Source organism: Salegentibacter maritimus (assembly GCF_016236915.1).
In the GTDB taxonomy this organism is placed as follows: Bacteria; Bacteroidota; Bacteroidia; order Flavobacteriales; family Flavobacteriaceae; genus Salegentibacter; species Salegentibacter maritimus.
This window is the reverse complement of record NZ_JAEHOK010000008.1, coordinates 57,672-115,342: the sequence shown is the minus strand read 5'-3', so window position 1 is coordinate 115,342 and position 57,671 is coordinate 57,672. Positions and strand designations below refer to the sequence as shown.

49 protein-coding genes, 2 tRNA genes and 1 pseudogene (1 of these 52 only partly in view) are annotated in these 57,671 nt (G+C 36.8%); 30 read left to right on the top strand and 22 right to left on the bottom strand.

Features of this window, described 5'->3' with window-relative positions:
- The 13 genes from tuf to I6U49_RS07870 form a co-directional block, all read left to right on the top strand.
- Window positions 1–437, top strand: the 3' end of a protein-coding gene (gene tuf, locus I6U49_RS07930; RefSeq protein WP_193710511.1) for an elongation factor Tu. The gene continues 751 nt to the left of window position 1, outside the view; the window shows 437 of its 1,188 coding nt (coding positions 752–1,188); its start codon lies beyond the left edge, outside the window; its stop codon occupies window positions 435–437.
- Window positions 438–494: 57 nt separating this feature from the next.
- Window positions 495–567 (top strand) — tRNA-Trp (locus I6U49_RS07925).
- 20 nt (window positions 568–587) lie between these two features.
- The gene (gene secE / locus I6U49_RS07920; RefSeq protein WP_193710512.1) at window positions 588–785 is read left to right on the top strand and encodes a preprotein translocase subunit SecE; all 198 of its coding nucleotides are present in this window, start codon (window positions 588–590) and stop codon (window positions 783–785) included.
- Window positions 786–798: 13 nt separating this feature from the next.
- Window positions 799–1,350, top strand: a complete 552-nt coding sequence (gene nusG / locus I6U49_RS07915; RefSeq protein WP_198628255.1) for a transcription termination/antitermination protein NusG — start codon at window positions 799–801, stop codon at window positions 1,348–1,350.
- Window positions 1,351–1,426: 76 nt separating this feature from the next.
- Window positions 1,427–1,864, top strand: coding sequence for a 50S ribosomal protein L11 (gene rplK, locus I6U49_RS07910; protein WP_057482053.1), 438 nt, complete (start codon window positions 1,427–1,429; stop codon window positions 1,862–1,864).
- Between the two features lie 18 nt (window positions 1,865–1,882).
- Window positions 1,883–2,581, top strand: a complete 699-nt coding sequence (gene rplA / locus I6U49_RS07905; protein ID WP_193710514.1) for a 50S ribosomal protein L1 — start codon at window positions 1,883–1,885, stop codon at window positions 2,579–2,581.
- 11 nt (window positions 2,582–2,592) lie between these two features.
- Window positions 2,593–3,114: a 50S ribosomal protein L10 gene (rplJ, locus tag I6U49_RS07900; protein ID WP_193710515.1), complete on the top strand. Its 522-nt coding sequence runs from the start codon at window positions 2,593–2,595 to the stop codon at window positions 3,112–3,114.
- 57 nt (window positions 3,115–3,171) lie between these two features.
- Window positions 3,172–3,549, top strand: a complete 378-nt coding sequence (gene rplL / locus I6U49_RS07895; protein WP_057482050.1) for a 50S ribosomal protein L7/L12 — start codon at window positions 3,172–3,174, stop codon at window positions 3,547–3,549.
- Between the two features lie 128 nt (window positions 3,550–3,677).
- Window positions 3,678–7,490, top strand: a complete 3,813-nt coding sequence (gene rpoB, locus I6U49_RS07890) for a DNA-directed RNA polymerase subunit beta (protein WP_193710516.1) — start codon at window positions 3,678–3,680, stop codon at window positions 7,488–7,490.
- A 73-nt stretch (window positions 7,491–7,563) separates the two neighbouring features.
- Window positions 7,564–11,865, top strand: coding sequence for a DNA-directed RNA polymerase subunit beta' (rpoC, locus tag I6U49_RS07885; protein WP_198628254.1), 4,302 nt, complete (start codon window positions 7,564–7,566; stop codon window positions 11,863–11,865).
- Between the two features lie 154 nt (window positions 11,866–12,019).
- Window positions 12,020–12,337 (top strand): DUF3467 domain-containing protein, encoded by a 318-nt coding sequence (locus tag I6U49_RS07880; RefSeq protein ID WP_198628253.1) that lies wholly within the window; start codon window positions 12,020–12,022, stop codon window positions 12,335–12,337.
- Between the two features lie 346 nt (window positions 12,338–12,683).
- Complete coding sequence (locus I6U49_RS07875; protein ID WP_198628252.1) at window positions 12,684–13,580, top strand: retron St85 family effector protein; 897 nt, start codon at window positions 12,684–12,686, stop codon at window positions 13,578–13,580.
- Between the two features lie 131 nt (window positions 13,581–13,711).
- A complete protein-coding gene (locus tag I6U49_RS07870) occupies window positions 13,712–14,617 on the top strand; it encodes a retron St85 family RNA-directed DNA polymerase (protein WP_198628251.1) in 906 nt (301 codons plus the stop codon).
- A gap of 34 nt (window positions 14,618–14,651) precedes the next feature.
- On the opposite strand, the pseudogene I6U49_RS07865 reads toward I6U49_RS07870, so the two are convergent.
- Window positions 14,652–14,795: pseudogene (locus I6U49_RS07865) on the bottom strand (IS110 family transposase); the annotation flags it as partial.
- Window positions 14,796–14,871: 76 nt separating this feature from the next.
- Between I6U49_RS07865 and I6U49_RS07860 the strand changes: the two are divergent.
- Window positions 14,872–16,449, top strand: coding sequence for a Ppx/GppA phosphatase family protein (locus I6U49_RS07860; protein WP_198628250.1), 1,578 nt, complete (start codon window positions 14,872–14,874; stop codon window positions 16,447–16,449).
- 7 nt (window positions 16,450–16,456) lie between these two features.
- Here the strand turns inward: I6U49_RS07860 and I6U49_RS07855 are convergent, their stop codons facing one another.
- Window positions 16,457–17,827, bottom strand: a complete 1,371-nt coding sequence (locus I6U49_RS07855) for an alanine/glycine:cation symporter family protein (RefSeq protein ID WP_193710522.1) — start codon at window positions 17,825–17,827, stop codon at window positions 16,457–16,459.
- 102 nt (window positions 17,828–17,929) lie between these two features.
- Window positions 17,930–19,519 carry a peptide chain release factor 3 gene (locus I6U49_RS07850; RefSeq protein ID WP_198628249.1) on the bottom strand — a complete coding sequence of 530 codons (1,590 nt, stop codon included), beginning with the start codon at window positions 19,517–19,519 and terminating at the stop codon, window positions 17,930–17,932.
- 313 nt (window positions 19,520–19,832) lie between these two features.
- Here I6U49_RS07850 and I6U49_RS07845 point away from each other — a divergent pair, with 313 nt between their 5' ends.
- From I6U49_RS07845 to I6U49_RS07820, 6 genes are all read left to right on the top strand, one after another.
- Window positions 19,833–21,398 carry an OmpA family protein gene (locus I6U49_RS07845; protein WP_198628248.1) on the top strand — a complete coding sequence of 522 codons (1,566 nt, stop codon included), beginning with the start codon at window positions 19,833–19,835 and terminating at the stop codon, window positions 21,396–21,398.
- A gap of 107 nt (window positions 21,399–21,505) precedes the next feature.
- Window positions 21,506–22,021: an isopentenyl-diphosphate Delta-isomerase gene (idi, locus tag I6U49_RS07840; protein ID WP_198628247.1), complete on the top strand. Its 516-nt coding sequence runs from the start codon at window positions 21,506–21,508 to the stop codon at window positions 22,019–22,021.
- Window positions 22,021–22,431, top strand: coding sequence for a 6-pyruvoyl trahydropterin synthase family protein (locus I6U49_RS07835; RefSeq protein WP_193710526.1), 411 nt, complete (start codon window positions 22,021–22,023; stop codon window positions 22,429–22,431). The genes idi and I6U49_RS07835 overlap by 1 nt, the downstream gene beginning before the upstream one ends.
- Window positions 22,432–22,890, top strand: coding sequence for a peroxiredoxin (locus tag I6U49_RS07830; RefSeq protein WP_198628246.1), 459 nt, complete (start codon window positions 22,432–22,434; stop codon window positions 22,888–22,890).
- Between the two features lie 64 nt (window positions 22,891–22,954).
- Window positions 22,955–23,218, top strand: a complete 264-nt coding sequence (locus tag I6U49_RS07825) for a hypothetical protein (protein ID WP_193710528.1) — start codon at window positions 22,955–22,957, stop codon at window positions 23,216–23,218.
- 9 nt (window positions 23,219–23,227) lie between these two features.
- Window positions 23,228–23,301, top strand: a tRNA-Thr gene (locus I6U49_RS07820).
- A 212-nt stretch (window positions 23,302–23,513) separates the two neighbouring features.
- Here the strand turns inward: I6U49_RS07820 and I6U49_RS07815 are convergent.
- The 7 genes from I6U49_RS07815 to I6U49_RS07785 form a co-directional block, all read right to left on the bottom strand.
- Window positions 23,514–24,788 carry an L-lactate MFS transporter gene (locus I6U49_RS07815; RefSeq protein ID WP_198628245.1) on the bottom strand — a complete coding sequence of 425 codons (1,275 nt, stop codon included), beginning with the start codon at window positions 24,786–24,788 and terminating at the stop codon, window positions 23,514–23,516.
- A gap of 172 nt (window positions 24,789–24,960) precedes the next feature.
- Window positions 24,961–25,722 carry a DUF4369 domain-containing protein gene (locus I6U49_RS07810; RefSeq protein WP_198628244.1) on the bottom strand — a complete coding sequence of 254 codons (762 nt, stop codon included), beginning with the start codon at window positions 25,720–25,722 and terminating at the stop codon, window positions 24,961–24,963.
- 148 nt (window positions 25,723–25,870) lie between these two features.
- Window positions 25,871–27,136, bottom strand: a complete 1,266-nt coding sequence (locus I6U49_RS07805) for a DUF819 family protein (protein WP_193710531.1) — start codon at window positions 27,134–27,136, stop codon at window positions 25,871–25,873.
- Between the two features lie 63 nt (window positions 27,137–27,199).
- Window positions 27,200–28,021, bottom strand: coding sequence for an HAD family hydrolase (locus tag I6U49_RS07800; protein ID WP_198628243.1), 822 nt, complete (start codon window positions 28,019–28,021; stop codon window positions 27,200–27,202).
- On the bottom strand, window positions 28,021–28,188 hold the full coding sequence (locus I6U49_RS07795; RefSeq protein ID WP_070053311.1) for an Arc family DNA binding domain-containing protein: 168 nt from the start codon (window positions 28,186–28,188) through the stop codon (window positions 28,021–28,023). The genes I6U49_RS07800 and I6U49_RS07795 overlap by 1 nt, the downstream gene beginning before the upstream one ends.
- Window positions 28,185–29,132, bottom strand: coding sequence for an alpha/beta hydrolase family protein (locus I6U49_RS07790; RefSeq protein ID WP_198628242.1), 948 nt, complete (start codon window positions 29,130–29,132; stop codon window positions 28,185–28,187). The genes I6U49_RS07795 and I6U49_RS07790 overlap by 4 nt, the downstream gene beginning before the upstream one ends.
- Window positions 29,133–29,223: 91 nt before the next feature.
- The gene (locus tag I6U49_RS07785; protein ID WP_198628241.1) at window positions 29,224–30,084 is read right to left on the bottom strand and encodes an SPFH domain-containing protein; all 861 of its coding nucleotides are present in this window, start codon (window positions 30,082–30,084) and stop codon (window positions 29,224–29,226) included.
- Window positions 30,085–30,204: 120 nt separating this feature from the next.
- Here I6U49_RS07785 and I6U49_RS07780 point away from each other — a divergent pair, with 120 nt between their 5' ends.
- Window positions 30,205–30,987, top strand: a complete 783-nt coding sequence (locus I6U49_RS07780) for a S1/P1 nuclease (RefSeq protein WP_198628240.1) — start codon at window positions 30,205–30,207, stop codon at window positions 30,985–30,987.
- 53 nt (window positions 30,988–31,040) lie between these two features.
- On the opposite strand, the gene I6U49_RS07775 is transcribed toward I6U49_RS07780, so the two are convergent.
- Together I6U49_RS07775 and I6U49_RS07770 are read right to left on the bottom strand one after the other, a co-directional pair.
- Window positions 31,041–31,625, bottom strand: a complete 585-nt coding sequence (locus tag I6U49_RS07775) for an alpha-ketoglutarate-dependent dioxygenase AlkB family protein (RefSeq protein WP_198628239.1) — start codon at window positions 31,623–31,625, stop codon at window positions 31,041–31,043.
- A 3-nt stretch (window positions 31,626–31,628) separates the two neighbouring features.
- Window positions 31,629–31,988, bottom strand: coding sequence for a DoxX family protein (locus tag I6U49_RS07770; protein WP_198628238.1), 360 nt, complete (start codon window positions 31,986–31,988; stop codon window positions 31,629–31,631).
- A gap of 181 nt (window positions 31,989–32,169) precedes the next feature.
- Between I6U49_RS07770 and I6U49_RS07765 the strand changes: the two genes are divergently transcribed.
- Window positions 32,170–34,335 (top strand): response regulator, encoded by a 2,166-nt coding sequence (locus tag I6U49_RS07765; protein WP_198628237.1) that lies wholly within the window; start codon window positions 32,170–32,172, stop codon window positions 34,333–34,335.
- Between the two features lie 177 nt (window positions 34,336–34,512).
- On the opposite strand, the gene htpG is transcribed toward I6U49_RS07765, so the two are convergent.
- Entirely contained in the window at window positions 34,513–36,399 is a 1,887-nt protein-coding gene (gene htpG, locus I6U49_RS07760; RefSeq protein ID WP_198628236.1) for a molecular chaperone HtpG, read from the bottom strand.
- A 221-nt stretch (window positions 36,400–36,620) separates the two neighbouring features.
- Here htpG and I6U49_RS07755 point away from each other — a divergent pair, with 221 nt between their 5' ends.
- The gene (locus I6U49_RS07755) at window positions 36,621–37,289 is read left to right on the top strand and encodes a TetR family transcriptional regulator C-terminal domain-containing protein (protein WP_193710539.1); all 669 of its coding nucleotides are present in this window, start codon (window positions 36,621–36,623) and stop codon (window positions 37,287–37,289) included.
- Window positions 37,290–37,310: 21 nt separating this feature from the next.
- Window positions 37,311–38,621, top strand: a complete 1,311-nt coding sequence (locus tag I6U49_RS07750) for an ABC1 kinase family protein (RefSeq protein ID WP_198628235.1) — start codon at window positions 37,311–37,313, stop codon at window positions 38,619–38,621.
- A 257-nt stretch (window positions 38,622–38,878) separates the two neighbouring features.
- Here the strand turns inward: I6U49_RS07750 and I6U49_RS07745 are convergent, their stop codons facing one another.
- The gene (locus I6U49_RS07745) at window positions 38,879–41,338 is read right to left on the bottom strand and encodes a S9 family peptidase (RefSeq protein WP_198628234.1); all 2,460 of its coding nucleotides are present in this window, start codon (window positions 41,336–41,338) and stop codon (window positions 38,879–38,881) included.
- A 172-nt stretch (window positions 41,339–41,510) separates the two neighbouring features.
- On the opposite strand from I6U49_RS07745, the gene I6U49_RS07740 reads away from it, so the two are divergent.
- Entirely contained in the window at window positions 41,511–42,521 is a 1,011-nt protein-coding gene (locus I6U49_RS07740; RefSeq protein WP_198628233.1) for a 3-oxoacyl-ACP synthase III family protein, read from the top strand.
- Between the two features lie 91 nt (window positions 42,522–42,612).
- On the opposite strand, the gene I6U49_RS07735 is transcribed toward I6U49_RS07740, so the two are convergent.
- From I6U49_RS07735 to I6U49_RS07725, 3 genes are all read right to left on the bottom strand, one after another.
- A complete protein-coding gene (locus I6U49_RS07735; RefSeq protein ID WP_193710543.1) occupies window positions 42,613–42,804 on the bottom strand; it encodes a hypothetical protein in 192 nt (63 codons plus the stop codon).
- Complete coding sequence (locus I6U49_RS07730) at window positions 42,797–43,042, bottom strand: putative signal transducing protein (protein WP_198628232.1); 246 nt, start codon at window positions 43,040–43,042, stop codon at window positions 42,797–42,799. The genes I6U49_RS07735 and I6U49_RS07730 overlap by 8 nt, the downstream gene beginning before the upstream one ends.
- A gap of 77 nt (window positions 43,043–43,119) precedes the next feature.
- Window positions 43,120–43,848 (bottom strand): hypothetical protein, encoded by a 729-nt coding sequence (locus I6U49_RS07725; RefSeq protein WP_198628231.1) that lies wholly within the window; start codon window positions 43,846–43,848, stop codon window positions 43,120–43,122.
- A 251-nt stretch (window positions 43,849–44,099) separates the two neighbouring features.
- Between I6U49_RS07725 and I6U49_RS07720 the strand changes: the two genes are divergently transcribed.
- Together I6U49_RS07720 and I6U49_RS07715 are read left to right on the top strand one after the other, a co-directional pair.
- Window positions 44,100–44,654, top strand: coding sequence for a fasciclin domain-containing protein (locus I6U49_RS07720; protein WP_198628230.1), 555 nt, complete (start codon window positions 44,100–44,102; stop codon window positions 44,652–44,654).
- Between the two features lie 237 nt (window positions 44,655–44,891).
- Window positions 44,892–45,479 (top strand): DUF4136 domain-containing protein, encoded by a 588-nt coding sequence (locus I6U49_RS07715; RefSeq protein WP_232804666.1) that lies wholly within the window; start codon window positions 44,892–44,894, stop codon window positions 45,477–45,479.
- 161 nt (window positions 45,480–45,640) lie between these two features.
- Here the strand turns inward: I6U49_RS07715 and pheT are convergent, their stop codons facing one another.
- The 3 genes from pheT to recG all read right to left on the bottom strand — a co-directional run bounded on the left by pheT (window position 45,641) and on the right by recG (window position 51,461).
- A complete protein-coding gene (pheT, locus tag I6U49_RS07710) occupies window positions 45,641–48,067 on the bottom strand; it encodes a phenylalanine--tRNA ligase subunit beta (RefSeq protein ID WP_198628228.1) in 2,427 nt (808 codons plus the stop codon).
- A 151-nt stretch (window positions 48,068–48,218) separates the two neighbouring features.
- The gene (locus tag I6U49_RS07705; RefSeq protein ID WP_198628227.1) at window positions 48,219–49,133 is read right to left on the bottom strand and encodes a hypothetical protein; all 915 of its coding nucleotides are present in this window, start codon (window positions 49,131–49,133) and stop codon (window positions 48,219–48,221) included.
- A 228-nt stretch (window positions 49,134–49,361) separates the two neighbouring features.
- On the bottom strand, window positions 49,362–51,461 hold the full coding sequence (gene recG / locus I6U49_RS07700) for an ATP-dependent DNA helicase RecG (protein WP_198628226.1): 2,100 nt from the start codon (window positions 51,459–51,461) through the stop codon (window positions 49,362–49,364).
- Between the two features lie 119 nt (window positions 51,462–51,580).
- Here recG and I6U49_RS07695 point away from each other — a divergent pair, with 119 nt between their 5' ends.
- The 3 genes from I6U49_RS07695 to I6U49_RS07685 are packed head-to-tail and all read left to right on the top strand — an operon-like array spanning window position 51,581 to window position 55,524.
- Window positions 51,581–53,695 carry a M1 family metallopeptidase gene (locus tag I6U49_RS07695; protein WP_198628225.1) on the top strand — a complete coding sequence of 705 codons (2,115 nt, stop codon included), beginning with the start codon at window positions 51,581–51,583 and terminating at the stop codon, window positions 53,693–53,695.
- Between the two features lie 3 nt (window positions 53,696–53,698).
- The gene (locus I6U49_RS07690) at window positions 53,699–54,601 is read left to right on the top strand and encodes a patatin-like phospholipase family protein (protein ID WP_198628224.1); all 903 of its coding nucleotides are present in this window, start codon (window positions 53,699–53,701) and stop codon (window positions 54,599–54,601) included.
- Window positions 54,601–55,524, top strand: coding sequence for a patatin-like phospholipase family protein (locus tag I6U49_RS07685; protein WP_193710553.1), 924 nt, complete (start codon window positions 54,601–54,603; stop codon window positions 55,522–55,524). The genes I6U49_RS07690 and I6U49_RS07685 overlap by 1 nt, the downstream gene beginning before the upstream one ends.
- Here the strand turns inward: I6U49_RS07685 and I6U49_RS07680 are convergent.
- Entirely contained in the window at window positions 55,521–56,042 is a 522-nt protein-coding gene (locus tag I6U49_RS07680; RefSeq protein ID WP_193710554.1) for a DUF7935 family protein, read from the bottom strand. The genes I6U49_RS07685 and I6U49_RS07680 overlap by 4 nt on opposite strands.
- Complete coding sequence (locus tag I6U49_RS07675; RefSeq protein ID WP_198628223.1) at window positions 56,039–57,652, bottom strand: FMN-binding glutamate synthase family protein; 1,614 nt, start codon at window positions 57,650–57,652, stop codon at window positions 56,039–56,041. The genes I6U49_RS07680 and I6U49_RS07675 overlap by 4 nt, the downstream gene beginning before the upstream one ends.
- Window positions 57,653–57,671 lie beyond the last annotated feature (19 nt).

Here is a 57,671-nt window from a genome sequence, read left to right as displayed (position 1 = left end):
AAAAACTTACTTCTACTATTACTGGGGTTGAGATGTTCCGTAAGATTCTTGATAGAGGTGAAGCTGGAGATAACGTAGGTATCTTATTAAGAGGTATTGAGAAAACTCAGATTTCTAGAGGTATGGTAATTACTAAACCTGGATCTGTAACTCCTCACGCTAAGTTTAAAGCAGAGGTTTATATCCTTAAAAAAGAAGAAGGTGGACGTCATACTCCATTCCATAATAACTACCGTCCTCAGTTCTACGTACGTACAACTGACGTAACAGGAACAATTAGTCTTCCTGATGGTGTTGAAATGGTAATGCCTGGTGATAACCTTACTATTACTGTTGAGCTTCTTCAGACAATCGCTATGAATGTAGGTCTACGTTTCGCTATCCGTGAAGGTGGTAGAACAGTAGGTGCTGGACAGGTTACTGAAATTTTAGACTAATTATAGTTTATGATAAATAGGTTTCCCGCCAGGGGCGGGAAACCTTCCTTTATACATACGGGTTTAGCTCAGTTGGTAGAGCACTGGTCTCCAAAACCAGGTGTCGGGAGTTCGAGCCTCTCAACCCGTGCAAAATACCTTAAGAATCACATGGCAGGAATTGGCAATTATATATCAGAATCTTACAACGAATTAACAAACCACGTTACCTGGACAAGCTGGTCTGAAGCTCAAAGGTTAACGATATTGGTTGCGGTATTTTCTATAATCTTTTCCCTGGCTATTTGGGGTATAGACACCGTTTTTAGTTCGGCTATCGAGCAATATTTTGAATGGATTAAATCTTAAAAAAAATATTAGCATGGTAGAAGGAAAAGAAAAAAAATGGTATGTAGTTCGTGCTGTTAGTGGTCAGGAAAATAAGGTTAAAGACTATATTGAGAAAGAGGTAAACCATCTTGGGATGGAAGACTATCTTGATCAGGTTTTAGTTCCCACCGAAAAAGTTATTCAAATTAGAAATGGTAAGAAAGTAAATAAAGAACGTGTTTACTTTCCTGGCTATGTAATGATACAGGCTAATCTTGATGGTGAGATGCCTCACGTAATTAAAAATATAAATGGCGTTATCGGTTTTTTAGGTGAAACAAAGGGAGGAGATCCTGTCCCGCTTAGAAAGTCTGAGGTAAATAGAATGCTTGGCAAAGTAGATGAGCTTTCTGTGAAAACTGATAATGTTGCTATTCCTTTTACTGTAGGAGAAACTATAAAGGTTATTGATGGTCCGTTTAACGGATTTAACGGTACAGTTGAAAAGGTTAATGAAGAAAAGCGTAAGCTTGAGGTGATGGTGAAAATCTTTGGAAGAAAAACACCATTGGAATTAAGTTATATGCAAGTAGAGAAAGTATAAAGATTTTAGTTACATATTTTTTGATGGTTTTTTAAAGCTTCCACTCTAACAAACTATCACCTTAAAAATTTATAAAATGGCAAAAGAAGTAAGTAAAGTTGTAAAACTACAAGTTCGCGGAGGTGCTGCTAACCCATCACCACCAGTTGGACCTGCTTTAGGTGCTGCCGGGGTAAATATCATGGAATTCTGTAAGCAATTCAATGGTAGAACCCAGGATAAACAAGGTAAAGTACTGCCTGTTGCGATTACGGTTTATTCAGATAAGTCTTTTGACTTTGTGATTAAAACTCCTCCAGCTGCAGTACAATTGTTGGAAGCATCTAAAAACAAAAAGGGTTCAGGAGAACCAAATAGAAAGAAAATAGCAAGTGTTTCTTGGGATCAGGTTAGAACTATTGCAGAAGATAAGATGCAGGATTTGAATGCCTTTACCGTAGAATCTGCAATGAAAATGGTTGCTGGAACAGCTCGTTCAATGGGAATAACTGTAAAAGGTGATGCACCGTTTTAATCCAAAAAGAAATTAAAAATGGCAAAATTGACTAAAAAGCAAAAAGAAGCCCAGTCTAAGATCGAGAGCAATAAAGCTTACTCGGTTGCGGAAGCTTCTGCTTTAATTAAAGACGTTGCTAACGAAAACTTTGATGCATCTGTGGATTTAGCGGTTCGATTGAACGTTGATCCTAGAAAAGCTAACCAAATGGTGAGAGGTGTTGTAACCCTCCCGCATGGTACTGGTAAAGATGTAAAAGTACTTGCGTTAGTTACTCCAGATAAAGAAGAGGAGGCGAAAGAAGCCGGAGCCGATTATGTAGGTCTAGATGAGTATTTAGATAAGATAAAAGGTGGATGGACAGACGTAGATGTTATTATTACAATGCCTAGTGTAATGGGTAAATTAGGACCTTTAGGACGTGTACTTGGACCTAGAGGGCTTATGCCTAACCCAAAAACAGGAACAGTAACAATGGATGTTGCTAAAGCAGTATCTGATGTTAAGGCTGGTAAAATCGACTTTAAAGTTGATAAAACCGGTATTGTTCACGCTGGAATTGGTAAGGCATCATTTGACGCCGAAAAACTTGCTGGTAACGCAAGAGAATTATTAACTACTTTAGTGAAGTTGAAACCTCAGGCAGCTAAGGGTGTGTATATTAAAAGTATCCACATGTCTTCTACAATGAGCCCGAGCGTTCAGGTTGATACTAAAAGGTTCACTGAGCAATAATAGTATAGATTATGACAAGAGAAGAAAAATCAATAGTAATTGAAGATTTAACTGCCCAGTTAACAGATAATTCTGTTGTTTATTTAGCAGATATATCTGGCCTTGATGCCGGAACAACTTCAAACTTGCGTAGAGCTTGTTTTAAAGCTAACGTAAAGCTGGCTGTAGTTAAAAATACATTGCTTGCTAAGGCTATGGAAGCTTCAGGGAAAGAATTTGGAGAACTTCCTTCAGTTTTAAAAGGCAATACATCCATAATGTTTTCTGAGACTGGTAATGCACCAGCCAAAGTAATCAAAGAATTCAGAAAGAAAAACGAAAAACCACTTCTTAAAGGTGCTTTTGTAGACGAAGGAATTTATGTAGGAGATGACTACCTTGACACCCTTGTGAATATCAAATCTAAGGAAGAAGTTATTGGGGATATCGTTGGCTTATTACAATCGCCTGCTAAGAATGTTATCTCAGCACTTAAGTCTGGTGGTGGTAAATTATCTGGAATCCTTAAGACACTTTCTGAAAAGGAAGGATAAATTAGTACGCACTTTTTAACAATTATAAATTAAAGAACTTTTTAAAAACGATAGAAAATGGCAGATTTAAAAGATTTCGCAGAACAATTGGTTAACTTAACCGTAAAAGAAGTAAATGAGTTAGCTGATATATTAAAAGAAGAATACGGTATTGAGCCTGCTGCTGCTGCAGTAGCTGTTGCTGGTGGCGGTGCTGCTGGTGGTGGTGAAGAAGCTGAGGAGCAAACTGAGTTTGATGTAATCCTTAAAGCTCCAGGTGGATCTAAACTAGCTGTTGTTAAGCTTGTAAAAGAGCTTACCGGTCTTGGTCTTAAAGACGCTAAAGCATTAGTAGATGGTGCTCCAGCTCCAGTAAAAGAAGGAGTTGCTAAAGACGAGGCAGAAGCGCTTAAATCACAGTTAGAAGAAGCAGGAGCCGAGGTTGAGCTTAAATAAGCTTGACGAAAGCAATATTATTTAGGTTTAGACCTCAGGATTCGCTCCTGAAGGTCTAAACCCTTTTGCGTATATAGGGGATTCCCTATAGCGCGCCCGTTTTTTTATAAATTATAATCCGTCCATTGATGTTAGCAAAGCAAACTGAAAGAGTAAGTTTCTCTTCTGTAAAGAACAGACCTGATTACCCGGACTTTCTGGATATCCAGATAAAGTCTTTTCAGGACTTCTTTCAATTAGAAACCAAATCAGAAGAGCGGGGAAATGAAGGTCTCTATAATACCTTCCTGGAAAACTTCCCAATTACGGATACCCGTAATCAATTTGTACTAGAATTTTTAGATTATTTTGTGGACCCGCCAAGATATTCCATACAGGAGTGTATTGAGCGTGGTTTAACATATAGTGTGCCGCTTAAGGCTAGATTAAAACTATACTGTACCGACCCTGAACACGAAGATTTTGAAACCATCGTACAGGACGTATATTTGGGAACTATTCCTTACATGACCCCTAGTGGTACCTTTTGTATCAATGGAGCAGAACGTGTTGTAGTTTCTCAGCTGCACCGTTCCCCCGGAGTTTTCTTTGGACAATCCTTCCACGCAAATGGAACAAAACTTTATTCTGCCCGTGTAATTCCTTTTAAAGGTTCCTGGATAGAATTTGCTACCGATATTAACAGCGTAATGTATGCTTATATCGATAGAAAGAAAAAATTACCTGTTACTACACTTTTCCGTGCTATTGGTTTTGAGCGCGATAAAGATATTTTAGAAATCTTCGATCTTGCTGAGGAGGTTAAAGTTTCAAAAACAGGACTTAAAAAAGTATTAGGTCGTAAGCTAGCGGCCCGTGTATTGAACACCTGGTATGAAGATTTTGTTGATGAAGATACGGGAGAGGTAGTTTCAATAGAACGTAATGAGATCGTTTTAGATCGTGATACAGAACTTGAAAAAGAGCATATAGAAGAAATTCTTGAAACCGGAAGTAAAACTATTCTTCTTCATAAAGAAGATAACCAAACCGGTGATTATGCTATTATTCATAATACATTGCAAAAAGACCCTACCAACTCTGAAAAGGAAGCGGTAGAACATATTTATCGTCAACTGCGTAATGCAGAACCGCCAGATGAGGAAACTGCACGTGGTATTATCGATAAATTATTCTTCTCAGATCAGCGTTACAGCCTTGGAGAAGTAGGTCGATATAGAATGAATAAAAAATTAGGTCTTGATGTTGCCATGGATAAGCAAGTGCTTACCAAAGAAGACATCATTACCATAATTAAATACTTAATCGAGCTTATTAATTCTAAAGCAGAGATTGATGATATTGACCACTTATCTAACCGTCGTGTTAGAACTGTAGGTGAGCAATTATCTCAACAGTTTGGAGTTGGTCTTGCTCGTATGGCACGTACCATTCGTGAAAGAATGAACGTTCGTGACAACGAAGTATTTACCCCGATAGATTTGATTAATGCGAAGACACTATCTTCTGTAATCAACTCTTTCTTTGGTACCAACCAGTTGTCTCAGTTCATGGACCAAACGAACCCGCTTGCAGAGATCACGCATAAGCGTAGACTTTCAGCACTTGGGCCAGGTGGTTTATCAAGAGAAAGAGCAGGATTTGAGGTACGTGATGTTCACTATACTCACTACGGAAGGCTTTGCCCAATTGAAACTCCTGAAGGTCCAAACATTGGACTTATTTCCTCACTTTCAGTTTACGCTAAAGTGAACGGAATGGGCTTTATTGAAACACCATACCGTAAGGTTGAAAATGGAAAATTAAATCTTTCAGAAGAAGCCATTTATTTAAGTGCTGAAGAGGAAGAAGACAAGAAAATTGCACAGGCTAACATTCCGCTTAAGGAAGACGGTACAATAAATACAGACAGGGTAATTGCACGAATGGAAGGAGATTTCCCTGTGGTAGATCCCAAGGAAATACATTATACCGATGTGGCACCAAACCAAATTTCGTCAATTTCTGCATCCTTAATTCCTTTCCTTGAACACGATGATGCAAACCGTGCCTTGATGGGATCTAACATGATGCGCCAGGCACTTCCATTGCTTCAAGCCGATTCTCCAATTGTGGGAACAGGACTAGAGCGCCAGGTAGCTACAGATTCTCGAGTATTGATTAATGCTGAAGGAGAAGGGGAAGTAGAATATGTAGATGCAAGAAAGATTATCATTAAGTATGATAGAACGGAAGAAGATAGAATGGTGAGCTTTGATAGTGATTCAAAGAGTTACGATCTTATAAAATTCCGTAAAACTAACCAGGGTTCTTCTATTAACCTTAAACCAATTGTTAGGGTTGGAGATAGAGTAACCAAAGGCCAGGTTTTATGTCAGGGTTATGCTACCGAAGCAGGGGAACTTGCATTGGGTAGAAATATGAAGGTTGCCTTTATGCCCTGGAAGGGTTACAACTTTGAGGATGCGATTGTGATTTCAGAAAAAGTGGTAAGAGAAGATATCTTTACTTCTATCCACGTAGATGAATATTCACTTGAAGTTCGTGATACCAAATTAGGGAACGAAGAATTAACTAACGATATTCCTAACGTTTCAGAAGAGGCTACAAAAGATCTTGATGAACACGGGATGATTAGAATTGGTGCAGAGGTTAAACCCGGTGATATTCTTATTGGTAAGATTACTCCAAAAGGAGAAAGTGACCCAACACCGGAGGAAAAATTACTTCGTGCGATTTTTGGAGATAAAGCAGGTGATGTTAAAGACGCATCGCTTAAAGCTTCTCCATCTTTAAACGGGGTGGTAATAGAGAAAAAACTCTTTGCCCGCGCAATTAAAGATAAGCGTAAGAGAGCTCAGGATAAGGAAGATGTTGCAGCGCTTGAGAAGAAGTACGATGCTAAATTTGCCAATTTAAAAGCTGAACTTGTAGATAAGTTATTTGCTATTATAGGTGGAAAAACTGCTCAGGGAGTTCAAAACGATCTTGGGGAAGAGGTAATGCCAAAAGGTAAGAAATATACCTTGAAAATGCTTAACTCGGTAGATGATTATACGCATTTAACACATGGTACCTGGACCACAGACGATCACTTAAATTCATTGGTAGCAGATCTTATCCATAATTATAAGATTAAGGAAAACGACCTTCAGGGTAACCTTAGAAGAGAGAAGTTTACTATTTCTGTAGGAGATGAACTTCCTTCTGGTATTCTTAAACTAGCTAAAGTTTACATTGCTAAAAAGCGTAAACTAAAAGTAGGTGATAAAATGGCGGGACGTCACGGTAACAAAGGTATTGTTGCCAGAATAGTTCGCCAGGAAGATATGCCATTCCTTGATGATGGTACACCGGTTGATATCGTGTTGAACCCACTTGGGGTACCTTCACGTATGAACATTGGTCAGATCTACGAAACTGTACTTGGATGGGCAGGTCAAAAGCTTGGTAAGAAATATGCTACCCCAATTTTTGATGGGGCTACCATAGACCAGATTAATGAGCTTACAGACGAAGCCGGAATCCCAAGATACGGGCATACTTATCTTTATGATGGTGGAACAGGAGATCGTTTTGACCAACCTGCAACGGTAGGGGTAATCTATATGTTGAAATTAGGACATATGATTGAAGACAAGATGCACGCCAGATCTATTGGACCATACTCGCTTATTACACAGCAACCACTTGGTGGTAAAGCACAATTTGGTGGACAGCGTTTTGGTGAGATGGAGGTTTGGGCACTTGAGGCTTATGGAGCATCCAGCACCCTGCGTGAAATCTTAACAGTGAAGTCAGATGACGTGATAGGAAGGGCCAAAACTTACGAGTCTATCGTGAAGGGAGAGCCTATGCCAGAACCCGGCCTACCGGAATCTTTTAACGTACTTATGCACGAATTAAAAGGTCTTGGTTTGGATATTAAATTAGAAGAATAAAATACTGTTTATAAAGGGGCGTTTAGGCGCCCCGTCAAACAGATTTTTCACAATAATTATAGCAGCAGTTATTATGGCTAGAAATAATGATAAGAATACAGTAAAGAGATTTGATAAAATCTCTATCGGTTTGGCTTCCCCGGAATCTATCCTCGCAGAATCTCGTGGTGAAGTTCTTAAACCGGAAACTATCAATTATCGTACGCACAAACCTGAACGTGATGGTTTGTTTTGTGAGCGTATTTTTGGTCCTGTAAAGGATTACGAATGTGCCTGCGGTAAATATAAAAGAATACGTTACAAAGGAATTGTTTGTGACCGTTGTGGGGTAGAGGTAACCGAAAAACAAGTACGTAGAGACCGTGTTGGGCACATTAATTTGGTAGTTCCTGTAGCACATATCTGGTATTTCCGTTCTTTACCAAATAAAATTGGATACTTGCTTGGTCTTCCGTCTAAGAAATTAGATATGATTATTTACTACGAACGTTACGTAGTAATTCAACCAGGTATCGCTAAGAATGAAGAAGGAGAAGCATTAAAGAAAATGGATTTCCTTACTGAAGAAGAGTATCTAAATGTTTTGGATAGCCTTCCGCAGGAAAATATGTATTTAGAAGATAACGACCCCAATAAGTTTATCGCTAAAATGGGAGCCGAATGTCTTATTGAAATATTAAGAAGAATAGATCTTAACGAACTTTCTTACGAGTTAAGACACAAGGCTAATAACGAAACTTCAAAGCAACGTAAAACCGAAGCGCTTAAGCGTCTTCAGGTTGTTGAAGCTTTCCGTGATGCCAATAACAATCGCGAGAACCTTCCGGAATGGATGATTATGAAAGTGGTTCCTGTAATTCCACCAGAATTACGACCTCTTGTACCTCTTGATGGTGGACGTTTCGCGACTTCAGATTTAAATGATCTTTATAGAAGGGTGATTATTCGTAACAACCGTCTAAAAAGATTAATGGAGATCAAAGCTCCTGAAGTGATTTTACGTAACGAAAAACGTATGCTTCAGGAATCTGTAGATTCATTGTTCGACAATACCAGAAAATCTTCAGCGGTAAAAACAGACTCTAACCGTCCGTTAAAATCGCTTTCAGATTCGCTTAAAGGTAAGCAGGGACGTTTCCGTCAAAACTTACTTGGTAAGCGTGTAGATTACTCTGCACGTTCGGTAATTGTTGTTGGACCTGAGTTGAAAATGCACGAATGTGGTCTTCCAAAAAATATGGCGGCTGAACTTTACAAACCTTTTGTAATTAGAAAACTAATTGAAAGAGGAATTGTAAAAACAGTAAAATCTGCCAAGAAAATAATAGATAAAAAAGAGCCGGTAGTTTGGGATATTCTTGAGAACGTTCTTAAAGGACACCCAGTATTACTTAACCGTGCTCCTACGCTACACCGTTTAGGTATTCAGGCTTTCCAGCCAAAACTTATTGAAGGTAAAGCGATACAATTACACCCATTAGCCTGTACTGCATTTAATGCCGATTTTGATGGTGACCAGATGGCGGTGCATTTACCGTTAGGGCCTGAGGCTATTTTAGAAGCCCAGTTATTAATGCTTGCTTCTAATAATATTCTTAACCCGGCAAATGGTTCGCCAATTACAGTACCATCTCAGGATATGATTCTTGGTCTTTATTATATGACCAAGTCTAGAAAATCTACAGACGAGGTTAAGGTGAAGGGTGAAGGTCTTACTTTTTATTCTGATGAAGAAGTAGTAATTGCTTACAATCAGAAAAGAGTAGATCTTAATGCCGAAATTAAAATTCGTGCGAAAGATTTTAACGAAGTAGGAGAATTAACTTACCAAATTATAGAAACTACCGTTGGTAGAGTACTGTTTAACCAGGCGGTGCCAGAAAAGGTAGGCTTTGTAAATACTGTACTTACCAAGAAAAACCTTAGGGATATAATTGGTGAAGTATTGGCTAAAACAAGTGTTCCTGAAACCGGAGAATTCCTTGATGCAATTAAGGAAATGGGATATGGATACGCTTTCCGTGGTGGACTTTCCTTTAGTTTAGGTGATATTATTATCCCTGCTGAGAAACAAACCATGATTGATGAAGCCAATGAACAGGTTGAAGGTATTGTAGGAAACTATAATATGGGGCTTATCACCAATAACGAGCGTTATAACCAGGTAATTGATATTTGGACATCTACCAATGCCGGTCTAACCGAGTTGGCTATGAAACGTATTCGTGAAGATAAGCAAGGTTTCAACTCTGTGTTTATGATGCTTGACTCTGGTGCTCGTGGATCTAAAGAACAGATTCGTCAGCTTACCGGTATGCGTGGTCTTATGGCCAAGCCTAAGAAATCTAACTCTGGTGGTGGTGAAATTATTGAAAACCCAATTCTTTCTAACTTTAAAGAAGGTCTTTCAATTCTTGAATACTTTATCTCTACTCACGGTGCACGTAAAGGTCTTGCCGATACCGCACTTAAAACTGCCGATGCAGGTTATCTAACCCGTAGGTTGGTAGATGTTTCACAAGATGTTATCGTAAATGAGGAAGACTGTGGAACTTTAAGAGGAGTAGAAGTTAAGCCACTTAAGAAAAATGAAGAAATTGTAGAATCGCTTGGAGAACGTATTTTAGGACGTATTTCTCTTCACGATGTTATAAACCCTTCAAATAACGAACTTTTAGTCGCTTCAGGTGAAGAAATTACTTCTGAAATTGTTAGTAAGATTGAAGATGCACCAATTGAGAGTGTAGAGGTAAGATCTCCATTAACCTGTGAGGCTAAAAAAGGAATTTGTGTAAATTGTTACGGACGAAACCTTTCTACCAATAAATTGGTACAAAGAGGAGAAGCTGTAGGTGTGGTTGCTGCGCAATCTATTGGGGAGCCCGGTACACAGTTAACGCTACGTACTTTCCACGTGGGAGGTATTGCCGGTAACATTTCAGAAGATAACAAACTTGAGGCTAAATTTGCCGGTATTGCCGAAATTGAAGACCTTAAAGTTGTAAAAGGAGAAGCTCCCGACGGAAGCCAGGCTGAGATTGTGATTTCAAGAACTGCCGAACTTAAAATTAAGGATGAAAAAACCGGAGTGGTATTGAGCAACAATAACATTCCATACGGTTCTCAAATCTTTATTGATAACGGTGCTAAAGTATCTAAAGGTGATGTGATTTGCCAATGGGATCCATATAACGGTGTTATTATTTCAGAATTCGCCGGTAAAATTAAATATGAAAACGTTGAGCAGGGTGTTACCTACCAGGTTGAAATTGATGAGCAAACAGGATTCCAGGAGAAAGTAATTTCTGAATCCCGTAACAAAAAGCTTATTCCAACTTTACATATTTTAGGTAAAAAAGACGAAGTAATTCGCTCTTATAACCTTCCTGTAGGGGCTCACCTTATGGTAGACAACGAAGAGAAAATTGGCGTTGGTAAGATTTTGGTTAAGATTCCTCGTAAATCATCTAAAGCAGGTGATATTACCGGTGGTCTTCCAAGGGTAACCGAGTTGTTTGAAGCTCGTAACCCATCTAACCCTGCTGTAGTAAGTGAGATTGATGGTGTTGTTTCCTTCGGAAAAATTAAGAGAGGTAACCGTGAAATTATCGTTGAATCTAAACTTGGAGAGGTTAAGAAATACTTAGTGAAGTTATCTAACCAGATCCTTGTTCAGGAAAACGATTATGTTCGTGCAGGTATGCCACTTTCTGATGGTTCTGTTACTCCAGAAGATATTCTTAATATCAAAGGGCCAAATGCTGTACAGCAGTATCTTGTAAACGAAGTTCAGGAAGTTTACCGACTACAGGGTGTGAAAATTAACGATAAGCACTTTGAGGTTGTTGTTAGGCAGATGATGCGTAAGGTTAGAATTCAGGATCCGGGAGATACTATTTTCCTTGAAAACCAGCTTGTTCATAAATCAGATTTCATTGAAGAGAACGATAAAGTATTCGGAATGAAAGTGGTAGAAGACGCTGGGGATTCAGAAAACTTAAAACCGGGTCAAATCGTTTCACCAAGAGAGCTTAGAGATGAGAACTCTTTGTTAAGACGAGAAGATAAAAACCTGGCCACTGCAAGAGATGTAACTGCTGCAACCGCTACACCGGTTCTTCAGGGTATTACTCGAGCATCGCTACAAACAAAATCGTTTATCTCGGCGGCTTCCTTCCAGGAAACTACCAAAGTATTGAACGAAGCAGCTGTAAGCGGTAAGATCGATAAACTTGAAGGATTAAAAGAAAATGTAATTGTAGGACATAGAATCCCTGCAGGTACAGGTATGCGTAAGTACGATAGCATTATCGTTGGTTCTAAAGAAGAATTTGACGAAATGATGGAACACAAGCAAGAAGTTAACTATAACTAATACCAGTAAAAGAGCCGCAATCGCGGCTCTTTTCTTTTTATAAGATGAGGAATCCCGATCTAAAGTCGGGATTTTTTGTATTTTTATATATGCGATAAAGCAAGTGCTCCGGTGTTTTCGCCGGAACCTTTTAAATAAAATTCAAATTAATACTATGAGTGAAGAAAGTAAGAAACCTAAAAAAGGTCAAATAAATATAGAACTGGATGAAACAGTAGCAGAAGGAACTTATTCTAATTTAGCAATCATTAATCATTCAGTTTCAGAGTTTGTGGTAGATTTTGTAAACATTATGCCCGGGAAGCCTAAAAGTAAGGTGAAATCGAGAATTATTTTAACGCCACAGCATGCAAAGCGCTTATTAAAAGCTCTAGGCGATAATGTACATCGTTTTGAAAAAGCTCACGGTGAAATTAGAGATTATGAAAAGGCACCAATGCCTTTAAATTTTGGTCCTACCGGCCAGGCTTAAAAAAATCAATTTACTCAAAGAGGCTGTCTAAAAAGTCTATTCTCGTCAAGCTGAATCTGCCCGTCCGGTCAGGCGGGCTTGTTTCAGCTTCTAACATGTTTTTAATAAGCAACAGTTAGATCCCCGATAAAGAATCGGGGCAGGCTCTGAAATAAATTCAAAATGACGATTTTAAAACTTTTTCAGACAACCTCTTTTTTATTGACTTTAAGATAAACATCACGTTAGTGATTTTTAAAAGTATTCATGAAAAAAGAAAAGTAAAACCCCGGTTAATCTCCATTTATTTTTTGGTTATATCGGTATATTGTGAAGGATATAACGAGTTGGCTTTAATGCGTAAGAAATGAAAGAGCAGATTATAAAAAAGATATACAATCAGTTGTATAAAAAAGATGTCGATAAGACATTAAACATATTTCTGTGTGGTGCTGATACTGGCAATACAGATTCGTTTAGACATTTACTAAATATAGAATTTAAAAAATATGCAAAATTCAATGTAGTCTACCCAGAATTCATTTTTGCGACTCTTCTAAATAAAAAAGATAGCAACTTATTAGAATTAGAAGATGAACTTGCTAAGTATGTTGACTTAATTATAATCCCGTTAGAAGGACAAGGTACTTTAGCGGAAATAGGTGCTTTTACAGTAAATAAAAAATTGCTTCCAAAGATTTTAGCAATAAATGACATTCGCTATAAGAACGCCAAAAGTTTTATAAATCTAGGACCTATTGATTTAATTAAAAAACAAAACTCAAATCATTTATTTTATTATAAAAAAGGTAAAGAAAAAGATATTTTTCCAAAGCTTTTGGGAGAAATCAACACTAAAAAAATTGATAAAAGATTCGCTTATGAATTAGAAAACATTTTTAATTTATCCCGATATATATTTTATTTAATTTCTGTTTTTCAACCCTTAACAAAAAAAGAGATAATCAATCATCTCAACCGACTTACGGAACAAATAAAAGACGAGAAAATAAAACTAAAATTTATAGATGCTTCTATTCAAATACTAGTTCAGAAAAATAGAGTTGAAAAAGATTTTGATCCCAACTTCGTAGAAATTTATACACTATCCGATGAAGGACACAAATATGTTTATGAAGAATTATTACCAAAACTTCAAATTGTCAATGAGTTTTCAGATATTAGACTAAATATTCTTCGAAATAGAATTAAAAAAGATAAAAAGAATATGGGTAAGGAAATAGAGCTTTTAGAATTAGAGTAGCCGTTAATAGTGCGATGATTCGTCCCACTGGTTTTAACTTACATTTATACAATGAATTAAGTGTCAAAAACGTCAGAGTTTTCAACCCTTAATTGATTTAAGTAAAAGCTTTCCTTACCCTTTTTAAGTAAATGAATAGACTTGATAAATTAATACTTGAGATCGGTTTAAGTCGAAATGTGATTGAAAATTATATCACATTTGCTGACAAGCATTATAAATCCCATTATTTGCCTAAAAAGGGAGGTGGAAAAAGAACAATAGATTGTCCAGGGAAAAATCTAAAGACTATTCAAAGATGGATACTAAAGGAGTTTCTTAATAAACTAGAGGTTAACAAAAGAGCTAATGGTTTTGTGAAAAATAGAGGGATTAAAAGAAATGCTCTATATCATTTGAAAAAGAAACATATACTAACTGTTGATATAAAAGATTTTTTTTATAGTATTTCCCAAAGACAAGTCTTTGAGACCTTGAATGCTAACTACAATGACCGAGATTTTGCACTAAAAATTGCAAAAATCTGTACTTACCAAAGATATCTTCCTCAAGGTGCTCCAACCTCTCCAGCTTTATCAAATCTTGTTTTTAAACCAATCGATGATGAGATTATGAAGTATTGCAATTCTGAATTAATTCATTATTCCAGATATGCAGATGACCTAACTTTTTCATCAGATAATAAACAATCCCTCCAATATGCCTATAGGTTTATTAATGATCTACTTTATAAGAATGGATTTAATCTTAATTCCAAAAAAACTAGATATTTATCCGGTAAAGGTAATATGTCTGTAACAGGAGTGAATATCAATACAGGTAAACCAAAAGCAGATCCAAAACTAAAAAAACAAGTCCGGGCAGAGCTTCATCATTACATCATTAAGGAAAAAGAGATAAACCTGAATAAGTTAGCAGGTAAGATTTCTTTTATTAGAAGTATAGAAGAGGATTATTCTCAAAACCTAGATTTCTACATTAAAAGATTATATAAGAAAAAGGCATTTATTCAGAAAATGGCCTCTAAAACGCACTAAAGCCAACAAAGAACTGAGCTAACTTCCAAGTAAACTATCCCATTTTTGATACAAAATTTTCATCATAAGGCAGGCCTGATTTCGCGATCGCAAAAGCTTGTTTAAGAAGTTTATTACAGACTGCAATCAATGCCAGTTTCTTGCTCTTTCCCTTGGCTATTATTCGCTCGTAGACCTCTGTAACCTCCACTTAAAATCCAACTGTTTAAAAGTTTAATATATTTTATAAATTTAAGCTTATATATTCCTTAAAAATGGAGAAAAAAGCTTCCACTTCCCAGCCCACTAAACGAATAGCCGCCATAGACCTTGGCACCAACTCTTTTCACGCAGTTTTGGTAGATATCTATCCCGATGGAAGTTTTCGAACGGTTAATAAGCTTAAAGAGATGGTTAGCCTGGCCGAAAAAGGTCTGGAAGATAGATTGAGTGACGAAGCTATAAACAGGGGATTGGAGGCTCTTAAACGAATTAAATTCTTATGTGATAGCTATAAAGTAGAAAATATTCTTGCCTATGCTACCAGTGCCATTCGGGAGGCCGAAAATGGAGGTGATTTTATTAAAGAAGTAGGAGAGCAAATTGGAATTAGGGTACGTGCCATTTCTGGAAAAATGGAAGCTGAAATGATTGGCCTCGCTGTAAAACACAGTATTGCTTTAACTAAAGAGCCGGTGCTTATGATAGATATAGGCGGTGGAAGTGTAGAATTTATTATTGGGAACCATAACGAATTTAATTATTACAATAGTTTAAAATTGGGGGTTGCCAGGATGACTGCCGAGTTTGTAGAATCAGATCCTATTAAAGAAGATGATATTAAAAAGCTTCAGGGTCATTATAAAAAAGAGCTACCTGAAATATTGAAGTTGGCCAAAAAGCATAAAGTGAAAACCATTATAGGCTCTTCAGGAACTATGGAAAATATTGGTCAAATGGTTGCTGGCAGGTCATCTTTAACTGCCGATAGGAGTCTAAACGAACTTGAATTTACGGCAAAAAACTTTCAGGAGTTGTATTCAGATTTTATAAAACTTGATAGAAAACAACGTAAAAAAGAAAATGGCCTTGAAGAAAAGAGGATAGATATTATTAATGCCGGGATGATTTTGGTGCAATTTCTTATTGAAAAATTAGGGGTTGAAAATATTAAAATTTCTGAAGCTGCACTTCGGGAAGGAATGATCTTAAATTTTATTGAAACCAAAAAAGACCAACTTAACCTGGATCTTGTCGCCAATTTTAAAGACCCAAGACGTAGAAGTGTTTACGAATTACTTAGAAAAACCAACTGGATTGAAGCACATTCCCGGCATGTTGCTAATTTCTCATTACAACTGTTTGATGTTTTTAAGGAAGAATTGGAGTTAAAGGAATCTGATAGGGAATTACTGGAATATGCCAGTTTAATGCATGATATTGGTTATTATATTTCCTATAGAAAGCACCATAAACACGCTTTATATCTCATTAAATATTCAGACTTACTGGGTTTTAAAGAAGATGAGATTAATATTATGGCCAATGTGAGCAGGTATCATAGAAAGTCTACGCCACATAAGCGGCATAAGCCATATAAACAATTAAGTAAAAAGCTACGAAAAAGGGTTAAAAAGCTTTCGGCAATTTTAAGGCTTGCCGATGGTTTAGATCGTAGCCATTATCAAAACGTACACAAGCTTGAAATAAATAATAAAAAAGAAACTATAGAGCTTTTAATTACTACCCATAGCGACCCCGAACTTGAAATATGGGGTGCTTTAAGAAAGGGCAGCTTGCTGGAGAAACTTACCGGTAAGAAACTTAAGATTTTTCAGGTGTTGGAAGATTGAAAATAAATTAGTCTTTATATTTTTTAAAATAAATCCTGGCTGCCTTCATCACACGCGGTGCAAGAATTAAGGTGGAAATCATGGTTGGAATGGCCATAAAGGCAAAAAAGCTATCAATGAGGTTAATCATCATACTCAAAGAAGTAGTGGCCCCAACAAGAATACTGGCAATGTAGAAATAGTTGTAATAATGTTTGTTTTCGGCACCGGCCAAATAGGAGAGACATTTTGTTCCGTAGTAAGAAAAAGAAAATAGAGACGAAATACTAAATGCCGAGATACAAAGCAATAAAAGATAATCTCCAACATAAGGAATAGAATCTTCAAAAGCCGCTGCTGTTAGGCTCACTCCATTCTCATCTGAGGTTTGCCATATACCTGTTACCAAAATGCAAAGCGCGGTTAAGGTGCATACTACTAGAGTATCTATGGCAGGTCCCAACATAGCTACCAATCCTTCTCTAACAGGTTCAGAAGTTTTACTTGCTCCGTGTGCCATTGTTGCGGTTCCTATTCCGGCTTCATTAGAAAAAGCACCTCTTCTTATTCCTAAAATAATCAAACCACCCAGCATACCGCCTAACATAGGTTCTCCTCTATAATTTTCGGCAGCAAAAGCATCTGTAAATATGGATGAAAAATAATAGGGGACTACATCATAATTCACAATCAAAATAATAATTACCGAAATAAAATAAAGTGCCACCATAGACGGAACCAATTTGGAAACGGTTTTACTTATTCGTTGCAACCCGCCAAGAATAACTACCGAAGTAAGAATAACCAGGATAAAACCTATTATAAGGTTTGTTTTAAAACCCGTAGGAATATTATTGGGTTCTAAAAGAATGTAATTTATAGCTTCGGTAAGTTGGTTTACATTAAAGACCGGAAGTGCCCCAATAAGTCCTGCTACACTAAAAAAGATGGCCAAAAACTTCCACTTTTTACCGAGGCCTTCTTCAATAAAATACATAACCCCACCCTGTATATTTCCCTGGGTGTCTTTGCCTCGGTACATAACCGCCAGGGTATTGGTGAAAAATTTGGTAGCCATCCCAACTACTGCGCTTACCCAAAGCCAAAAAATTGCACCGGGTCCTCCAAGAGCTATTGCTACAGCCACACCGGCAATATTTCCCATTCCTACGGTAGAGGAAAGAGCGGTAGAAAGTGATTGAAAATGATTTATTTCCCCAGGATCATTAGGGTTGTTATATTTTCCTCTAAGTAGATCTAATGAATGCCCTAAATATCTAAACGGAAGGAAATTAGATAAAATAAGCAAGTAAAATCCGCCGCCAATTAGCAAAATTACCAGGGGAAGTCCCCAAACTGCCGCTGCGAATTGGGAAATGAGTTCGTCTAATGCATCCATAAATCTTGATTACGGCCAGAATATATGAAATTAAGTCCTATCTAACACAGCCCTTTAAAATGTTTCTTGAGAGTTTTGTGTTAGTTTTTGTAAATCAGTTGTTTAGAATTCAGAGGTGAAATGAAATTTAATAGACGGATATTTATCGCGAGTCATTTGCAGCGAAAATTGAGAATCTGCCAAAAACACTAATTGTCCCTTCTTATCTTTTGCCAGAAATTTTGATTTTAGCCTTTTAAAATCTTTAAATTCTTCGCTTTTTTCATCTTCGGCTTCTATCCATGTTGCTTTATAAACGTTTAGGTTTTCGTAGGTACATTTGGCGCCATATTCGTGTTCTAATCTATATTGAATAACTTCAAACTGAAGGGCTCCTACGGTTCCTATAATTTTTCTTCCGTTTAACTCAAGCGTAAAAAGCTGCGCAACCCCTTCATCCATCAACTGGTCAATCCCTTTAGCCAGCTGTTTAGATTTCATAGGATCGGCATTGTTTATATACCTAAAATGTTCTGGTGAGAAACTGGGGATTCCTCTATAATTAAGCTTTTCTCCTTCGGTAAGTGTATCTCCAATTTTAAAGTTTCCCGTGTCGTGTAGGCCAACAATATCGCCGGGATAAGAAACATCAACAATTTCTTTCTTTTCTGCAAAAAAGGCATTTGGACTGGAGAATTTTAAATTTTTATTTTGGCGTACGTGCAAGTAGGCTTTATTTCGCTCAAATTTACCCGAAACAATTTTTATAAACGCTAATCTATCGCGGTGTTTGGGATCCATGTTGGCGTGAATTTTAAATACAAAACCGGTAAATTTATCTTCATCGGGTTTTACCAGGCGCTCTTCACTTTCTTTAGATCTTGGGATAGGGGCAATATTAATAAAGCAATCCAGTAATTCCCTAACTCCAAAATTGTTTAATGCCGAACCAAAAAATACGGGTTGCAGGCGGCCTTCCAGGTATGCATCTTTATTAAATTCTGGATATACACCCTGGGCAAGTTCAAGTTCATCCCTTAAATTGTTTGCCGCGCTATTTCCAATTAGGTCATCCAATTCGCCAGAATTTAAATCAGAAATTTCAATAGTATCTTCAATATCTTTTTTAGGATCTCCGGTAAAAAGGTTTACATTTTTCTCCCAAATATTATAGATTCCTTTAAAGTCGTACCCCATTCCAATAGGGTAACTTAAAGGTGTAACGGTAAGATTTAATTTTTGTTCAATTTCATCAAGTAATTCAAAAGCATCTTTCCCTTCTCTATCCAATTTATTGATAAAAACAATCATGGGGATGCTTCGCATTCTACAAACTTCCACTAATTTTTCAGTTTGTTCCTCCACACCTTTGGCAACATCAATAACCACAATCACGCTATCTACAGCTGTTAAAGTTCTAAAGGTGTCTTCAGCAAAATCTTTGTGTCCCGGGGTATCCAGGATATTTATTTTTATATCTCTATATTCAAAAGCTAAAACCGAAGTCGCAACCGAGATACCTCTCTGGCGTTCAATCTCCATAAAGTCGCTGGTAGCACCTTTTTTTATCTTATTAGATTTTACCGCCCCTGCCTCCTGTATAGCACCTCCAAAAAGGAGCAATTTCTCGGTAAGCGTGGTTTTACCGGCATCGGGGTGGGAAATAATTCCAAAGGTTCTTCTTCGATTTAATTCTTTTTGAAAACTCTTCATCTGTAAAAATATTAATGGATTCTCCTTCTACTACAAGGTAAAAATGAAGAAGCCGCTGTGATAATTGTTAATTACCGGAGTTTACTCGATCATTGAAATTTAATGCTCCGAGACCTGTCTCGGGGTAATTTGCCTCCAAATACTTAAGCGCCGCAAAAGTACTATTATTTTAAGGAAAAGTAGGGATAATTTAAAAGTCGGTTTTATAAAATATTTCCGGATGGGCATCAAAAAAACATTAAAAGCTTCCGGCTTTGAAAACATTCATTAATTTTACATTATGGGGTATTTTTTGAAAATAATAATGGTTTTTTTGACCATTTTTTTAGTTAGTTTGAATTTTTATGGGCAATCTACCATGCAGCAAATAGCAAAGGGGAGCTATGTTATTAATATGGGAGTTACCCCACAAACTGCCGATAACTCTTTGCAAGCCTATGGGTTACTCTATACTTTGTTGAAAAATCAAAAACTTGAAGTAAAATGGGTTATTAATCCAGGCAAGTTAAAAGACGGTGTAGACTTTAACTATAGGGATAAAAGCTTTAAAGGAGGTACATTTATTATTCCGGTCTCTTATATAACAAAAGATGTAAAGAAATTAATTACTGCCTGGGAAGAGAAAGGGGGGGTTGGCATATATTTGGAAGAGGACATTCAGGCTCCGGTTTTTACCAGTTTATCTATGGCCCCACAATGGACTTTAGATAGGGAAAACGGTTATATTGCTGTACCTTTCTTTAAGGCTGCCAATATTCCTGAACAAGCTTATGGTGGAAATGATAGCCGAAATTGGAAAACACCGAAAGACCTGGGTGTTTGTGATGATATTTTTGTGATGCCCCACGCTGATCCGCGATTTCATTCTCATAAGAATCTTTATGTTTGGAACAGAAAATATAAAGGCGCAATTTGGGCTGGGTGCCACGCTGTAAGTATCCTGGAAAATCTTACGGGTAATATAAAAACAGAAGATAATGACAGTACAGCATTTATTCAACTGAACTTTTTAAGCGCCGGTTTTCCCGGAGCTCAAAGTGCCGGGTTGATTCCATATAGGAAGCATAGCCATGGAACTCCACCCTTTCAAAACTTATTCCCATCAGACCCGGTGGCGCAATATATGGGTAGCCCCGATAAAGCGCATCTTAATGGTTCAGAAAGAATCTTTTTGCCCAAAAAAATAAACAGATGGCGTAAAGAAACAAAGAAAATTGTAATAGATGCCGATGCTCCTGATATTCCTGAGATTTCTGAAGATACAGCGGTAATTACTGCCTACGGACACGCATATGGGAACCCTAAAAATGGATTGGTAATGTATCAGGCCGGGCATAGTATATATGGTGAAAATCCCGAAAATATTGCTGCTATACGAGCCTTTTTTAATTGGAGTTTTTATGCAGCTGAGGTGAAAAGAAGGGAAAACGCCTTGGAATTTAAAAATAGTAAAGGTGTGCCAATATTGGATACTAAGGTTGGTGACGATCTTATTACAGCATTAAAGCTAAACCCCATTCATTTTGATTTGGATAAAGCTGAAATTAGGCTTGCTGATAAACCGGCCCTGGATAGTATTGCTGATTTCATGAAGGATCATCCGGCACTTTTGTTAGATATAAGATCCCATACCGATAGCCGGGCGAATGATGTTTATAACCTCCAACTTTCGGAAAAAAGGGTGAAGGCTACTATTCAATATTTAATTGAAAAAGGCATCTCGGGTTCACGTATTTCGGGAAGAGGCTATGGCGAAACGGCATTGCTTAATCACTGTGGGAATAATACCGAATGTAATGAAGCGGAGCACAGAAAAAATAGAAGGTCAGAATTCATTCTAAGTATAAATTGTGATGTATATTCCCGAAAAGGATTTTAGTAGTTTTTTATAATGCTATTTAGAATTAAAATTGCAACATAATTTTAGGAAATGTGGACTTGTAAAAGCCAAACTTCATTTCGTACATTTGGCATTCAAAGAAAAACATGGGAACAGATAACGTAGTATTAGTTAACGAGAAAGGCGAGCAAATTGGCTTGATGGAAAAGATTGAAGCACACGAAAAAGCCTTGTTGCACCTGGCATTTTCGGTTTTCATTTTTAACAAAAAAGGTGAGTTGATGATTCAACAGCGCGCCCTGGATAAATATCATTCTCCGGGTTTATGGACCAATACCTGCTGTAGTCACCAACGCGAGGGAGAAAGTAATGTAGCTGCCGGAAAAAGAAGACTTCAGGAAGAAATGGGCTTTAGTACCGAGTTGAAGGAGGTTATGAACTTTATTTATAAAGCTCCTTTTGATAATGGGCTTACAGAACATGAATTCGATTATATCCTGATTGGAAACTATGAAGATGATCCTAAACCCAATCCAGATGAAGTAGCTAGCTGGAAATGGATGAGTCTCGATGAAATAAAATCTGATATGAAGACAAATCCGGAACTTTATACCGAATGGTTTAAGATTATTTTCGACAAATATTATTCAAGTATTAAATAATGAGGTTAAGTGTACATAGAAAAGCTCACTTTAATGCGGCACATAGGCTTTATCGAAAAGATTGGAGCGATGAGAAAAACCTGAAAGTTTTTGGGAAATGCAGCAACCCTCATTATCACGGGCATAATTACGATTTAATTGTAAAGGTTACCGGTGAAATAGATAAGGAAACGGGTTTTGTAATGGATTTAAAACGACTTAAAGATCTTATTTACGAAGAGGTGGAAGTGCCTTTTGACCATAAGAACTTAAATAAAGAAGTTAAGCCGTTTGATGAACTAAACCCTACAGCTGAAAATATAGCCGTGATAATTTGGAACAAGATCAGAAAACGATTGAAGCCTGAGCTAGATCTGGAAATAACGCTTTACGAAACCCCCAGAAATTATGTAACCTATAAAGGAGAATAAATGGCACTAAAACTTGGCGATAAATTACCCCGATTAACTTTAAAAGATCAGGAAGGAGAGAACTATCATTTTTCGAGATTGGAAAATACGGCACTGGTTGTATTTTTTTATCCCAAAGATTTTACTCCGGGCTGTACTAAAGAAGCATGTAGTTTTAGAGACCATTATCAGGAATTTCAGGATTTGGGGGCTGAGGTTGTAGGTATAAGTACCGATAATGAAAACTCCCATAAAAAATTTGCTTCAAAATATAAGCTTCCTTTTGTTTTGCTTTCAGATAAGGAAAAAAGAGCAAGAAAGGCTTTTGGTGTAAAACCGGGTTTACTTGGTTTGCTCCCGGGGCGTGAAACTTTTGTATTTGATAAAGATAAAAAGTTAATTCATAGGTTTAATAGCATGGGGGCTTCACAGCACATTCCCGAAGCACTTAACTCTCTAAAGAAAATTCAGGGAAAATAATATTTGATTATCTGGTTATTTGTATCGAAAAATATACTAAATTCGCAGCCGAAATTTAAGTGATATGGCAAGTAAAAGATTATTGAAAAGAGATGTGAATTATGTAATGGGAGACATTATTGATGCTGCATACATACATCAAATGGCTAACCCTGACGACGCATCTAAGACGGAAGCGATTGTAGATGAAGCTATCTCTAATTTTGACGAATTGATCGTTAAGATCAATCAAAAAGATGTTGAGAATAAAAAACAGCATTTTAAGGCAATAGAAAAGGAGCTGGAAGTGAAAGCTGAAGCCCTTATTGCAAAGATTAATGCGTTATAGAATTAACCGGCCGATGTAGCTCAGCTGGCTAGAGCAGCTGATTTGTAATCAGCAGGTCGTGGGTTCGAGTCCCTCCATCGGCTCTTAATAAAAAACCTCCCTTTTTTAGGGAGGTTTTTTTATGCAGTTTTTTCTGGGCGCGAGAGGTGGAGTTCTTCGTTCTTAAATTGAACGCCTGTTTGGATTAAACTGAATTTGCTCACTTGTTCAGTCCAGATTGTTTTAGCCTCCAAATCATTTATATCTTTAATCCCGAATCAAAAATATGGCAGGTCTTTGCATAACCTAAATCATACTATTCTGAGACAGAAGTCTCATATTGTAATTTTTCCTGTTGTCCTTTTGCTTTTTTAATACTTCTATTTAATAAAATACTGATGCCCAGCGCTATAATTATTAGCCCGGTGAAAACATAAAACACCGGAATATAGCTTCCTGTTCTTGTGTAAATTTGCGATACCAGGGTAGGACCAATAAGTCCGCCTAAAGACCAGGTGGTCAATAAATAACCGTGAATGGCACCCAGTTCTTTGGTTCCAAAGAGATCGCCTATAAAGGCAGGCAGATTAGAAAAACCACCGCCGTAACAACTTACCACCAAAAAGATAAAAATTTGGAATATAAACGCCGAAGTAATAACCGGGAGGGTGGTAAAAGCAATTAGCTGAATTATAAAGAAGACAATAAAAACTTTTGGCCGGGAAATATAATCTGAAGCTGCCGCCCAGCCTAATCTACCACCGCCATTAAAAATTCCCATGAGGCCAACCATAGTGGCAGCCGAGGCGGTTGAGAGGCCTGCAATATTTTGTGCCATGGGAGAAGCTACCGAGATCATCATAATCCCCGCGCTGGTGTTGATAAGCATCATAGTCCATAACATCCAAAAGTGTTTAGTCTTAACCGCCTCTCCTGAGGTGGCCTGGGTTAAATCTTTTTTAATCTTTTTAGTTCCATCTTTTATAAGCTCCTTCATTCGGGCAGGCATCCAGTTTCTGGGTGGGGGAGCAATATAGGATGCGCCAAGCATCATTAGTGCAAAATAGGAAGCTCCCAATACATAGAAAGTGTAACTAATCCCTATAGACTCTATTAGATTTGCTGCTATTGGGGCGGTTGCTAAGGCACCGGTACCAAAACCAAGCACTGCCATTCCTGTTGCCAAACCACGTTTGTCTGGAAACCATTTTACCAGGGTAGAAACCGGTGCTATATAACCAATACCCAGTCCCAGGCCACTTAATAAACCATATGATAACAGAAAACCTGTTAAGGAACTCATAGAGATAGCTAAACCGGAACCTGCCTGGCCTAAGCTAAATAGAACAGCGGCAAGCATAGCCGATTTTCTTGGCCCACTTCTTTCTACAAATTTTCCGAATAATGCTGCTGAACCTCCGCCCAAAACCATCATAATTGTAAAAGCAGTGGTAACCGAAGCCATTGTCCATCCTTTAATATCTACAAGTGGTTGTGTATAGACGCTGTAGGCATAGGCGGCGCCAATAGAAATGTGAATAGAAACTGCTGAAGCTGCAATTAACCAACGATTTTTCTTAGTAGTGTCCATTTATAGATGATGTTTTTAATAAAATGATTGTTTCGTATGTAATACGATAACAAGTATAAGTTTTTATTGTGAAAATCTGTATAAAATGCGTTTGTTGTTGAAAATTAATAATAAAAAAAAAGTCCGTAGTTAATTAACTACGGACTTTTAAAATGATTAGATGTAGACTGAATTAGCTCACTGTCTCTTCATCTTTGCTGGTTTCTTCCGACTTTATATTTTCAATCTCTTTTTGTTCAGTTTTTCGCTCTTCTAAGAAATTTTTTAATTCTTTTCCGTACATAGATTTTTTAACCTTTGGCTGTAGAGAATTATAAATAGTATCAAGGTATTTGATATTGGCATCAAAAACTTCAGACAATGCTAAATATGGAGCTACTTCAAGGTTATTATTATTAATGGCGAAATTAACGGTGTAGAGATATTTTCTTTTAAGAAGGCTTTCATACTGCTTGTTTAACTCAATCAACTTTTCCTCATTTTCTGATTGCTGTGCTTCAAAATTCTCTTTTATTAACTCCAGGTTCTTATCGTTAAAGCGACTCATCATTTTACGATACTCTTCCAACTTTTCCTGATTTTTTGCGCCGCTTATTTTTGCATCGGTTACAAAATTCTCTAGTGTGGTGTTAATGGTTACCTGGCCTTCTTCTGCAAAGAAATCTATGCGATCGTCGTACTGCGAGTTATCTATTTTTTTAAGATAAAGGTACATTACCTGTGGGCTTTCAATAAAAGTTTCAAGTGTAATATTGGAATTACCGCTAACTTCTACAGAGTCCACATCCAGCATTAGTGTATCTTCTATTTTCTGAAGATAAACGGTTCCTTTTTTAAGGCCTTCAATATTGGCATTTACAGTAAGATTACTTTTTTTATTGTTACAGGAAATAAGGGCTATAACAGCTATTAAAAGAATGCTTATTTTTTTCATCTTTTTTATAATTTTCTTTCTTCTATCCAGTGCTTGTTGTAAGCTGATATTTACTCAATAATAGAGGTTTATGCTTAAATGTTTGTCGCCAGGTAATTAATTCAGCTCAGCTTTGGGCGGCAAATATCTTATAAATTTCTATTTAAAACTAACTCCCGGCGGCGATTTGCATTAAAATAGTAGTTAGAATTGCACCGTAAGTTCCTACTACATATCCAAAAACAGCCAGCAATACACCTACTGTGGCAAGTGAGGGGTGAAATGCTGCTGCAACCACGGGTGCAGAGGCTGCGCCTCCAACATTTGCCTGGCTTCCAACTGCAAGGAAAAAGTACGGAGCTTTAATAAGTTTTGCCGTTGTAAATAGAAAAATAACGTGAATAGACATCCATATTAAGCCAATACCTATTAGCCCAGGATTATCGAAAACCATTCCGAGGTCCATCTTCATACCAATGGTAGCTACAAGTATATAAATAAAAATACTTCCTATTTTACTGGCCCCGGCACCTTCATAAGTTTTTAGTTTTGTAAAGGAAAGACCAATTCCAATAGCTGTAGCGATGGTGATCATCCAGAAAAATGTAGAAGAAAAGGAAGAGAGTGCGCTTTTGCTATCCTGAAAAATTTCAAAATTAGAGGATAAGTATACCGATATTTCATCGGCACCCCAATGGGCAATTCCAACAGCAACAAAAGCAAGGGCTAACATCACCATGTAATCTGCTAAGCTGGGATTGCGGGTTACACTTTCAGCGTAAGTGGAGACTTTGTTTTTAAGTTCGGTTATTGCTGAATTATCAGCTTTTAGCCAGGTATCAATTTTTTCACTTTTTCCAATCCCCATTAGTAAACCTGCCATAAGTAAATTGGCAACTACTATATCTACCAGTACCATACCACCGTAGAGTTCAGGGTTGTATTCGTAAATTTCCAGCATCGCAGCCTGGTTGGCTCCCCCGCCAATCCAACTTCCCGCAATGGTAGATAGGCCACGCCAAATAGCATCGGGGCCAACACCGCCAACAGTTTCAGGAGAAATAGCTGAGACGATTAAAATAGCAAGTGGACCACCAACAATAATTCCCACGGTACCTGCAAAAAACATGATAAGAGCTTTTGGGCCAAGATTAAAAATTGCTTTTAAATCTATACTAAGGGTCATTAAAACCAGGGAAGCAGGTAAAAGATAACGGCTGGCCACAAAATAAAGCTGGGAGGTGCTGTCGTCTATTAATCCTAACGAATTAAAGATTGCAGGAATTAAATAGCACATTAAAAGTGCGGGAACAATAGCATAGAATTTTTTCCAAAAACCCTCTTTTTTGGATGAAGTGATAAACACAAAACCCAGGGCGAGCATTAAAAGTCCAAATACTATAGCATCATTGGTGAAAATAGGAGTATCTTCCATTAATAAAAGGTTTTAAACGGTGGCAAAATACAATTTTTCTTAAACTCTTTTTAGGGATTATCGTTAATCCTGTAGATAGGATTTAAACAGTTCTTGTAAGCTTTTAGCAACCCCGTCTTCTTTGCCGTTATGGGTTACAATATTAGCAACTTCCAGAACTTCTTTTCGGGCATTTCCAACTGCTACTCCCATACCCACACCATTTATCATTTCTACATCATTGTAATTATCACCAAAAGCAACACTTTCTTCAATGCTCAAGTTAAAATGGTTTTTTAGTAAAAACTGAATCGCCGTAAGTTTTGATACTTCTTTGTTCGCAATCTCAAGATAGGTAGATTTAGAACGGTATAAATGTAACTGATTGGGGAAGTTTTGGGATAAAAAGTCTTTAATTTTATCTATGTGGGCTTCATCACCCATGGCCATAATTTTGTGTGCTCCTTTGTTTTCATTTTTCCATGAAGCAAGAACATCGGTATTGGCTTTTATCACAGGTTTTACCTTAGTGTTGTTTTCTTCGCGTGCAGCCCATTGGTCGTATTCGGGAACATACCATTCATCTTTATGATACAGGCTTAAATGGCAATTGATGTTTTTGTTGAAATCACAAAGCTTATCTAATGTGTTAATTGGAATCTCAGTAGATGTTACCGCTTCACCATTTACTAATATCAAGCCGCCGTTATAGCAAATTATGGGTTGCTCGTTTATATCCAGATCTTCCTGAAGGTGTCTCATAGCCGCCGGCATTCGGGCTGAAATAAGTACAAACGGCAGTTCGTTTTTTAAGCTTTTTATGGTTGAAATGGTGGTAGGAGATAAAACTCTATCGTGGTTTAGTAAAGTTCCGTCAATGTCAGAAAAAACTATTTTATATTGCATTATTCTTCTTTTTTATTTTTTGGATGTCTATTTGCTTCTTTTAGTGCTTTATTTAGCATCCACTCAATTTGCCCATTGGTGCTCCTAAATTCATCAGCAGCCCATTTTTCAATGGCTTTTAGCATCTTTTCATCAACTCTAAGTGCGAATGCTTTTTTATTACTCATTTCTCTTTTCTTTCCAGATTTTTAATAAAATCGTTTAAAACCGGAATCAATTCGGGATGTAGGGGTAATTCAGGATTATTATAGGTCTGGTAGTTTTTAGTCAAATCATTAGAAACTATTTCACGAAAAACGTGGTTCATATTCTCAAGTAAAACAAATTCAGAATTTTTAGCTGCCTTATGTAGCATTTCAGCCTGTTTTTCGTTTACCTGAAGATCTCTTGTTCCGTTTATAATTAAGACAGGAATCTTAAGTTTAGCAATTTCGGCGCTGGGATCATAATTTATCCAGGAGGCTAGAAACTTTTGTGCAGAAGGATTAAACATATTACTGAATATTTTCGGGTATTCTTTAGTGCTGCCCATTTTCTTTATTTCATCAAAACTCCTTTGCAGTTCAGCTTTAAATTGGGGCAATTGTTTAGTAAGTTGTTCTACCAAAATACGGTCTATACTTTCGCCGGCCCCGGCTAAAGAAATAAATGCATCAGCATGGTCTTTTGCAGCTATCATTCCAATTAAAGAACCCTGGCTATGCCCGGCAATAATATAATTCCTGAACTTGTTTTCTTTTTTGAAATACCTCAGAATATTTTCTACATCGGTTATAAAGTCGGCAAAGATAATTGATTCTAAGCTTAATTCCTGAGCTTTAAGGCTTCGTTTATCGAATCTAAAACTTGCTATTTCGTATCCAGCTAATTGATGTGCTATTTTTTTAGCAAAATCACTTTGCATCCCGCTTTGGTTACCGTCACGATTTGTTAAGCCCGAGCCTTGAATAAAAATCAGCAATGAAGGATTTTCAACATCAGAAGGCAGCGTGAGAGTTCCATCAGTAAACTTGTCTATAGAAATCGCTTCTTCATAAAAGTTTGCCTCCTGGCCAAAAGCTACAGAGTTTGCGAGAAAAATTAAGAAAATGCTGAGTTTTAAGTTTTTCATTTTTTTTGGATAATCGAATGCTCCGAGGCTGGACTCGAAATAAAAAAATTTTGTATTCAAGACCTCGTGCGTTTGCCACGTGGTAATTTGCTTAGTGATTTAGTGTTCCGGCATTTACCACCGGGGTAGCATCTTTATCACCACAAAGTACCACCATTAAATTACTCACCATTGCGGCGCGACGTTCGGCATCAAGATCTACCAGTTCTTTTGCACTTAATTCGTGCAGAGCCATTTCAACCATTCCCACAGCGCCCTGTACAATTTTATGTCGAGCAGCTACAATAGCCGTAGCTTGTTGACGCTTTAGCATAGCGCTGGCAATTTCATTGGCGTAGGCCAGGTACCCAATTCTAGCTTCCAGAACTTCTATTCCGGCAATTTCTAGACGTTCTTCCAGTTCTTTTTCCAGGGCATCGCTTACTTCATTTACGCTAGACCGCAAGGTAATATCTTCATCTAAACCTTCATCTGCAAAATTATCATAAGGATAAAGGCTGGCAAGTTTTCTAACCGCAGCATCAGTTTGTACTACCACAAAATTTTCAAAGTCGTTTACATCGAAAGAGGCTTTGTAGGTATCGAGAACCCTCCATACCAGAATAGTGCTAATCATTACCGGATTTCCCAGTTTGTCGTTCACCTTTAAGCGTTCACTATCAAAATTTCTGGCCCTAAGCGAAATCTTTTTCTTGGTGTAAAAAGGATTTACCCAAAAAAGGCCGTTTTGTTTTACCGTTCCCTTATAATCTCCAAATAGTAGCAGTACCCTGGATTCATTTGGGTTTACCAGAATTAAACCGGGAAGAATAAATAATGCAACAATAGTTCCCGCAATGAACCAGGGGTTAGTGGTCATAGCAAAACTTATAATGCTTCCAAAGAATAATAGTAAAAAAACAAACAGCATTATATAACCGTTTGATGCCTTGAGTTCTTTTTCCTGAGTCATGATATTTTAAAATTGGTTGATATTAAAATGATATCATAAAAGTATTGTTTTAATTTTAAACTAAAAAAAGTTTTAACACATAAAAAATATGGCTTCATTATATTTGTAAAAATTCTACAGATGAAAAAAATAGTATTGTTTGTTTTTGTGTTATTTAGTATTAATGTGAGTTTTGCCAATGAAGCCGACTGGGGAAAAACAGGTCATCGTGCTACCGGTGAAATAGCTGAAAACTTTTTAAACAAAAAGGCCAAAAAGGCGATAAGTAAAATTTTAAACGGACAGGGTTTGGCCTTTGTAGCTAATTATGCCGATGACATTAAAAGTGATCCTGATTTTAGAAAATATGGTCCCTGGCATTATGTAAACCTGGCCCCGGATGAGGAAAAATATAACGAGAAAACTGCAAACCCTAAAGGAGATCTATATCAGGCTATTTTAAAATGTAAAGAGGTTTTAAAAAGCAAAGATGCAACCAAAGAAGAGAAACAATTCTACTTAAAAATGCTGGTGCATTTTGTAGGGGATTTACATCAACCTTTTCATGTAGGAAGAGGAGCCGATAAAGGCGGGAACGATATTCAGGTGCGCTGGTACAATAAGGGCTCTAATATTCATAGGGTTTGGGATAGCCAGATGATTGATTCGTACCAAATGAGCTATACAGAGCTTGCTGCGAATAGTCGTAAACTTAGTAGGGCACAAATAAAGGAAATTGAAAAAGGCGAAATTATAGATTGGGTTTATGAGTCTAGAGAAATGGCAAATGAACTATATGATTCTGTCGAAATAGGAGAGAAATTAGGCTATAAATATATGTATAACTATATGCCAGAAGTGCTACAGCAATTACAAAAAGGAGGCATACGTTTGGCGAAAATTTTAAACGATATATACGGTTAGATTACAATATAACTATTAAAAGGCCATTGTATAACCTTGTTTACAATGGCTTTTTAGTTTATTTTTCTGAATGTAAGATTAATTCTTGGTAGTACTTCTTTTTTAGTTTTTGGAAGTTGGTGTTTCCAAAAATGCTGCATCCTACCCTTCATAATTAACAGGCTTCCGTGGTTAAGATCAATACTTTCTTTTAAGTCTTTATTGGTTTTATGTTTAAGTTGAAATCTTCTAATGCCTCCAAAACTAATTGAAGCGATTACAGGATTTTTGCCTAAAACTTTCTCATCGTCGGCATGCCACCCCATACTATCGCTCCCGTCGCGGTAAAGATTGGCAAGGCAGGTGTTGAAGCTAAATCCTGAAAGCATTTCGGTTTTTTGTTTTAATTCCCATAATTCAGCTGAAAAATCCGTGGGGTTTAATTGTAACCCGGAGTAGGTATAGGAAATTCCTTTTTCAGCATAAAATGCAGTTAAGCGGGGTTGGGGGATTTCTTTTCCAAATAATTTAATATTTTGCTGCTGCCAGCGAATTTCATTTACTAATTTTTGGAACAATAAATCAGCTTTCTCTTTATTAACAAAATTGGGGAAATACTCCAGCTCGGCATCTGGCAAACTAAAAACTTCAGACTTCATTTCTTAAAATTGTAAATAGAACCAGGCCCAATATATAAGAAAAAATTGTAGTGGGATTCTTAGAATTAAAGCCCATTTAGGGATTCCTGCTCCTGCCTTTTTAGAAGAAAGCATGTAGAAATGAACCAGTAGGAACACTAGCAGCATTAATATTATTCCATATATCGCAAGATCTTTGGTAACCGGAAAAAATAATGAAAAACCAAGAAATATTTCGGCCAGGCCGCTTAATAAAACCAATGCTTTGTGAGCAGGTAAATAGCGTGGCATAATGCGCATATACATTTTTGGTTTAATAAAGTGAATTATTCCGGCTACGATATACATCGTGCCCATAAGATAAAGGTGCCAGGGATATTGCATTTTTTAAAGATAAAAATATATCTGAAAGGATTGTAGGTTTTATAGTATTATCTAACTTATACTGAAAATATTGCATATTTCCTAAAATTATAGTAGATTTATGGATTCTTCTATCTACTAACTTGCTGAAATATTGAAACATAATTACCCCTTAATTCTTTTTTGTTTACTAAGTGTTAATTTGCTTTTTGCGCAGAATACCGGGGCTATTTCTAAAGATAGCCTTGAGAGTTTAGTTGATATTACCAGAGAAAATCTGCTTAAATATAATTATAAAGATGGGGTAGAGAATGCTTATCTTCTTCTTGAAGGTGCCGAAAACTCTGATGCCGATTATTATAAGTTTCACGCTCATAATTATTTGGGTAATGCTTATAACCAATTAAAGGATAATCGAAGAGCAAAATCTAATTACCTAAAAGCCCTGGATATTGCCCACAATCTCGAGAACGATACTTTATTAATTTATATTTACAATAACCTTGGCAATGTATATGCTGAAGAAAAAGGTAGTGCAAAAAAAGGGATAGCTTATTACAATAGGGTAATTGATTTGGCCGACAGTTTGAAAATTCCCGATAAAAAATTAGCACCTACCATAAATATTGCCTGGACTTTTATAGATGATGGTAAATACTCACAAGCTTATCCTTACCTTAAAGAGTCTCTAAGGCTGTTAGGGGACATTAAGAATAATAACACTCGTTCTCAACTGTATATGTTGTTAGGAAGGTATCATCATAAAACAAATAAACTAGACTCTGCTAGCTATTATTTTACCCAGGGATTACAACTAGCAGAAGCAGATTCTTTAATATTGCCGGCATCTTTAATTTGTAAAGATTTTGCGGCTATGTTGTTTGAGAAAGGTGAGTTTGAAGCGGCTTATAAAAGCCTGGAAAAATATGATAATTATAAGGCACAGTTATTTGAAAAAGATAAGCTGGCACAAATTGAAGCTGCTAATGCGCGTTTTGATGTAAATGAGTACCGCCGTAATCTTGAAATTTCCAAAAAAGAACAGGCTTACCAGGATGAATTAATAAGTAGATCTACCGAGAAGATCCTAATTATGGTGGTAGCTTCCCTAATACTTATTATAACCCTACTTATCTTAAATAAGATTAATCAGGATAGAAAAAAGCTTATCCATCAATTAAAAGAAAAGAATAACCAACTGGTAGACGCCCGTGATAATGCAGAACGTCTCTCTAAATTGAAAACCGAGTTTTTCTCTACAGTTAGCCATGAGTTGCGTACACCATTGTATGGCGTGGTGGGATTAGCCTCTTTATTATTAGACGATAAAAGCCTGAAAAAACATGAAAGTGATTTAAAGTCTTTGAAATTTTCAGCCGATTATCTGCTCGCCCTTATTAACGATGTGTTACAAATGAATAAAATGGAGTCTAAACAGGTAAAACTGGAGAATATTCCATTTAATTTAAAGGAATTAGTACTCAGTATTGTGAATACTTTTGAGTTTACCCGACTTCAAAATAATAATAAAGTACATTACTTTATAGATGAAGATATACCGGAAAATTTAATTGGTGATCCTGTGCGTTTGTCCCAGATACTTATGAACCTTGTTGGTAATGCGGTGAAATTTACCGAGAATGGAGATATTTATATTAGTATAAAATTGCAGGCCAGGGTAGATGATAGGGCTGTTATATATTTTGAGGTTAAGGATAATGGAATTGGTATACCAAAAAGTAAACAAAAATTAATTTTCGAGGAGTTTTCACAACTTAGGGCAGCAAATTATAATTATCAGGGCACTGGGCTGGGCTTGCCTATTGTTAAACGTTTACTGGAATTGTTTAACTCTCAAATTCATTTAAAAAGTAAGGAAGGTGAAGGCGCACTTTTTTGCTTTAGTCTTAGTCTTAAAGAAGATAAGGCTCCTTCTAAAGAAGCGGGTTTTGCCCATGAAGTTTATCTCGATAACCTAAAACGAGTACAAAAAATTCTTGTTGTAGATGACAATAAAATAAACCAGGTAGTTACAAGAAGGATTCTTGAAAAGCAAAATTTTGAATGTATTGTAGCTTCAAATGGGGTGGAAGCTATTGAAAAGGCCTCTGCTGAAAATTTTGATCTAATATTAATGGATCTAAATATGCCGGGAATTAATGGTATGGAAACTACCGAGCGTATACGAGAATTTAATAAGTTGGTGCCAATTGTTGCCTTAACCGCTGTAGAAATAGAAGAGGTTAGAAATGAGATTTATGCTTCGGGGATGAACGATATTATTGTGAAACCTTATGATATAGAACGCTTCTACCAAATTGTTAACCGAAATTTGAGCGCTAATATTGAAGCTGTTTCTAAGAATTAAGCTTTTTATTCTCCGTATATCTTCCCAAACTTCTGTAAAATAAAAAGGCCTGGAAAGCTGTTTCTTTCGTCATCCTGAATCCGTTTCAGGATCTAAGATGTTAGAATCTGAAACAAATTCAGCTTGACGATTACAAGACTTTCCGGGCCTTTTATAGAGTTTCTTCCAAAAAAGAAATTACTTTACCATTTCAAAACTGCGTTTTACGAAATTGGTAAGTTCTTCTCCTTTAAGTAAATTTTGGGATAACCTGGCAAGATCTAACGAATGCTTAATTAAGCGATCCTGTTTCTTCTCGGTTTTAGTATTTAGAATCTCAGAAATCAAGGGGTGATTGGTATTTACCACTAAATTGTACATTTCAGGCATATTGCCCATACCAAACATACCCCCACCACCGGTTTGCTGCATCTCTTTCATTCGGCGCATAAATTCTGGCTGGGTAATTAGTAATGGAGCGGCATCACTATCCATGGCTTCCATTTGTATAGTATATTTTTCCTTCGGAATAACCCTTTCAAAATCTCCTTTTAGTTTCTCCTTTTCTTCATCAGAAAGTTTAGACACTTTTTCTTCATCTTTTTTGATGAGGTTATCTACCTGATCTGAGTCTACACGAACAAAAGAAATTTTCTCTTTTTCACCTTCCATTTTTTGAAGCAGGTGAGATATAATTGGAGAATCTAATAACAATACTTCATATCCTTTTGCTTTGGCCGCATCAATATAACTATGTTGCTCATCCTGGTTTGAAGCATATAATACCACAAGATTTCCATCCTTATCTGTTTGGTTATCTTTTATTTTCTCCTGCAATTCTTCAAATGTATAAAAAGCATTGTCTACGCTTGGATAAAGGGCAAACTTCTGCGCTTTTTCATAAAATTTATCCTCAGAAAGCATTCCGTATTCAATAACAATTTTAATATCGTTCCATTTTTGTTCAAAATCTTCACGATTGTTATTGAAAAGAGATTTTAGTTTATCGGCTACCTTACGGGTAATATAGCTGGAAATCTTTTTAACAGCACCATCGGCTTGCAGGTAAGAACGTGAAACATTTAAAGGAATGTCTGGAGAATCTATAACTCCGCGAAGCATAGTTAAAAATTCAGGAACAATTCCTTCAACATTATCGGTTACAAAGACCTGGTTTTGATATAGCTGAATTTTATCCTTCTGTATATTCATATCCTGCGTCATCTTAGGGAAGTAAAGAATTCCGGTAAGATTAAACGGGTAATCTACGTTTAAGTGAATATGGAATAAAGGATCTTCAAATTGCATAGGATACAATTCGCGGTAGAAATTTTTATAATCTTTATCCTCTAAATCGGTGGGCTGTTTTGTCCAGGCCGGTGCAGGATTATTGATAATATTGTCTACCGTTTTGGTCTCTGGTTTTGCATCTTCAGGCGCATCTTCGGGAAGGGGTAAAGTTTCTTCCTTAGTACCAAATTTAATTGGAACAGGCATAAACTTATTATACTTTACCAATAATTCCTGAATTCTGTTTTCTTCCAGAAACTCTTCATCTTCTTCGTTTATATGAAGAATAATTTCTGTTCCCCGCTCTTTTTTGTCGGCATCTTCAAGGGTAAAATCGGTTGTTCCTTCACATACCCAATGTGCAGCCTGTTCGTCTTTATAAGACTTGGTGATAATTTCTACTTTGTTGGCCACCATAAAAGCAGAGTAAAAACCAAGACCGAAATGGCCAATAATTCCGCTGTCTTTGGCCGTATCTTTATACTTTTCAAGAAACTCTTCAGCTCCAGAGAAAGCTACTTCGTTAATATATTTTTCAACTTCATCTTTAGTCATTCCAATTCCCTGGTCTATAACGTGAAGTTTCTTGCCTTCCTTATCTACTTTTACCTCAATAACCGGGTTACCGTATGCTACATCGGTCTCGCCAATATCGGTGAGGTGTTTTAATTTTAAGGTAGCGTCAGTCGCATTAGAGATTAACTCCCTTAAAAAGATCTCGTGATCACTGTAAAGAAATTTCTTTATCAGTGGAAAAATGTTCTCTACAGAAACATTGATTTTTCCGGTTGCCATATATGTTTGTTTTAATAAATTTTAATGTTCTCTTTTTATAGTCAAAAAAAATACCATTAAAACTACGCTGACAAACTGGCATAAGTTGTAATGTGAAATTGATGAAAGCGTCTAAACTCCTGAACTACAAATTAACCAATAAGATTTTTAACAAACATTTTGTTTAATATTATGAAATAAAGATTAAACAAAATTATATCTTTGAAGAAAGAAAATTAATTATGGCTACAGCAAAAAAATCAACAACAAAAAAAACGTTAGATAAAGATAAGCTTATTTCCCTATATATGGATTACGTGCTGGAGGAAGAGAAGCGTCCAAAAACGGTTTATAAATTTTGTAAGGAGAATAAGATGAAGGAGGAGGAATTTTACAATTTCTACGGAAGCTTAGAAGGTTTGCAAAAAGGAATTTGGGAGCGTTTTTACGAGCATACTATCAATGTACTTCAGAAAAGCCCTGAGTTTGAAACTTTTTCTAACCGCGAAAAAATGCTCACCTTTTTCTACACATTTTTTGAAATGCTAACCGCCAACAGAAGCTATGTTTTATTTTCTTTAAAGGAGCACGAGAACCAACTTAAAAACCTGCAGCAATTGAAAGGTTTAAGGAAAAATGTAAAATCTTTTGCGGCCGAGTTAATTGAGGATGCCAATGCAGAGAAAAACATTCAGGCATTGCAACAACCAGAAAAGATATTTTCGGAAGCGGCCTGGGTACAACTTATGTTCTTAATGAAATTTTGGATGGATGATAATTCTGCCCAATTTGAGAGCACCGATGTCGCTATAGAAAAGTCAGTGAATACGGTTTTTGATGTATTTGACAATACCCCGTTAGAAAGGGTAATAGATTTGGGGAAGTTTCTATGGAAAGAGAAAATGGCATAATAAAGCCTACATCTAATAACTATGAAAACAATAGATAAAATACCAACAGGTAAAATTGGCCGTACTTCAAAACTGATGCAAACAGGGGTGAAGCTAGGGGGCAATTATCTTAAATATTACAGTAAAAAAGCTTTTAATCCCGATTATACAAGAGATGAGTTAGACCAAAGCAATGCCGATGATATTTATGATAGTCTTAAAAGCTTAAAAGGAAGCGCGCTTAAAGTAGCGCAAATGCTTTCTATGGAAAAAAGCCTTTTACCCAATGCCTACGTAGAAAAATTTAGTTTGGCTCAATTTAGTGTGCCGCCGCTTTCTGCACCTTTGGTTAGAAAAACTTTTAAAAAATATAATGGGGCTTACCCTGAAGATTTATACGATAAATTTGCGAGTGAATCTGTTAATGCTGCCAGTATTGGTCAGGTTCATAAAGCCGAAAAAGATGGGAAAAAACTTGCTGTGAAAATTCAATATCCCGGTGTCGCAGATAGTATAAGTTCAGATTTGGCAATGGTAAAACCCATTGCTACCAGAATGTTTAATCTTCAGGGTAAAGATTCCGCAAAGTACTTTAAGGAGGTTGAAGGAAAATTATTGGAAGAAACCGATTATATCCTGGAGGTAAAACAGAGTAAAGAAATTTCTGAAGCCTGCGCACATATTCCTAATCTTAAATTTCCGAATTATTATGAAGAGTTGTCCAGTGAGCGAATTATTACGATGGACTGGATGAACGGAAAACATTTAAGTGAATTTTCAAAGGAAAATACCGACCAAAACAAAGCGAATAAGGTAGGGCAGGCTCTTTGGGATTTTTATATGTACCAGATGCACGGTTTAAAAGAAGTACACGCCGACCCGCATCCCGGAAACTTCCTTATTGATAAAGAGGCTAATCTAATTGCTATAGATTTTGGCTGTATTAAAAAAGTGCCCGAAGATTTTTATGTGCCTTATTTTGAATTGGCAAATAAAGAAAATATTAATAATCCGGAATTTTTTAATGCTAAGTTATTTGAACTGGAAATATTAAGGGAAGACGATTCAGAGCGTGAAATTAAATATTTTTCAGAGTTGTTTTATGAAATGCTCAGCTTATTTACAAGTCCATTTCATGAAGAGAATTTTGATTTTGCAGACGAAAGTTTTTGGAATTCAATTACAACTCTTAGCGAAAAATATAGCAAGGATACCGAATTGCGAAAAATGAATGGAAATAGGGGAAGTAAGCACTTTTTGTATATAAACCGCACCTTTTTTGGTTTATACAATTTATTGCACGATCTCCAGGCGAAGATAGAGGTTAATAAGTTCCGCAATTATATGTCATAGTTGTTGGTTTTATTTATTGGTTAGGTTGTGGAAGAGCGTTGTTACCATCCCTACATGGTAATAGCGCTTTTCCTATTTCCAAACCTAACTGACTTATGAAATAAAAAGGCTGTCTGGAAAGCTTTTAAAAACGTCATCCTGGATTTATTTCAGGACTAACAAGTCGATTACTATACTCAGGTTAGAAGCTGAAGACAAGTTCAACTTGACGGAAAAAAGCGTCCCAAACAGCCTAATTAATTATAGAGCCTAAAATTTTAATCTTTCATTTCCTCTGAAGCTTCAATATTTCCGGCTTCTTTTTTATTTTTCACATATTTTTCCAACCATTCATCCTGCTCCCAAAGCACATGCAAAACAGATTCTTTTGCGCTATACCCATGGCTTTCCTTTGGCAACATAACTAAACGTGCAGTAGCACCCAGCCCCTTTAAAGCGTTAAAATAACGTTCACTTTGCATAGGATAGGTACCTGAGTTATTATCGGCTTCCCCGTGAATCAATAAAAGAGGTGTTTTCATCTTATCGGCGTGCATAAAAGGAGACATATTGTAATAGACCTCGGGGGCTTCCCAATAACTTCTTTCTTCACTTTGAAATCCAAACGGAGTAAGGGTTCTGTTATAGGCACCACTTCTGGCAATGCCTGCAGCAAATAAATTAGAATGTGATAATAAGTTGGCAGTCATAAATGCACCATAACTATGGCCACCTACGGCAACACGATCCCTATCTACGTAACCCATTTCGGCAACCGCATCTATAGCCGCTTTTCCGTTTGCTACCAACTGCTCTCTAAAACTATCGTTGGGTTCCTCCTCACCTTCTCCAATAATAGGAAAAGCCGCATCATCTAACACCACATAACCACGATTCACCCAATAAATTGGCGAACCATAATAAGGGTACGTGAAGTCGTTTGCATTTGAAGTATTCTGTGAAGCCGAATTTTTATCCTTGTATTCTCTTGGGTAAGCCCAAACGATCATAGGATGTTCTTCGGGATTTTCTTTGTCAAATCCGGCAGGAAGATAAAGTGTTCCGTTTAATTCTAATCCATCTTCGCGTTCGTAAGTAATTACTTCTTTGCTTACATTTTCAAGGCTTTTAAAAGGATTTTCGAATGAAGTAATTTGGGTGATATCATCCTTTTTGTCAATATCCCTAATATAATAATTGGGATATTCGGTGGCCGATTCGATTCTTACCAGGATTTCCCCTTTTTCAATATCTAAAGCTTCTACAAGGGTTTCTTTTTTATCGTTATAATCAGATTGGTATAAACGTTCGGTTTTGCCATTTTCCAAATCTATTTTATCGGCAAAAGGGAATTGACCTTCCTCGCTATAACCTGCGCCCAGTAAGAAAGCATCTTCATCATCCAGTTTTAAAATACTTTGCCCGAATTCGTTTTTGGTAGTCACAAATCTTCCCGGGTCGCTGTAACGATCCTGATAGTTTCTATCAAAAATTATTTCAGGTGTTTCTGATGGTTTAGAGGGATTAAAGACGTAAGTCCTGGTATTACGGGTATTCCACCAATAATCGTTTGCTATGGCAATTTCATCATTGCCCCAGGTAATCCCTGAAAAACGATCTTTGGTTTTAAGGATTGAATTTCCTTCACCGCTAAAGGGCGCTTCTAAAACAAAAACTTCATCCCTAAATTCTACTTCAACCTCAGGATCTCCTTCGTCTAAGGCTTTTACATAAATCAGGCTGGCCGGTTTATCGCTACGCCACTGTAAATTTCTTCTTCCGGTTTGGGTAGCCATAAAGCCTTTGGGAAGATCTTCCAATAAGGGCTCTTCGTTAACTTTGTTTACCAGTTCTCCGTTTGCAGTAAAAATGTTTGTTTCTGAAGGGAACCTGTAATAAGGAACCAAATAAGAAAATGGCTTTTTAATATGGTTCACCATTATATATTCCCCATTGGGAGAAAACGAAATGCTACTATACATTTTAGCATCCATCCATTTTTCTGAAGTACCGTCCAGGTTTACTTTTACCAATTCTGAACGTGCCAATTGCTCAAAATTATATTCGTCGTTTGGGTTTTTAAGTAAATCCTGGTAAGTTCGATTTTGCGCTTTTTCTCCATCGCTTACAGAAATAGTGGGACCCGTGGGAACCGCAGTTTCAGTATCTATTAAATCTTTACGATCTTCAGGAAGCATTTTCACCAAAATTGAAGAATTATCTTTAAACCAGTTTGTTACATCCCGCATATTAGCATTAAGCTTTGCTTCGGTTAATTTTTGTGCCCTGGCATCTTTAAGGTGTAATACCCAAAGTTCTACTCCTTTATTGCTAGTATGGGTGAAAGCTATTTTCGATTCATCTGGAGACCAACTAAAATTAGCTAAACGAGCATTTTCTGGTAAGCCTTTTACCTGGGTGGCACTTTTTGCATCAATAGACTTTACCTTTAAGTTCTTATAATATCTTGCCCGGCTATTTATATTGGTAACGGGGTTAATTCGTAATCCGCCAAGTCTTAATTCTTCTTCGCTAAGCTCGGCGATAGACTTATATTGATCGCGATATAGAAATACCATCATTTCACCGTCACTATCTAAAATAGTTGAAGGGGCCAGGGGTACATCTACCAGTTCAAGAATCTCTTTGGGTGGTTTTTGGTAAGTTAAGTCTTCCTGGGCAATGAGTGCAGGAAAGCATAGCATAAAGCTAAAAATACTTAAGATAGTTTTTTTCATAAATGTGTGGTTTTTAAAATGGAATAAAAATGTGTAAAAGCATAATACTACTAATATTAACCCGATAATAAAGATTTAAATGTCTCATTAGCGCGGGTTATTTATTATATTGTATTCTTCATTTTTATTACATTTAATTCGACTAAAGTCTAAATATACTAAACAATAGAATATGTATCAATCTAAAATAGCCGGAGTTGGGAGTTATGTGCCAGAAAATGTTGTTACTAACGATGATTTGGCGAAAGTTATGGACACCAACGATGAGTGGATTCAGGAAAGAACCGGAATAAAAGAACGGCGTCATATTAAAAAGGGCGATGGTAATTCTACCGCTATCATGGGTGTAAAAGCTGCTAAAATTGCTATTGAGCGTGCTAAAATTGATAAGGATGATATAGACCTTATTGTATTTGCTACCCTAAGCCCCGATTATTATTTCCCAGGTTGTGGCGTTCAGGTACAGGAAATGTTGGATATTAATACCTGCCCGGCTTTAGATGTAAGAAACCAATGTAGTGGTTTTATATATGCGCTTTCAACGGCCGATCAATTTATAAAAACCGGAATGTATAAGAATGTACTGGTTATTGGTAGCGAGAACCATAGTGGTGGACTTGATTTTACTACGCGTGGTCGCTCGGTTTCTGTGATTTTTGGGGATGGAGCGGGAGCAGTGGTCCTAACCAGAAGTGACCATAACGGTGAGGGAATTCTCTCTACCCATTTGCATTCTGAAGGAAAACACGCCTTGGAACTTTCTTTAAAAGGACCAAGTACAGAGCATTGGGTTCCTGAGATTATAGCTGAAAATCCGCAGGGAGACGATATCCCTTATTATCCTTATATGAATGGTCAATTTGTTTTTAAAAATGCGATTCAGCGATTTTCTGAAGTGATTATGGAAGGATTAAACGCCAATGGCCTGGAAGTTAAGGATATTGATATGCTAATACCACATCAGGCAAATTTGCGTATTTCCCAATATATTCAACAGAAATTTAAATTAAGCGATGATCAGGTTTATAACAATATTCAGAAATACGGAAATACCACTGCGGCATCTATTCCTATTGCGTTATGCGAAGCCTGGGAGAAAGGAAAAATTAAAGATGAGGATGTAGTAGTGCTTGCTGCTTTTGGTAGCGGATTTACCTGGGCAAGTGCGGTTATAAGTTGGTAAAGCTAATGTTGTTGATCTTAATAAATAAAAAAATGCTGTCTTTAAGCCTGTTTATTTAAAGACAGCATTTTTTATTGGTATACATTTTTAGTTATACTTTTTTAAAGTATCTAAAAAGGTCGTAAATCCCAAAAACAATAAAGCCAACTGCCAGAATAGATCCAAAATTATCGGTTTCTGCGGCTGTTAAGTGGGTGTAGAGCCTATAAGTACCGTATACAAGAAAAATAATTCCCAATATTAAGTACCACTTGTTGCGTTTTCCTCCTTTGAGGTTACTCATCTTTATAATCTTTTGGGAAGGTTGTTTTTGCTATTTTTAAAGCTTCGTCAAAATGATTTCTTACTACAAACAGCTGTACCTGCCCCGGTAAACCGCCACCAAATCCGGCGCGCAAGCCCGAATCAAAATCATTTCTAACCCGGGAAGAAATTCCGGCTTTATCAAAAATTTCCTGCAAGTATTGAACATTGGTTTCAGAACCTGTATACACGCGTTCGTAAGATTCTTTTGAACTCATAATTTCTAGTTTTTAGTCCTATCTAAAGTACAAACTAAAATATAGCTCAAAGCTTATTTTAAATAGAGTTTAACGTTCTAGGCATTATAATACTTACTTTGCCAAATAGCTGAGCTAAAATTCTTTCCTTTCTTAATACCGTAAAAAATAGACAAACCCGCTACCCATTTAAATACAAAGAAAAATATAATAAAGAATTGTGTGGTGGTTTGCTGGGGAGAGAAAAGTCCGTCCGGGATGAGCAACGCAAGTAAAAAGCTAAAACCAAGCAAGACAAGTGTAAAATTTTCAAGATGCCTAAAAGGCCACATGATTAACTTTCTAAAAGGATGAAGATCGTTGCCCCATTTATGTACCAGGTAGAAATAATCGTTTCCCATGGGCACGAAAAGTAAGGGGTCGTCGGCATTTTCCAGTTTAAATAGCTTAGAAGGAGCTACAATTTTAAAGCCTTTTAAAGCAATTTGCTGTTCTTTTTCTAAAGCCTTGATTTTAGAAAGTACCTCGTAAGGAATTTCCCCTTTAAAATAACTACTGTCTAAAAAGCGCAGGCGATAATCTATACATAATCTTTCAATATCTGAAAGATGAAATATTCTATGACTCTCCAATAAATCGAGGTTGAGGCTATTTATTTCATCATTACCTGTATAGATTTCATTTAGAATCTTGTCGTCTTTCTTTGCTTCTTTTTCAAAAATATCCTGTACTTGTTGTAATATATTTTCAGTAGAGATTCTTTTTTCACGAGACTTGTGCAATTGTACTTCAAGATTGGTACGTGGCAGATTTACTTTCAACTTCATTTTCTTTTTCTTTAGCATCTGTCACTAAATTAAGTAATTAAGATGATTTCTGCAATCCTATTTTCACTCTATAGTCTTTCATGTTAAACCTATCACAATTAGATGTTTTTTAAAAATGTTTAATCTAAATAAAAATAAATTAGACAAATATTAAAACAAGCGGGTTCTTAAAAAAATGCTAAATCGTACATTCAAAAAAACCGAAGCATTTTTTATCTCGTTTATATCATAAACCATTTAAAAACTTTATTATGAAAAATTTAAAATTATTAGGATTTTTTTGTTTTCTATTTATTGGTGGGACTTTAATAGCCCAGAACGGATCTACTATGGTGGGTGGTGCAGAGATGTATCCCAGCAAGAATATTGTAGAGAATGCCTCGCAGTCTAAAGATCATACCACTCTAGTGGCGGCAGTGAAGGCTGCAGGTTTAGTTGAAACATTACAAAGTGAAGGTCCTTTTACCGTATTTGCCCCTACCAACACCGCATTCGAAAAATTACCTGCCGGAACTGTAGAAACATTGTTGAAGCCAGGAAACAAAGAAAAATTACAGGCTGTACTTACGTACCACGTTATTGCCGGCGATTTTAAGGCTAAAGATGTGGTAGCAGCTATTAAAAATGCCGATGGTAAAGCTACTTTTGAAACTGTACAAGGTGGAAAACTTTATGCAATGATGGAAAACGGTAAAGTAAAACTTAAAGATGCCTCAGGAAACGTAGCTACTGTGACACAGGCAGATGTTAATCAATCGAACGGAGTTGTTCATGTGATTGATACTGTAATTTTGCCCGGGAAATAGATTGTTTTTGAAAAAGAAAAATTAGGGCTGCCTGAAAAGATCTTAAAATCGCCATATTAATTTTATTTCAATATCTAATTTGCTTACAATCAATAAGTAATTTAGAAGCTGAAAAATGTTAAGCTTGATCGAAATGGACTTTTTAGACAGCTCTTTTTTGTTAATAAAATATCAAAGGAGCTAGAAGCTTTTTATAGTTCTCGGGGAAGATGTAATTTGCTCGCAAAATTGAAATTTATGAAGAAAATACAACTATTTATTACCTTAATTTTGGCGGGAGCCTTTATGATATCTTGTGGCTCTGGAAGCAACATTTCTAAAGATGCTGCCAGAAAATTAAAAGATTATAATACCTATTCTTTTTTGCCCAATAAAGATACAATTAAAGATAGATCGTATAATAACCATCGCATTCACGAGCTTATTATTTCTACAATTAACAATAACATGTCTGCCGAAGACTATGCCATAGATAATAGCAGGCCAGATGTGTTGGTGTATATTCATCCAATGTTTGATGAACGAGTAGCCGATGTTAATGCCGATCCTGTATATACAAATTTTTCCTATTACCGCCCGGGACTTTACATAGGTGATTATTATACAGATTATACCTACGATAATTACTTTACCATACAACGAATTACAGCAGGTGGGGAGATTAAACAAATACCTTACAAAGAGAAATCTATTGTTATAGATTTTATAGACAGAAAAACCAATCAAATTTTATGGCGTGGAACTGCCAATGAAGAAATTGGCTCAAAAAGATGGGAAAGGGATATAAGAAATTATATAGATGAAATTTTTAAAGAATTTCCTTAATTTTCTTTAATCCAGAATTAAAATTGGCTGTTTAAATATTCCGAACGTCACTCTAAACTTGTTGCAGAATCTAAGTAAAATGGCACCTGATTCAAATTAGAACCTGAAATAAATTCAGGTTGACGTAAGATCGAGACTTAAACAGCCAATTTTATATATAATTATCTCAATTCAGCCTGAAGTTCTTCTTCAAATCTATGCTGAAGTTTTTTCATCATTTTATCTACCTGTTTGTCGGTAAGGGTTTTGTTTTCATCTCTAAACTTGAAACTTACCGCATAACTTTTCTTCCCTTCCGGAAGGTTGTTCCCCTGGTAAACATCAAAAAGATCTACTTCTTTAAGAAGTTTCTTCTCTGTTTTTAGAGCGATCTCTTCAATTTCATTATAGGAAATATTATTATTTAATAGAAGGGCAAAATCACGTCTTACCTCAGGATATTTTGGAATGGCCTTAAAGCTGGTCTTTCTATTCTTTGTTACTTCCAACAGGGCATCCCAATTAAAATCGGCATACAATACCTCCTGGTCAATATCAAAATGCTTTAATACTTTTTTCCGAATTACCCCAAAGGCAACCAAATTATTCTTAGCCGATGAGTAAACAAGCCCTTCAGAAAATACATCAGATTTTACTGCCGAAGATTTTAAACTATCAATTCCCAATCTCTGGAAAATAGACTGAATAACACCTTTTAATAAGAAGAAATCGGTTTTACCTAGATTAGAGTTCCAACGTTCCGCACTTCGGTCTCCGCTAATAAAAATAGAAAGATGTTTGTTTTCTACTCGGCTACCATTAAAATCGTGGTAAGTTTTACCGAATTCAAATAGTTTTAGGTTGCTGCGTTTTCTGTTTATATTATAGCTTACAGACTCCAGGCCCGAGTATAGCATAGACTGGCGTAGCACTGATAAATCCTGACTTAATGGATTTAACATTTCTACATTGTGAGAGGTGTTTAATTGTTCGCTTAACTCCGAGTAGGTTGGGGAAGTTAAAGAATTGGCCATAGTTTCGTAAAAACCCTGTCCTACCAGTTGGTTGGCAATTAAATTTTGAACCCGGTAATCTTCAAATTTAGAAGAATTGGCAACCGAAGCATTTAATTTGTCACCAAACTTAATATTGTTATAGCCATAAACCCTTAAGATTTCCTCAATCACATCGGCTTCTCTCTGTACATCTACACGATAAGATGGGATGGTAAGTCCCATTCCTGTTTCGGTAACATTGTTTACCCGAATTTCCAGAGATGCCAGTATAGATTTAATTGTTTCTTGTTGCAGGTTTTCTCCAATAAGCTTGTTTACCTTGTCAAAGGTTAGAAAAACCTGGAAATCTTCAATTTTCTTGGGGTATAAATCATCTATATCACTGGTAATTTCACCGCCCGCAATTTCCTTAATTAAAAGAGCAGCACGTTTTAAAGCATACTCGGTGATATTAGGGTCAATACCTCTTTCAAATCTAAAAGAAGCATCGGTATTAAGGCCGTGCCTTTTTGCTGTTTTTCTAACACTAACCGGGTTAAAATAAGCACTTTCTAAAAATATTTGTGTGGTAACATCGGTTACTCCGCTAGATGCCCCGCCAAATACACCGGCAATACAAAGTGGCTTTTCGGCATCACAAATCATAAGGTCTTCTTCGTGAAGTTCTCGTTCTACATCATCTAAGGTGATAAATTTAGTCCCTTTTTCTAATGTTTTTACGTTAATTTCATTTCCGGCAATTTTTCCGGCATCAAAGGCATGCAGAGGCTGGCCCAGCTCGTGCATAACATAGTTGGTAGCATCTACCACATTATTTTTCGGGCTTAGCCCAATAGCTTTTAACCTGTTTTGAAGCCATTTTGGAGATTCTTCTACTTTTAGGCCAGAAATTGTTACTCCACAATACCTTGGTGCAAGTGCAGAATCTTCAACCTGAATTTGAATTTTAAGGCTTCTACTATCTACATGAAAACTACTAACTGATGGAGTAATAAGTTCCAGGTTTTTACCTTGTTGCGTATAACCGGCCTTAAGGTCTCTGGCAACGCCCCAGTGGCTCATAGCGTCTGCACGGTTTGGTGTTAGGCCAATCTCAAAAACCTGATCGTTTTCCACTTCAAAAATTTCGGCTACGGGAGTACCTGGAATAAGGTCTTCTTTCATAACCATAATTCCTTCATGACTTTGTCCAAGACCAAGTTCTTTTTCTGAACAAATCATTCCAAAACTGGCTTCGCCTCTAATTTTCCCTTTTTTAATAGGCCAGGCATCTCCTTTTTCATCATACAGCACGGTGCCAATAGTGGCAACCGGAACTTTTTGTCCCGCGGCAATATTGGGTGCGCCGCAAACAATTTGTACCTGTTCTCCATTACCAAGATCTACAGTTGTAATTTGTAATTTATCGGCATTAGGATGACTTTTACATTCTAACACGTGCCCAACCACAATTCCTTCAAGACCGCCTTTAATACTTTGAAAACTATTTAGGCCTTCTACCTCAAGACCAAGATCGGTAAGTAACTCCCCGGTTGTTTCCGGAGTTTCAGAAAGTTTAATGAATTGCTTAAGCCAGTTATATGAAATTTTCATGTCTCAATATTTTCAGTTGGCAAAGATAGTATTACGAATAGTTTTGACATAATTTCAAATTTTAATTTTATGACTTATTTCGTAATTTTTTAAATGAAAAAAGGAGCTTCCAGGTTGCTCCTTTTAACGCTAATTAAACTTAAACTAATAATTAAGCTTTTCTTTTAAACTCCATTTTATTTACGAGTTCCCAGTTCTGTGAACCTTCTTTTGGAATAAGAACTTGCCATTCTATATGATCTTGGTCTTTTTTTGAGATTATATGTTTAGCTTGTTTTTGTTCGCCATTTTGGGTATAGTCTTCTATAAACTCATATTCCCCGTTGCCCTTTTCTTTTATGTGAATATCAGATACTTGAATTCCGTTTGGGTTCACAGCACTAATGTAGGCCATCTCGTAAGTGTCATCTAGCGCATCATAAGCTACGATTCTTTCGCAACAGGCAGTATTACCTTCTTTGGTATGTGTGACTCTTAAAACTGACTCACCCGGTAAATAAGATATACTCTGCGTACTTTTTGGGATATCTACAGGTTGGCCATCTCTGTAGCCCGTTTGTGTTATTTCCCAGTCGCCCGTAAGAAAGTCTAATTTTCGATGCTTGTTTTCCAGACGTGCTAATTTTGAAAGTGAGGCCTGCTTCATTTCATTTCTTTCAGCTTCATCCTGTATATTTTCAGCTAACTCTGCTGATTTTTTGAAATGTTTTTTGGCTTTTTCCTTTTCTCCTTTTTCCAACAATAAATCGCCATAAGAATCGTAAGGATTGGCCTGTTCAGGATATTCTTCTATTTGCGCCTTAAAAACTAATTCTGCCGTTTCAAGGTCTTTATCTTCCATCATTAACTTGTAGCCCAATAAATTTAAAGGTTCCTGCAAACCTTCATAGGCCGCTGTTTTATGCTTTTCATACATTTTCATGGCTTCCTCAAGTCCATTACTTTTAATTTCCTGATACAATTTTTCGTCCAGGCTTGTTTTGTTTTCTTCCTGGGCAAATACTAATCCGCCACATAAAATAATGACCAGACTTATCAACTTTCTAAAAATTATTTCTTTTTTCATAATGACGTGTGTTTTGGTTTACACTTAAATTTACGCAATAATGGCTTTAAATAATTTTTGATAAATGCAGTAAATAGCTGTTAATTAGAGGTCTAATTTTAATTTTATAGTTGGGAAGCCTTAGTTTTAGTAAGATGAAGGCCTATGGGAGGTTATGGGGAACTATTTTTAAATTTGGCAGGAATTAAGGGAAATTCAGTAGTATTTTTTCTGAAGTAAAGTTGATTTTTAGCTAATATAATTCCAGATATTTTTATGTTTTGCCAATTGTGCGTAGGTAAAACGAATCACTTTGTTCTTTTCCAGTGAAAGACTGGGATCTTCTTTTAGGATTTGCATTGCGTGATGCCGTGCTAGTTTTAGAACATCATTATCTTTTACAATATCCGCAATTTTTAGATTTAAAACCCCGCTTTGTTGGGTGCCCATAATATCACCAGGCCCTCGTAATTTTAAATCAACTTCGGCTATTTCAAAACCATCATTAGTGGCGGTCATGGTTTCCAACCTGGTTTTGCTATCCTTAGATAATTTATGGCCGGTCATTAAAATACAAAAGCTTTGTTCGGCACCACGGCCTACACGTCCCCTAAGTTGGTGCAGTTGCGATAGGCCAAATCGTTCGGCACTTTCAATTATCATAACGCTGGCATTTGGCACATTTACACCCACTTCAATAACGGTGGTGGCCACCATAATTTGAGTTTCGCCGCGTACAAACCTATCCATTTCATAATCTTTGGCATCAGATTTCATTTGGCCATGCACTATAGAAATTTGCTCATTCGGGAATTCACGGGCTATACTTTCGTAACCATCCATAAGGTCTTTATAATCCATTTTTTCAGATTCCTGAATCAATGGGTAAACTATATAGATTTGCCGGCCTTTTTGTATTTCATCTTTAATAAATGCAAATACCTTAAGCCGGTTACTGTCGTAACGGTGCACGGTTTTAATGGGCTTTCTGCCGGGGGGCAGCTCATCAATTACCGAGATATCTAAATCGCCATAAAGGCTCATGGCCAGGGTTCTGGGAATAGGGGTGGCCGTCATGACCAAAATATGCGGCGGCACTTGGTTTTTTCGCCATAATTTTGCACGTTGTGCAACTCCAAATCGGTGTTGCTCGTCTATAACCGCGAGGCCTAAATTTTTAAATTTCACCTTATCTTCCAGTAAGGCGTGCGTACCAATTAGGATATCTATTTCGCCATTTTCTAATTTCTCGTGAATTTCGCGTCTGTCTTTCGTTTTAGTTGAACCGGTAAGTAAGTAAATACTGGTATCCAGATTTTTACAGAGTTCTACAAGTCCGTTGTAATGCTGAATGGCTAGGATTTCGGTAGGAGCCATTAAGCAAGCCTGGAAACCATTATCTAAAGCAATAAACATGGACATGAGTGCTACAATGGTTTTTCCTGAACCTACATCACCCTGCAGCAATCGGTTCATTTGCGCCCCGCTTCCTAAATCGGCCCTAATTTCTTTTATTACCCTTTTTTGGGCACCAGTTAGCTCAAATGGCAGGTGGTTGTTATAGAATTCACTAAAATTTTCCCCAATCGCTTCAAAAACATAACCTTTTATTTTCTGTTTTTGCAACATATTTTTAATGAGCAATTGCAGCTGGATATAAAATAGTTCCTCAAATTTTAGACGGAATTGGGCTTGCGCCAATAATTCCTGGTTTTGTGGAAAATGCACATTAAATACTGCCTGTGCTTTTGGGAGCAATTTTAATTCTGAAGTAAGTTCTTCTGAAAGCGTATCATAGAATTTACCTTTGGTTTCAATAAAAAGCTGCTGCATTATTTTATGAAACACCCGGTTGCTAATTCCAGCTTTTGCAAGTTTTTCGGTAGAGGGATAAATAGGCTGCATTGCAGTGCGAAGCTGCTTTTTGTATTCCTCTACCAGTTCCATTTCGGGATGGGGCATGCTAAAAAGTCCGTTAAACCAATTGGTTTTCCCAAAAATAACATAAGGTGTATTTATCTTTAAATTCTCCCGAATCCATTTTTGTCCCCGAAACCAAACCAATTCCATTTTACCGGTTTCATCCACAAAGTCGGCTACCAGGCGTTTGCCACGTTTTTGTTCTACCGATTTTATATGCGTGATTTTCCCCACAACCTGTACTTCGGCCGAGTTGCGTTGTAATTCATTTATTTTATAGAACCGGGTTTTATCCAGGTAACGATTTGGGAAGAAATTTATTAAATCCTGATAGGTATGAATGCCAAGTTCTTTTCGCAGTAAATCGGCCCGGTTTGGGCCAACTCCTTTTAAGTAATCTATAGGCGTTTGCAGTATATTAGCATTCATGAAAACGAAGATATTAAAATCAGTTTTTTTAGGTTGAATTTCTTTTAAAAATAAATCTGAATTTTTCTAAAGCCTTCCTTTTCTATAGTTTTTGTAATTTGCAAGGGTAGATTTTTATTATGAAATACTTCCTTTTTAGTTGGCTATTTTGTTTTTCGTGGTGTACATATAGCCAGTCGCCAATAGCAGATTCGCTAGACCAAATAAACAGTATAAATTTTCAAAAAGCAGAAGCTGAAATCCTTGTTATTCCGAAGGAAAAAAGAATTACAGGCGTAGTAAAGTATAATTTTGAAATTTTAAAACCGCTAGATTCCTTTTACATAGATGCCAGGAGTATGATTGTAGATGAGGTATTGCTTAATGAAGAGCCCGCAACATCAAGAAATAACGGAAAACGTATTTGGATAAAAAATAATCTAGCAGTTTCTGAAAAAAACACTTTGTCTTTAAAATTCTCGGCGCAGCCAAAGGAGGCCGTTTATTTTATAAATTGGGACATTCCGGAAGTAATAAATGCACCCAAACAAATCTGGACGCAGGGGCAGGGGAGATATACCTCTAATTGGCTGCCTTCCTTTGATGATCAGCGAGAGAAAATAGAGTTTGACATTTCGTACCGGTTTCCTGAAAGCCTGGAAGTAATGGCCAATGGAAAGCTTGTAGCTATTTCTAAAAACGATTCTTTAAAAAAGTGGGCCTTTGATATGCAGCGGCCTATGAGTAGTTATTTACTGGCTTTTGCAGCAGGCGATTATATAAAAGAAGAAATAAAATCTGCTTCGGGCGTTCCTTTGCAATTTTATATGCCGGTTAGCCAAAAGGAAAGGCTAGAGCCGACTTACCGTTATACCAAACAAATTTTTGATTTCCTGGAAAGTGAAATTGGTGTGGCTTACCCCTGGCAGAATTATAAACAGGCACCGGTATTGGATTTTCTTTATTCGGGAATGGAAAATACTACTGCAACGATTTTTGATAATGCTTTTATTACCGATTCTATAGCTTTTAAAGATAAAAATTATGTAGGCGTAAATGCGCATGAATTGGCCCACCAGTGGTTTGGAAATTTAGTGACGGCCCAAACAGCCAACGATCATTGGTTGCATGAAGGCTTTGCTACTTTTTATGCTTTGCTGGCAGAGCGGGAAATTTTTGGAGACGATTATTATTACTGGAAACTCTACCTATCTGCCGAACAATTAAAGGAGTTGAGCGATAAGGGTAAGGGTGAAGCAATCACTAAGGCTAAAGCAAGCTCACTTACTTACTACCAAAAAGGTGCCTGGGCTTTGCATATTTTGCGCGAAAAGGTGGGCAGGGAAGCTTTTAATACGGCCGTAAAGAATTTCCTTGTTAAATATAAGTTTAAAAGTGCCACTACCAGTAATTTTATTGCTGAAGTGGAGGCAGCGGCCAATATTGATTTATCTGATTTTATGTCAAAATGGTTAAATCAGACTGCTTTTCAGGGTTTTGTGGCCTTAAATTCTTTAAAAAACTCTGAATTTATAAAGAAGCATTTAGAAATCCTAGCATTGCAGGAAACACCCCTGGACAAAAAGGAGGCCGAACTGAGCAAGGCCTTAGATTTTCCGGTAAGCGATTATACCGGGCAGGAAGTGGTTTTTCAACTAGAGGGGCAAACTTCAGCAACAGCTATCAAGCTTTATAAAAAAGCATTTGCCACCAATAATGTGTATGTTAGGCAGGCTATTGCCAGTAGCATGGAGAGAATTCCGAAAGAACTAAAAAGTGATTTTGAATCTTTGTTAGACGACGAATCATACCTAACCAAAGAGGTGTCCCTATTAAAGTTATGGATGAATTTTCCCAAAGAAATTGCTGCTTACTTAGATAAAACCAGGGATGTAAACGGCTTTAGTAATAAAAATGTACGTATGCTCTGGTTAACTTTAAATCTTATAAGTCCGGGTTATGAACCCGGAAAACAGCAGGAAAATTATCGTGAACTTTCAGGATATACTGCAGTACATTATCCCCTGGAAGTAAGAGAAAATGCTTTTGGGTATTTATATCAAATAAATAGTTTTACCACCCAGAACTTATTAGATTTATTGCAAGGAACCCAGCATCATGCATATAGATTTAGGGACTATAGCAGGCAATTGCTTACGGCTTTATTAAAGAAAGAAGAATATCGCCAAAAATTCTTAGCTTTAGATGAACGTCTTTCTCAAAAAGAGAGGGATTATTTGCAAACTAAACTTTAATCAATGCGGGCATTGGTAATATCTGGTGGAGGGAGTAAAGGCGCTTTTGCCGGCGGTGTTGGCCAATATTTGATAGAAGAATTAAAACGGGATTACGATCTTTACCTGGGAACTTCTACCGGGAGCTTATTAATTTCTCATTTGGCATTAAATAAGTGCGAAAAGATTAAAAGAATTTATACTTCGGTAAACCAGGATAGTATTTTTAGTAATCGTCCTTTTCTTATAAAAAAACGTTACGGTTACGACCAAATTAGTATTAACCACTTTAGCGTAATTCGTAACTTTATTAAAGGCAAAAAAACATTTGGAGAAAGTAAAAACCTAAGAAAGCTTATAGCTGAAACCCTGGCCAAAGACGAGTTTTTGAAATTAAAATTTAGTAAAAAAGATATTGTGGTTACGGTTTCTAATATTTCGCTTAATACGGTAGAATATAAATCTATTAAAGATTTTGAATACGAAGAATTTTGTGAATGGATTTGGATTTCCTGTAACTATACGCCTTTTATGAGCCTGGTACAAAAAGATGGTTGTGAATATGCCGATGGCGGCCTGGGAACCATGGTGCCTATCGAAGAAGCTATTAAGAGAGGAGCAACACATATAGATGCAGTTATATTACAAACCGAAGCCACTTTTTATAATAGAATGCCTTCCAAAAATGTGTTTGGTCTCATCACTAATTTATTTAGGTTTATGTTAGATAGAATAGAAAAGCAAAACATTCAAATTGGGAAATTTGCAGCAGCAAATAAAAATGCGACCATAAATTTTTACTTTACCCCTACGGTATTAACTACCAATTCCCTTATTTTTGATGAGAAACAAATGAAAACCTGGTGGAAAACCGGCTATACTTATGCCAGGGAAAAAAGCGAGGAAATAAACCAAATTGAACCTTAATGCGTGCACTGGTCATATCGGGTGGGGGAAGTAAAGGCGCTTTTGCTGGCGGCGTTGCTCAATATTTAATTCAGGAAGAAGGCAAGAAATACGATTTATTTTTGGGCACTTCTACCGGAAGCTTATTAATTCCGCATCTTGCCATGGGGAACATTGATAAGGTTTACGATATCTACACCAATGTAAACCAGCGTAAAATTTTTAGCATAAATCCTTTTGTGGTGAAGCGAAAGGAAGGTAGGGAGTATGTAACAATTAATTATTTTAATATGTTCTGGCAATTTATTAGGAAGAAAAGAACCTTTGGGGAAAGCCAGAATCTTAGAAAACATATTAAGCGTAATTTTTCTGAAGAAAACTTTAGCCAGCTTAAAAGTCAGGTGGGAGATGTAGTAGTAACGGTCTCTAATTTGTCTAAAAATCGCGTAGAGTATAAATCTATCCACGATTTTACTTACGAGGATTTTTGCGATTGGATTTGGATAAGTTGTAATTATATCCCTTTTATGAGTTTGGCGAAAAAAGACGGATTTGAATATGCCGATGGTGGATTGGGATGCGTAGTGCCCATTCGTGAAGCCATTAAACGCGGGGCAACAGAAGTTGATGCTATAATCCTGGAAGCAGAAAATATGGAGTATAATAAAGTGCTTGGGAAAAATCCGTTTTCTTTAATGATAAATCTTTTTGGTTTTCTCCTGGATCAGGTAGAATATCACGATATCGTAGAAGGAAAACTTGCCGCTTTAAATAAAAAAGTAAAGCTAAACACCTATTATACCCCTACAAAACTAACGGAAAACTCCCTTGTTTTTAATAAAAAATTGATGGGTGAGTGGTGGCAACAAGGTTACGATCACGCCAAAGAAAAACATTTACAATTTTTGGCCACTAAAAGAAAAGGCTTTTTTGGTTTATTTTAAATAAAGCGTTTTACTTCATTTTTTAAATAAGCCAGTGCAGCTTCGGTTGGGGATTGCTTTTCTATCAGGTTTTTAAGGATTACTTCCCTTAATTTATCGGCATCGGTGACGCTTTCTTGTTGATTGGCTTTTCTAATAATGCCTATAGTCGCGTTTTTAGCTGTTTTTATATAGTCCCAGGTTTCAGTAGAAAGATAGATTTGTTGTGCTAGGTTATGCTCAAACTCCTGCTCAATAGTATGAATTAATAAGCGCTCGTAGGCTTCTTTATCATTAGAGTTTGGTTTTATTCTAAATAGTATTTTGCCGGGCGAAATCCTTTCTAAAAAGAGTGTCATTCTTTCGTAGGCCTGTAATTTTAGGGGTAGTGCCGTTTTTTGGGTTTCCCGGTGTAATAAGAAATTCCTTCTGTTTTGTTCATTTTTATTATATGAGCTAAAAAAATAAAAGGCTACTATTCCAACAATTAGGGCTGGAAGAATGGCTAATAGGATTTGCGAAAGTTCTATTTGATTCATTGGTTTTTATTATGGGGCGAAGTTTCTTTGGTTTCGGCCTCTTTAGTAATTACTTCTTTTCTTTTATAAATAGCACCCAAATTGGGATCTTTCTTGTGAACATGAACACCCTCGAAAGGTACTTTTTCTTTATGATACGAAAAAGTACCTGCAAGGCTTTTTGCCAGGTTTTGGTCGCTAAGGTTTATTTCAACGTCATCCATGGTAAATTGGCAGGGATGTTCATAACCACAAGCATGGGTCATTTCCAGCAGTTCCTTTCTAAATTTTGTAAAATAAAAATTAACACGCCGGGCTTTATCTTTTATATTGATACCCGCCTGCAACCATTTGTTTTGTGTAGCAACGCCGGTGGGGCAGGTATTGGTATGGCAGGATTGTGCCTGTATGCAGCCAATGCTCATCATAGCTTCTCGGGCTACGTTAATACAATCTGCACCCAGGGCAAATGCCATGGCGGCATTGGCAGGAAAGCCTAATTTTCCGCTCCCAATAAATACAATTCTATTAGCTATACCCTCATTTAGGAAAATTTGATATACATCGGTAAAAGCATAAATCCAGGGTAGGGACACGTGATCTGCAAAACTTGGTGGTGCAGCTCCGGTTCCTCCTTCACCACCATCAATGGTAATAAAGTCTGGACCTTTTTTTGTTTTAGACATAATAGAAGCTAACTCTTTCCATTGGTCCAGTTTTCCAACAGCCGATTTAATCCCTACGGGAAGGCCTGTTGCCTCTGCTATTTCTTCAATAAAATCTACCAGCTCCTGGGTATTGCTAAAAGCAGAATGACTTGGTGGAGACAATACGTCCTTACCAATAGGAATATTTCTTATTGCTGCTATTTCTTTAGTAATTTTTGAAGCGGGTAAAACGCCACCCTTTCCAGGTTTGGCTCCCTGGGATAATTTAATTTCTATGGCACGAATCTCTTTGTTTTCATTTACCAGTTGCACTAGTTTTTCCATAGAGAAATTACCTTCATTATCTCTAACGCCAAAGTAACCTGTTCCAAAATGAAAAACCACATCAGCTCCTTTTTGATGATAGGGTGAGAGCCCTCCTTCGCCTGTGTTATGATAGGCACCTGCTTCTTTACAGCCTTCATTTAAAGCCGCAATGGCCCTGGCCGAAAGTGATCCAAAACTCATGGCCGAAACATTAATAATTGAGGCCGGCCTAAAAGGTCTTCTTCTATTATTAAATTCGCCCATAACTTTTGCACAGGCAATAAAGCCCGGATCCAGATTATTGGGATGATCTTCTTTAAGCTTTAAAGGAAGCATGGCATTGTTGATGAATATGTAGTGGGTAGAAAAAATATCCTGGTCGGTGCCAAAGCCTTCATAGTTGTTTTCATTTTTTGCCGAAGCATAGATCCAACCGCGTTCGCTACGATTAAAAGGGAGTTCTTCGCGATTACTTGCTACGATATATTGCCGTAATTCGGGTCCAATCCCTTCAAGAATATACCTAAAGTGACCAATAATTGGGAAGTTGTGTTTAATAGTATGTTTGCGGTTAAAGAATATATCTTTAATCGCTATGAAGGCAAAAAAAATTAAAACCCATCCCCACCAGGGAATTGAACTTAAAATATCTTCCATATAATTTATTTAAATAATC

What these genes read in the sequence shown, in the direction of transcription:
- secE (WP_193710512.1), top strand. Translation starts at nt 588, where the DNA reads ATGGCAGGAATTGGCAATTATATATCAGAATCTTACAACGAATTAACA.
- nusG (WP_198628255.1), top strand. Translation starts at nt 799, where the DNA reads ATGGTAGAAGGAAAAGAAAAAAAATGGTATGTAGTTCGTGCTGTTAGT.
- rplK (WP_057482053.1), top strand. Translation starts at nt 1,427, where the DNA reads ATGGCAAAAGAAGTAAGTAAAGTTGTAAAACTACAAGTTCGCGGAGGT.
- rplA (WP_193710514.1), top strand. Translation starts at nt 1,883, where the DNA reads ATGGCAAAATTGACTAAAAAGCAAAAAGAAGCCCAGTCTAAGATCGAG.
- rplJ (WP_193710515.1), top strand. Translation starts at nt 2,593, where the DNA reads ATGACAAGAGAAGAAAAATCAATAGTAATTGAAGATTTAACTGCCCAG.
- rplL (WP_057482050.1), top strand. Translation starts at nt 3,172, where the DNA reads ATGGCAGATTTAAAAGATTTCGCAGAACAATTGGTTAACTTAACCGTA.
- rpoB (WP_193710516.1), top strand. Translation starts at nt 3,678, where the DNA reads ATGTTAGCAAAGCAAACTGAAAGAGTAAGTTTCTCTTCTGTAAAGAAC.
- rpoC (WP_198628254.1), top strand. Translation starts at nt 7,564, where the DNA reads ATGGCTAGAAATAATGATAAGAATACAGTAAAGAGATTTGATAAAATC.
- I6U49_RS07880 (WP_198628253.1), top strand. Translation starts at nt 12,020, where the DNA reads ATGAGTGAAGAAAGTAAGAAACCTAAAAAAGGTCAAATAAATATAGAA.
- I6U49_RS07875 (WP_198628252.1), top strand. Translation starts at nt 12,684, where the DNA reads ATGAAAGAGCAGATTATAAAAAAGATATACAATCAGTTGTATAAAAAA.
- I6U49_RS07870 (WP_198628251.1), top strand. Translation starts at nt 13,712, where the DNA reads ATGAATAGACTTGATAAATTAATACTTGAGATCGGTTTAAGTCGAAAT.
- I6U49_RS07860 (WP_198628250.1), top strand. Translation starts at nt 14,872, where the DNA reads ATGGAGAAAAAAGCTTCCACTTCCCAGCCCACTAAACGAATAGCCGCC.
- I6U49_RS07855 (WP_193710522.1), bottom strand. Translation starts at nt 17,827, where the DNA reads ATGGATGCATTAGACGAACTCATTTCCCAATTCGCAGCGGCAGTTTGG.
- I6U49_RS07850 (WP_198628249.1), bottom strand. Translation starts at nt 19,519, where the DNA reads ATGAAGAGTTTTCAAAAAGAATTAAATCGAAGAAGAACCTTTGGAATT.
- idi (WP_198628247.1), top strand. Translation starts at nt 21,506, where the DNA reads ATGGGAACAGATAACGTAGTATTAGTTAACGAGAAAGGCGAGCAAATT.
- I6U49_RS07835 (WP_193710526.1), top strand. Translation starts at nt 22,021, where the DNA reads ATGAGGTTAAGTGTACATAGAAAAGCTCACTTTAATGCGGCACATAGG.
- I6U49_RS07830 (WP_198628246.1), top strand. Translation starts at nt 22,432, where the DNA reads ATGGCACTAAAACTTGGCGATAAATTACCCCGATTAACTTTAAAAGAT.
- I6U49_RS07825 (WP_193710528.1), top strand. Translation starts at nt 22,955, where the DNA reads ATGGCAAGTAAAAGATTATTGAAAAGAGATGTGAATTATGTAATGGGA.
- I6U49_RS07815 (WP_198628245.1), bottom strand. Translation starts at nt 24,788, where the DNA reads ATGGACACTACTAAGAAAAATCGTTGGTTAATTGCAGCTTCAGCAGTT.
- I6U49_RS07810 (WP_198628244.1), bottom strand. Translation starts at nt 25,722, where the DNA reads ATGAAAAAAATAAGCATTCTTTTAATAGCTGTTATAGCCCTTATTTCC.
- I6U49_RS07805 (WP_193710531.1), bottom strand. Translation starts at nt 27,136, where the DNA reads ATGGAAGATACTCCTATTTTCACCAATGATGCTATAGTATTTGGACTT.
- I6U49_RS07800 (WP_198628243.1), bottom strand. Translation starts at nt 28,021, where the DNA reads ATGCAATATAAAATAGTTTTTTCTGACATTGACGGAACTTTACTAAAC.
- I6U49_RS07795 (WP_070053311.1), bottom strand. Translation starts at nt 28,188, where the DNA reads ATGAGTAATAAAAAAGCATTCGCACTTAGAGTTGATGAAAAGATGCTA.
- I6U49_RS07790 (WP_198628242.1), bottom strand. Translation starts at nt 29,132, where the DNA reads ATGAAAAACTTAAAACTCAGCATTTTCTTAATTTTTCTCGCAAACTCT.
- I6U49_RS07785 (WP_198628241.1), bottom strand. Translation starts at nt 30,084, where the DNA reads ATGACTCAGGAAAAAGAACTCAAGGCATCAAACGGTTATATAATGCTG.
- I6U49_RS07780 (WP_198628240.1), top strand. Translation starts at nt 30,205, where the DNA reads ATGAAAAAAATAGTATTGTTTGTTTTTGTGTTATTTAGTATTAATGTG.
- I6U49_RS07775 (WP_198628239.1), bottom strand. Translation starts at nt 31,625, where the DNA reads ATGAAGTCTGAAGTTTTTAGTTTGCCAGATGCCGAGCTGGAGTATTTC.
- I6U49_RS07770 (WP_198628238.1), bottom strand. Translation starts at nt 31,988, where the DNA reads ATGCAATATCCCTGGCACCTTTATCTTATGGGCACGATGTATATCGTA.
- htpG (WP_198628236.1), bottom strand. Translation starts at nt 36,399, where the DNA reads ATGGCAACCGGAAAAATCAATGTTTCTGTAGAGAACATTTTTCCACTG.
- I6U49_RS07755 (WP_193710539.1), top strand. Translation starts at nt 36,621, where the DNA reads ATGGCTACAGCAAAAAAATCAACAACAAAAAAAACGTTAGATAAAGAT.
- I6U49_RS07750 (WP_198628235.1), top strand. Translation starts at nt 37,311, where the DNA reads ATGAAAACAATAGATAAAATACCAACAGGTAAAATTGGCCGTACTTCA.
- I6U49_RS07745 (WP_198628234.1), bottom strand. Translation starts at nt 41,338, where the DNA reads ATGAAAAAAACTATCTTAAGTATTTTTAGCTTTATGCTATGCTTTCCT.
- I6U49_RS07740 (WP_198628233.1), top strand. Translation starts at nt 41,511, where the DNA reads ATGTATCAATCTAAAATAGCCGGAGTTGGGAGTTATGTGCCAGAAAAT.
- I6U49_RS07735 (WP_193710543.1), bottom strand. Translation starts at nt 42,804, where the DNA reads ATGAGTAACCTCAAAGGAGGAAAACGCAACAAGTGGTACTTAATATTG.
- I6U49_RS07730 (WP_198628232.1), bottom strand. Translation starts at nt 43,042, where the DNA reads ATGAGTTCAAAAGAATCTTACGAACGCGTGTATACAGGTTCTGAAACC.
- I6U49_RS07725 (WP_198628231.1), bottom strand. Translation starts at nt 43,848, where the DNA reads ATGAAGTTGAAAGTAAATCTGCCACGTACCAATCTTGAAGTACAATTG.
- I6U49_RS07720 (WP_198628230.1), top strand. Translation starts at nt 44,100, where the DNA reads ATGAAAAATTTAAAATTATTAGGATTTTTTTGTTTTCTATTTATTGGT.
- I6U49_RS07715 (WP_232804666.1), top strand. Translation starts at nt 44,892, where the DNA reads ATGAAGAAAATACAACTATTTATTACCTTAATTTTGGCGGGAGCCTTT.
- pheT (WP_198628228.1), bottom strand. Translation starts at nt 48,067, where the DNA reads ATGAAAATTTCATATAACTGGCTTAAGCAATTCATTAAACTTTCTGAA.
- I6U49_RS07705 (WP_198628227.1), bottom strand. Translation starts at nt 49,133, where the DNA reads ATGAAAAAAGAAATAATTTTTAGAAAGTTGATAAGTCTGGTCATTATT.
- recG (WP_198628226.1), bottom strand. Translation starts at nt 51,461, where the DNA reads ATGAATGCTAATATACTGCAAACGCCTATAGATTACTTAAAAGGAGTT.
- I6U49_RS07695 (WP_198628225.1), top strand. Translation starts at nt 51,581, where the DNA reads ATGAAATACTTCCTTTTTAGTTGGCTATTTTGTTTTTCGTGGTGTACA.
- I6U49_RS07690 (WP_198628224.1), top strand. Translation starts at nt 53,699, where the DNA reads ATGCGGGCATTGGTAATATCTGGTGGAGGGAGTAAAGGCGCTTTTGCC.
- I6U49_RS07685 (WP_193710553.1), top strand. Translation starts at nt 54,601, where the DNA reads ATGCGTGCACTGGTCATATCGGGTGGGGGAAGTAAAGGCGCTTTTGCT.
- I6U49_RS07680 (WP_193710554.1), bottom strand. Translation starts at nt 56,042, where the DNA reads ATGAATCAAATAGAACTTTCGCAAATCCTATTAGCCATTCTTCCAGCC.
- I6U49_RS07675 (WP_198628223.1), bottom strand. Translation starts at nt 57,652, where the DNA reads ATGGAAGATATTTTAAGTTCAATTCCCTGGTGGGGATGGGTTTTAATT.